Source organism: Globicatella sulfidifaciens DSM 15739, assembly GCF_900167405.1.
GTDB lineage: Bacteria > Bacillota > Bacilli > Lactobacillales > Aerococcaceae > Globicatella > Globicatella sulfidifaciens.
Genome location: NZ_FUWO01000002.1, coordinates 57,672 through 115,342, shown reverse-complemented (window position 1 = coordinate 115,342; position 57,671 = coordinate 57,672). Strand labels below are relative to the sequence as shown.

Sequence of the window (57,671 nt, the reverse complement as noted above, 5' to 3'; positions counted from 1 at the left end):
ACCTATCTTGCCTTTTAATGTGAAGTTTTCTTCAGCTTCAACATCTAGTGAAAATTCATATTCTACCCCTGCATCTAATGGTAACTGTTCTTGAAGTAAAGTACTCGTCTTGCCACCAGCAACAATTAAACGGCGACCGTCTTCCAAAGGTGAAATAGCTTCTTCTATGGCACCACCATCCCATTGCCAGAAACCAATATGATAATCGCCTTCTTGGAATTTGCCATTATAAACATAGTTGCCATCTGATAATACGGTTTTACCTTCTGTCGTTTCAGAACCTTCAGTTTTCTCTAAACGCTTCACACTGACGTCTTTTAAGTAAAATGGAGTGGCTTCATCGTAACCACCTAAATTAAATTCTAATCGTCCATTTTCATCTGAAGCTTCATTCATTGCAAATTCAAACTCAAACGTCTGGGGCTCTGAGGTTAATTCAAATTCTTGATCCTCAAAATATCGAATATAACCATTATCTGGACCAGTTACATTCACTCTACCCAAACGTTCTTGGTCACTCCATGCCGTAAAGCTAACTTGGTATTGATAATTTTGTTCCATTGGCAAATGATCTTGAACTAACTGAACACTATAATCCACCTCACCATTAGCAGTGGTATTAATCGATAACTGATTATCCGCAATACTCGCTTCTGCCTCGCCACCTTGCGTCGTCAGGAAAATCCAATTGTCTTCATCCGATAATTCTTCACTTTCTGAAAAATCACCATTAACAATATAATTACCTGATTCATCGGCTTCACGTGCAGCAAATTCTTGTGTAGGTTTTTGAACATTTTCATCATAAGCTTCTTTTTGATAGACTCTGACATAATCAATATCATAGGATTGACCTTCAAATTCGGTTGAATCGTCTGGATAGCCAACCCAGCTACCACCTACTGCTAAATTTAAAATCACATAAAATTCTGAATCAAATGGCGCAGGGTAGGTAATTTCACCTTGTCCTTCGGTTTTTGAATACCATTCGCTTTCAGAATGAATCAGTTGTCCATCGACAAACCAATTGATTTTTCCAGGTAACCATTCGAGAGCAAATATATGATACTCTTCACTAAAATCCCCTTCAGTCAGTTGGATTTCACCTTGACTTTCACGATGTGGATTACCGTAATGGATTGTGCCATAACTTTTAGTCGTATCACTACCATGTACTTCCATGATATCAATTTCACCACAACGCGGCCATTGTCCATAGACATTTTCATCTGCAGACATCAACCAAAATGCTGGTAGATAGCCTTGCCCTTTAGGGACTCTTACTTTTGCTTCAAAAAAACCATATTTAAAATTTTGTTTGTTTTGTGTATTAACACGACCAGAATAATACAGGTCTTAACCATCAACCGACTCTTTTACTGGTTGAATTACTAATTTTCCATCATTTACTTGTAAAACTTTTTCATCATCAATATATTCTTGCCACTCTTCGTTCACCCAACCTGGCTCATGCAATTCAACATTCCAATCATCACGATTTAGCTGATCTCCCTCAAATTCATCGCCCCATACAAAGTCATACTCTTCAAAGTTAACTCCTTGCTCTTGGTATTTTTCAAGGTACTCACTAGCGTATTCCACTTTAGATGTTCCTTCATTTGAGCTTTCTGTCGTTGTTGAATCGTCTGATTTAACTGCTTGTGTTTCAATCGATGTTTCTTCCACACTTGTTGAATCCTCTGCTAAGATATTAATCGGTGTTAAACTACCTAATGCCATAACCGATAATAAAGACAACCATTTTTTTGAACTTTTTTCACCTATAACAGACCCCTTTATCTATATATTTTTATTCCTTCACACTTCCTAAAGTAACACCAGCAATGATGTACTTAGATAGCAACAGATAAACAATCACAATAGGAATGATAGCAACCACAATCATCATATAAACCTTCGCCATATCGAAGTTCATAAAGTCCGCTCCACGTAAAGTCGCAATTAAAACTGGCACAGTCATTTTGTCTTTTGAGTCAATAATCAATGCTGGAATAAAGTAATTATTCCATGCTCCTACGAAAACGAAAATGGCTTGAACCGCAATCGCCGGCTTCATTATCGGCAACACAATCCGATTAAAGATAGCAAACTCTCCACATCCATCTATACGAGCCGCCTCAACAATTGATAGTGATAAGGAAGCTTGTAAATAACTGTACATAAAATAGAAAACAGCTGGAGAAGCAATTGAAGGTATAATTAATGGCCATAAAGTATCATTTAATTTCATATTAGTAATTAAACGTAAGAATCCCATCGCCGTTACTTGAGTTGGCATGACTAAAATTGCCATAATAAATGTAAAAGCTAATTTTTTTAATTTAAAATCATAACGATAGATACCATAAGCTGTTAAGGCTGAAAAATAGGTACAGATTACCGCTACCGCAGAAGAAACCCAAACACTATTCAAAATCCCTCTAAACATTGGGAAAGTACCGTCATTAGCAACTTTCTTTAAATTTTCCCAAAAGAATTCTCCTGGTAAAGCTGAGAAGCCTTTTTGTAAATCAGCGTGAGAACGTGTAGAACTAATTAACAAAATATAAAAAGAGAACAAACAAAGGATTGATAAAATAATTAACACAATATAACGAAAAACTTTATTTACCAAAAAATTATTTTTATTTTGCATTAGTTAACACTCCTTTTTTACGACTTTGTTTTGCTTTTTCTCGCATCGTTCCCGTCGGATCTTTCTCTTCTAACATTTTATAAACGAAATAGCATAAAATACCACTTACGATAAATAAATAGACAGATAATGCCCCAGCCATACCATAGTTTTTACTCTTCAAGTGACTGTTTAAGAACATAATTAGAGTCATGGAAGTTCTATTTGGCGAACCTTGTCCATTCGTTAAAATTTGCGGCACGTCAAACATTTGTAACCCACCAATTATTGCCGTAATTAAAGTATATGCCAAGATAGGACGAATTAATGGCAATGTAATATGGAAAAATTTTTGTAATGGCGTACAACCATCCATTTCAGCAGATTCAAATATTTCCTCATTAATCCCTAAAATAGCAGCCATTAATATTATTGCGGTGTTTCCAAACCACATTAAAAAGTTCATAAAAGCAATCATAGCGCGGGTTCCAAAAGGTGTTCCTAAAAAGTCAATTTTCTGATTAATCCAACCTAAATTTAAAAGGATGGAATTGACCGGCCCATTAGTTGAAAATAATGCGAAAAACATCATTGCAAAAGCAGAAGCCATAATTAAGTTCGGTAAGTACATTACGACCTTAAAAAATTGCAGACCTTTAATTTTTAATCTTTTGTCTGTAAACCAAACAGCTAATAACATAGCAACTACAATTTGTGGAATAAATCCTAATAACCATAAAATCATTGTATTACTTGCATAACGTAACATATCAGATTCTAATAATGCCTGATAATTTTTTAACCCTACAAAATTAGGTCCAATTTGACGAATTCCTGATCTAAAATATTCAAAAAAACTAAAACGAATGGTATCTAACAACGGTATTAAAGAAAAAATAAAGTAAGTTATGAAAAATGGTAGAATAAAGTAATATCCCCATCTTGAGTAATCGACTCGTTTTTTATTTTGTTTCATATTCATTCCCTCCAAGAAATAAAGCGAAGTAAAGCAAGTTATCGACTGCTTACTTCGCCTTATTAAATATTATTTTACTTGATTATTCTGGCCATTTAATTTCAGTAATTTCTGGATGGCGTTCTTTAATCGCAGTTTCAAAGTTTGCTTTTGCTTCATCAAATGTAACTTGATCTTGGAAGTAATCGCCAAATGCATTTTGAATTTCTTCCACACACGCTTGATCATAAGCTGATAATGGTGCTACTTTAATATTTTCGGCAACAGGTGTAAAGTAAGTAAATGGATTTTGTCCACCTAAGAATTCATGTGAGAAGGTATCATCTTCACTTACTTCTTTCATACCGCTTTTAGTATTGGTAAAGTCTAAGTACTCTTTAGAAATCTTCATTAAGTTATCTTTATTTGCTGTTAATTCCATGATAATTTCTTTTGCATGTTCGACGTTATCTGTTCCAGCAGCTGCATGAATGTAAGAACCACCCCAGTTATATTCTTGAGGAGGAGTAGTCACTGCCCAAGAACCAGCTTCGCCATCCCAGTTTGGTTTTAATACGAAGTCGATACCCCAAGCAGGGAATAAGAAAGCAAATGACTTAGATTCTGAACCCATTGCTTTATTCCAGTCATCATTCCATTGTGCTTTTACTGTCTCATCAAAATAACCTGCGTCTTTCCATTCTTTAGAATCATTTACCCAATCAAGAATTTTTTGATCGACATTAATGACAGTTGAATCTTGTTCAACCCAAGGATGTTCAATCGCATTACCATATAAGCGGAAAGTATCAGCATAAGAAGAGAAAACATGGTAACCTTTAGCTTTTAATTCATCCGCTGTTTGTTTTAAGACATCCCAATTTTCAGTCTTTTTAGCAATTTCTGCTGGGTCATCGGTTCCAAATACTTCTTTCGCAATATCACGACGATAAACTAATAGCCCTGGTGTTCCTTGCCAAGTAGAACCTCTTTGAACACCACTTTGATCAGAAGGTGTTGCTTTAGCGAAATCAAATTGGTCCGCTAAATCTTTTTCTGGGTCAATACCTAAATCAATTAATGGCATTGCCACATCAACTGCTTCGTCTACGTATTTATTAACATAGTCGGTTTCAGATAAGAAAATATCCACTTTTTCATCGGCACCAGCGTCTGCTTGTCTTAATAATGCCTCGTCTAATTTTTGTTGATACACACCATCTTGGTTAGGATTTACAATCCAGTGAATTTCAGTACCATCTGTTAATTTAGTTACGGTTCCATCTTCAGATGTACTCTCTACTTTAGAATAAACTGCCGTTACACGGTCACGGAACTCATTGTTCCAAGAATAAATATTAATGACTTTACCTTCTTCAGCATTTACCTTAACTAAAGATGCTGCAGATGATAATAAAACTGAACTAAGAGTCAATGCTAAACAACTTTTTGCCAACAATTTTCTCATAAAAACCCTCCTAAATTTTTGCCATTAATTACTTAATGCCATTTGATGTCTTTATCATATCAATATCCTTTGATAGCGTTTACCATATTTCTGACAAAAATACCATATTGATGACATTAAATTATCCGCTTACATTAACGAAAAATATATAATTTTAAAATAATTTCAAAATATTCAAATTATAACGTTTATTAGAAACATTATATAAACGCTGTTAACACAGTATTTGATCTGTTTTTCAGCTAACATTAATGTTTTATATTTTATTCTTAATAATGTTGATATTTTATCATTATAGCAATAAAACCGCATAAAAATGACATTCTTATCATCAAACAGGTACAAAAAATGACATTAGAAGAAAAATTGATTTTTCATTTCCAATGCCGTCCAATAAAAATAAATTGAAATTGATTAATATTAGTTAATCCATAAATGAATCTAGTCACTTAAAATTTAAATTCGTAAACTATCTTCCATTTATCTCAATTATTGCTCTAATCTTTTGTATTTTGATAATTAACAGCCGCACCAATTAAGTTCGCATTTTGCAGAAATTCACAACGATCAATCTTAATCTTCAAATCACCTGCACCGTTTGCTTTTAAATAATGGTCAAGCTTTACTTGAATCGGTGCCAGAAAATCATCCCTTTGTGAGATGCCCCCTCCAACTAAAATGAGTTCAGGGTCTAGCATTAAGGCCACATTATACATACTTCTAGCCAAAGTATCATAGACTTCCTCCGCACCTACCTTCGCTTGTTCATTTCCTTTAGCTGCTAAGTCAAATAACTCTTTACCGGATTCAAAATGATAGCGTTTAGCTGTTTCTACCGGACTAGCAATTTGACTCAATGTTTTTTTACCATCCATTAACATATACCCTATTTCGCCACCAAATAGATTCGCCCCTTTAACAAGTTGTTTATTGATACTAACAGCTCCACCAATACCCGAACCAATAATATAAAAAACGACATTGTTTAAGTCTTTTGCTCTGCCATAATAAAGTTCTGCTAAAGCCGCTGAATTCGCATCATTTTCGATGGTTACTTGTTTATTAAATAACTCTGTCAATTCTTTAACAATTTCAAAATTATGGATATAAGGAATGGCACTAATGCCTCTAATCACCCCTAATTTTGAATCGACAGAACCAGGCGAGCTAATACCGACCCCTTCAACATCAGTGAATTTAGTTGCCACTTGTCTCATTTGTTGTTTCATTTCATCCCAAGTTGTTGGAGTTTTAAACGATCCAATATTCGTTATCTTGTCGTCATCCCAAACACCATATTTGACTGCTGTTCCTCCCATATCAAAACAGAGTATTTTCATTTTTCTTCCCACCTTCATCAAAATAAACTAACCTTCTCTCTTTAAAGATTAGTTTATCATTTTTGCGTTCAAGTGACTAGAGCGCTTTCTTATTTCCTATATTTTTTATCAAAACTTACCAATAATTTGCATTTTATTGAATAGAGTCTAAATATTCCATATCCTCTAATTCAATTTCAAAATCTAATTTCGCATTCTCAATAATATATTTTTCATGAACAGATTTTGGTAGAGGTAAAATGTCTTTTTCTAATAAATAGCGAATACAAATTTGTGGAATTGATTTATCATATTTAGAGGCCATCTTTTCAATTTGTTCATTGCCTAATAGTCGCCCAGTAGCAATCGGTGAATAACCTTCAACTAAAATATCATTGGCTTTACAAAACTCTAACACTTCAGGGTTGGTTTTTCCGATATGATAGATAATTTGGTTGACCATTGGTTTTACTTTACAAGCTTCCATAATATTTTCTAAATCTTTAACATCAAAGTTTGATACGCCAATCGCTTTGATACTTCCTGCCTCATAAGCTTCTTCTAATGCACGCCACACTTCACGGTTTTCTTCAAAATATTTCAAATTTTCCGGATTTTCATGCATGATTGCCCATGGACGTGGGGCATGAATTAACATTAAGTCAATATACTCTAAATCTAATTCTCTTAAAGCTTGTTCAATGCTCTCTTTGGCTTCTTGATAAGTTTTACGTTCCGCCGGCACTTTAGTGGTTACAAAAACATTCTCACGTTTTAGACCTGAATCTCTAACTGCTCGGCCAACCTCTGTTTCATTACCATAAACAATCGCAGTATCAACATGGGTATATCCATTTTTTAAAGCAAATAACGTTGCTTTATAAGCATCTTCGGGCGCTGATTGCCATGTCCCTAATCCTAATTTGGGAATTTTAACACCATTGTGCAGTGTAAAAGTTTCCTCTAAAATTGTCATTGTGTATCCTCCTAACATTGATTGCTACTTATAATTATAATGGTAACGCTGTCTTTTGTATAGAAGAAGTATTTTTTTAATTTATTTATTGCAACATTGTATTACTTAGTTGTTAATTTTAAAGTATCCCAACATCCATTTAAATACATGACACCTAAAGCTCTGTCGTATAAGCCATACCCTGGTCTTACATTACTCTCGTTTTCTCCAAAAATATGTCTTCCATGATCCGGTCGGATAAAACCATTAAAATTAGATTCGCATAAAGCTCTCATTACTCCTATAATGTCAACTGTACCATCCTCTGATTTATGCGATACCTCACTAAAACTACCAGTTTCATCAACTCTTACATTTCTTATATGCATAAAATGAATTCTATCTGAGAAATCATTAATCATTGCAATCAAATTATTGTTTGTGTTCGATCCCAAAGAACCAGTACAAAATGTTAATCCATTATACTTACTAGTATTTACATCTAGAAGTTTCTGAATATTTTCTTTGTTACTTACTAAACGAGGTAATCCAAAAATAGGAAAAGGTGGATCATCAGGATGAATAGCCATTTTAATATCCCATTCTTCGCAAATCGGAATGATAGAATCTATAAAATATTTAAAATTAGCGCGTAATTTTTCTTCTGTTATACCCTCATATGCTTTAAAAAGTTCTTTAATACGGGTCATTCTTTCTGGTTCCCATCCAGGTAAAGTCAAATCTCCTTCTCCTTGTTTAAATAAATCTAATAATTCATTTGGTTGAATTGATAAAATAGTATTTTTATCAAAATAAAGTGCAGTTGATCCATCCTCTAAAGGATGAAACATATCTGTTCTAGTCCAGTCAAAAATAGGCATAAAATTATAACAAACTATTTTTACATCATTTTTTGCTAAGTTTATTAAAGTTTGTTTATAGTTCTCAATATATTGATCTCTAGTGGGTAGACCTAACTTAATATCATCATGAATATTTACACTTTCAACTATACTCCCACTTAATCCTGCTTTATGAATAACTTTTAATTCTTTTTGAATTTCTTCTTGAGTCCATACTTCGCCTGCCATTTTCTTATGCAAGGCCCACACAACTTCTTTTACACCTGGAATTTGCTTTATATATTCTAATGGTATGGGATCATTTCCTATTCCATACCATCTAAATGACATTTTCATCATTTCACCTCTTATACTAAAAATTTTTCCAAGGTTCTTCTTACAGATCCTGTACCTTGATTCATTTCCATATAATACTGTTTAATCCTATTAGATAAACCTATTTGAACCAAATCAACGCCAAAGATTTCTTTCCTAGATAATAATCCATCAATTTTATTCAGATGTTCTTCAGAATCGTAATCTTGATCACTAAAAATATTTTCAATTTCTTCTAATAACGGATCAGGACTTTGTTCAATTTTCTCTAGTTCATCGTTTGTTCCCTGTAGGTATCTCAGCCAACCAGCAATAACCAAGGGGATACCAACTAATTTCTCTAAATTTTTCTCTTCATTCAAGTATTTTTTTAAAGTTTCACCAAACCTTACACTCATTTTTTGAGATGTATCGGTGATTATTCTTTGGGGGGTATCCGGAATAAACTTATTTGGGAGCCGAACCATGATAACCTCATCTAGAAATGTTTTGGGATCAATAATGATTGGGTCTTTAACTACAGGTAGACCTTCTTGATAACCAATTCTATTAATTAATTTTAATAACTCTACATCTTTCATTTCATCTGCAATTGAATGATACCCTAATAAACATCCAAAGATAGCTAGACCTGTATGCAATGGGTTTAAACATGTAGTAACTTTCATTGTTTCAATTAAATGAACTGTTGATCTATCAGTAAAAATAATACCCACCTCTTGAAGTGGTGGTCTACCGTTAGGAAATGAATCTTCAATTACTAAATATTCCGTTTCCTCCCCATTAACAAACGGTGCTACATATGTGTTTCGACTTGTTGTAATCGGTTGTATCTCTTCAAACCCATCTTGTTCAAGATTCTCTGCAATTTGGGTTGAAGGTCTCGGTGTAATTTTATCAATCATTGTCCATGGAAAAGAAATGTAATTTTTATTATTTAAATATCTTAAAAATTCTGACTCAACTAAATTGTTTTCTACCCATTTTTTTGCATACATCATAATGGAATTTTCTAAAGTCTCTCCATTTCTAGACATATTATCCATGCTAACTATTGCTAATGGATATGGACCGCTTTTAAATCTTTTATATAATAAACTAACTAATTTTCCTAAATAGCTTTCAGTTCCATTTGGTCCTGATTCAAAATCATTTTTTACATTATGAAAATAATTTCCTGATGAATCAGTCAATTTATAACCTTTTTCTGTGATTGTTAAGCTAATAAATTGCAAACTTGGATTTTCAAAATAATTTACTAATTTTATAAAATCATCTTCATCCCTTTTCATTTTTAAATATTCTGCTACACTAGCTAGAATATCTTTTTCAATTGCTCCGTTGGATTTCAAAGTCACGTTTATAGTTAAATTATCATACTTTTTTAGATAGTCTATAAGTTCATAGTCAAATCCCTCAGCGACTATAATCCCTCTATCCATTAATCCTCGATTTAACATTTTTTGTTGAGCATTTGCCAAAAAAGCTCTGAATATATTTCCCGCACCAAAGTGAATCCATTCTGGTGATTTTTTCGTATTATAAATCATTTTATCTATATCGAAGTTAGGGTGTTTGTATATTGTATTTTGTTTTTTTACAAGTTCTTGAGTTAAAATCATTCTCTTCACCTCCACTAACATTTACAAATAAGTTACTTTTAACGTTGGAAATTTTTGTTTTAAATTATGCATAAACATCTGCATACCATATTTTTCACTTACCTCATGTCCAATAATAATTATAGATTTTTTGTTAGAGTTTAAAGTATTGTAATCCTTAATATAGTAAGGAATTTCCCATTCCGGACCTTCTCCATATATTATCAAATCAACATCTTGATTTTCTATTACAGGAATTAGATTATCTGAACTACCTCGGTAGCCGACAAGAACACAGACTTTTTTTATGATTTGATTATCTTCTCCAAAATGTTTTATCGTTGAAACCTCTAAGGTTTCTTTAACTTTTTCAACATAATCCTTTAAATATGTCGGTGAAATTTCACTAATAGTATAATACGCACTTTGAGTAATTACTCTGTCAGCTAAATCTAATTGTTTTACAAGTCCTTCAGTGATAGTGTCTGGCAATATCCTATGAACCATGTCGTGATGTCGGTAGATAGTTAAATTATGTTTTTTAATATAGTCCTGTTTTTCTTGTGCTAATTTGCTATTTTCTAAAAATTTTTTATTATCATGTGAGTAGTAAATTCCCTCATGCGAAATAATAAAATTTGCACCTATTTGTAAGGATTTTTTTAATATTTCCATAGTTGCTAAAAATGTAACCACTACTTTTTTACACTCTTGATCAGTATTTCCTTCAACTAAACCATCCACATCTGTCTGTTTAAATAAATCTATCTCTAAAATCTCTAGAATTTTCATGTTTTTACCTCATAAAGTGTAATATTATTCCGGCTAACGTACCGCCAACTATTGCTTGTATTAATAAAGACCAGTTGATTAATTTAAGAATATTCAGAGTTTGGTTTTTATTTTTCAATTGAAAAATTGATTTTATCATGACTCCTATCCCAGCTGCTAAAGCCATATCAATCCAAATTGGCCCACTTTGGACTATCATATGTGAATCAATACCATGATTTAGTAACCAAAATAGGCCAATTAAGGAAAAAGATGTGAAATAACCATTATAAATAACATTATCTTTAATAAATTCATTAAAAAATCTATTAATGACGAAGGAGTACATCATGGCACCTAAAAATGTTATAATCATTTCTTTTCCGGACATATTAATTCATCTCTTCTCTTTCTGATATATATGCCATAATTCCGCCTATACATCCACCTAATAAGACAATTATAAAAGTAGGAAATGATTTATATAATCCATCCACACCAGTTTGTAAAAAATCTCGAACAATACCTGCAGTAGCAATGCCTAATGCCATATCAATAAAACTTAATTTTTCATCATTCATAATCAGTTTCATATTATGATTAATATTCCAAAATAGTCCTATAATAGCACCACTAGCTAGCATTCCTCCAATTAATCCTAATTCATCGTACATAGGTCCCCAAATACTCATTACAAATAACCCTGATAATAAAAATCCCAAAACATTAAAAATATTTTGCTTCATATCTGTCACTCTTCAACATATGAAAAATAGTCGAAATCTGCATGCAATTTTTGACCAGTTAAATCTACAGCATGAACACCAACGAATGCTCCGGTAAAGAATCCACCCGATTCAACATAATCATCTGAAAGTTTAATACTTTCAAATTGAATCTCTATTTTATTCCAATTTATTCCATCAAATGAGTATGAATAGTTATAACTCAATCCATCAACATCAACAGCCAAATACACACCAGAAAGTGAAGTAGGAATCTCTATCTCTCTTCCTTCAAGTTCGTTCTTTAATTTAAATTGATCACATGAAAGAATATCTAATATGCGTCCTTTTTCTTCATTCATTGTCACATGAATGGATGTCCAGTTTTTTATTGAATAATAATTAACTAATCCCGCAAATTGTTGGTATGTTTTAGGTGAAAACTCTACATATGTTTCTGCTCTAAACTTTAAACTTTGCCATCTTCTTGCTACCATTGATTGCTGAAATAGGTTATGTGGTGAACCACCACCATATAATCTTAAATAACCAGGTCGTTCTGTTAATGAACCCATTTCCTCATTAAAAGGTATTCTTAACGTATTAAAATGGATATTTAAGGTGGAATCTTCAAAATCGTCTTTTTCTAAATAAGTATCTTTCCATTTAACCTCTTTAATTTTAGGTCCATTAATTTCTAGAGAAGGATAATTTCCTCCTTCAACATATGGCCAATCATTTTCCCAATATAATCTTTGAATTGCAGTTTCTCTACCTAATGGGCAATATCCTCTAAATTCTGAAACTCTCGTTCCCGCCTTATTAATGGGTCTTCCTGTTAAATGAACTAAAAACCATTCATCTGTATGAGTCTTAACAATGGAAGCATGGCCAGCTTTTTGAAGAGGATTAAATGGATGCAAAGCTGAAGATATCAATGGATTATCTGGATGAACTTCATAAGGCCCATCTATTGTTTCACTTCTAGCAATTGTCGCTGCATGTTCGTATTTAGTTCCTCCTTCAGCTGTTAAAAGATAATAATATCCATTAATTTTATATAAATGAGGTGCCTCAGTTAATCCCCACTCTGTCCCTTTAAAAATTATCTTAGAATCCCCAATTAATTTTTGCTTTTTATGATCATATTCTTGTAAAGAAATTCCATAGAATCGATGATTATATGAGCGGTAATCCCAAACCATATTTACTAAATATTTTTTCCCATCCTCATCATGGAATAAAGAAGGATCAAAACCTGAGCTATTTAAATAAATGGGATTACTCCATTCACCATCAATAGTGTCACAAGTAATTAAATAATTATTTACATCTTTGAAGACATCTCCTTCAACAACTTTTACATCAGAATAAATCAACCAAAATTTTCCATCACTGTAACTCAGTGCTGGAGCCCAAACACCACCAGAATCACTGTTTCCACGCATATTTATCTGGCTCTCTCTTTCGACTGGATGTTTGATTAACTGCCAATTTTTTAAGTCTTTGGAATGATGAATTTGAACTCCTGGAAACCACTCAAATGTAGATGTTGCTATATAATAGTCTTCTCCTACTCTACAAATACTAGGATCCGGATTAAAGCCTTTTAAAATTGGATTAATAATTTTCATACTTTTCTCCTTTTATAAATATATCTTTCGTCCATTCTCATCTTTTATCCCTGATTTTCTATAAAAATAAGTATTAATTTGATCTCTCCATTCAATACTTAGCCTATATTGTTCATTTAATCTGTCCAAAATATTTTCAAAATCGACGTGATCAACTACCTCTTTAAAGTTTTTCCATTGTTCGATATATTTCTTTACTCTTTCCACACCTTCGAAATGATTATCATAAATATCTTGAATTAATGTTTTTCCATTTTGTAACACATGGGTATATGGAACGTGGTGGAACCATAGTAATAAATCATCTGGGCATGTTTCTAAAGAATTGTAATAATCACATATTTCATCTGAATATTGCTCAACATATCCTGTTCCAGTTTTTGATCTATCGACACCAACACCATCTCTATCAGCAAAATGGTATGTCCCCCAACGATCATATTCATAACCATCTATATCCGGACCATAATGATGATTAGGTCTGCACATGAAGCCAACACCATTTGGGGCATTATACAATTGGTAAGTTTCTCGAGATGTATTCAAAATCTCTTCTAATATTTCCGAATAGTCATCAGTTAGATTAAACGTTAACTTTACCCATTCTTTAGATATTTCTTCTGTTGTCAGACAATTATTCCAAGCTAAGCGTCCGTACGCATATAGATTTATTTGCATTAACTTATGTCCAGTCCAATTATTATCTGTTCCAACTACACCTACTGCACAAATCCCCGAATGTTCGCTAACAGGTGAATTTTCTTTTATCATGTCTTTTACGAAACTTCCTACTCCATTGTGTTGTGTATCGAAATCTAAAGCTTCTTTCCAAACGGGTACTTGATAATATATTGCTTTTTGTTGCCCTGTATACTCTTGTGTTAATTGAAATTCAATAATATGGTTCGTTTTTTTCAAAGCTCCAAATAAAGGTGAAACAGGCTCTTTTACCTGAAAATCAAGTGGTCCCAATTTAATTTGCAAGATGACATTATTGTTAAATTTTCCATCGTATGGCATAAAATGATCATAAGCAGCTCTCGCTCTGTCGGTACTTCTATCTCTCCAATCTTGTGTACTATTATAGACAAAGCAACGCCAGATACATAATCCTCCGTGTTCTTCTAATAGTCTGCCAAACATATTTGCACCATCTACATGTGATCTATTATAAGTAAATGGACCAGGTTCTCCTTCAGAATCTGCCTTTACTACAAATCCACCAAAATTTGGAATATAGCGATATAATCTATCTATTGTTTCTTTCCAAAAATGTATCACATTTTCATCCAAGGGATCTGAAGTATCTAAATTTCCCACTCGCTTGGGTGAAGCAAAATTAATTGAAAGGAACATTTTTATACCAAATCTATTAAAAATTTGATTTAAGATAACTAATTCAGGTAAAAACTTTTCTGTTATTAACTCAGTCTCTATCTTATGAACATTTACATTATTGATTGAAAGTGCGTTAATACCAACCGATGCTAATAACCTTGCATACTCTTCTACCAATGTAAAATCTCTTCTAAAAGAGTTATCTTTAAAGAATATTGACTCACCCGCATAGCCTCGTTCTATTGTTCCATCCATATTATCCCAATGATTAATCATTCGAATGGATTGGTCTGGATTTGAAATTATTTCCTCATACTTATTTTTTAAAATTTCTCTTCTGTACAGAGTATATAACCCATAAAGTAAACCCATGGTATTCTTTCCGATAATTTCAATTATTTCATTTTTATTTATTATTTTAAAACCATCTTTAATGAGATCAGTGTCATTTTGAATTTTAAACTTTATAATCCTTTTCCCATTTGAATAATTTTCTTTACAATTATCAAATAACAATTTAATTTCTCTACTAATTTGTTTAGTAATATCATCGACTTGATCTATTACAAAGCCATCAAAACCTTTTACTTTTTTTTCTAACCAACACTTATCCATTATTTTTCTCCTTTCGTAGCTTAAACATAATCTCTAAAAAGAACGGAAAAGCAATAACAATCAATACAGGTGCATAGAAATAAAATAATATAAAAAGTATAAAAAACAATACTATGTACGTAATCCCCAACTTTGGTGTACCATAAACAAACATTAAACAATCAATATAATTAAGTAAAATCTTCTCTTTCGTCTTGAGATCAAATATTGTTCTGTATATTAATTCTAAATTTGAACCAACAACAAATACAGTGGTAATAAAAAATAAAATTGAAAATACTTCTAATTCCTTAAAATAACTAATTATACTTATTACAATAATTATAATTGAATTAACTAACATAATAAGGAGCATTTCTAAAAAATATCTTTTTGTCTCATCAAAAATATTATTAACAACATTTTTCAACTTCTTATGTTTTATTGCCAAAATATAAAACCAAAGACTAATTGTGAAGATAATATTACAAATTAAAAATATTACCAGATTATCTCTACTAATTCGAAACACAATAAATATAACTATCACTGGAATATTTATAATATAGAAAACCAATATACGAGGTAATACTTTATAAATCCATAACATTAAATATTTTGATAATAAGTCTATAATATTCATTAAACTAACCTTTTATACCCGAAGAGGTAACACCTTCAACAAAGTATTTTTGAGAAGAAAAATATAATAATATAGCTGGTAGTAAAGATATTATTGACATTGCCATTATTTGATTCCACTCAACTACTCCACTACTTGTATCTATATTCATTTTCAATGCCACAGAAACTGGATGTTTTTCAACAGAAGTAATATAAATTAACGGTCCTAAATAATCATTAAAACTCCATACAAATTGAAATATTACACAGGATACTATTGCTGGTTTTAAAGAAGGTAAAAGTACCTTTGTCAAAAATGGTGTTTGTTGCATATTAGGTACTTCTAAACCATATTCATACCCTTCTTTTACTACTCCGTCAATCTGTTCATCCTCAGTTAGTACTTCAACGGCAATTTTAGAAGCTGGAATACCTCTCGACGTACCCATCAGCTTAATTCCTTCTGGATCATTTAATATAAAATTGAGGAATTTAGCACTTAATTCAGGATTTTTGGTATTTTTAGAAATAGAAAATAACATTGTTGGTTTTGACATTGTTCCATCAAATTTAGCATTCTCTATTACTGGCATTGGTGCGATTACTAGTTCTTGATTAGTTTCTTTTAATGTTGCCTCGTTTGATTTTAAACCACCATTCCACTCTAGTACGCCTGCATATTCACCATTAATATACTTAGCATTTTGAGCAACTGATACAGGTTCAGTTCCTACATTTTCAAGATATGATTGTCGAGAGACAAACACTCTAGAATCCACTAAATCCTTATACCATGTGCTTCCTTATAATCTTCTTCTGAATAATTCATATTTCCGTTCACATCAAATTCAGGCTTTCCAGTCTTTTGCTGTAAATAAAGAGTAGCAGCAAATTTTGGTGTTGGTGATACTAAAAGGAAAGAGCCTTCTGGTAGTTTTTTGCTATTTCCTTGTATTCATCCCAAGTAGTTGGTATTTCAGAACCAAGTTTGTCAAGAATTGTTTTATTCATAGCAATAATGAGAACATTTTCTACTTGCGCTATCCCTTGTAAAATCCCATTAGATTCCCCAAATTTAAGAAATTCTTCATCAAATTGAGATAAATCGATAATATCTTTTAACTCATTTATATCATAAAAACCATCTCCGTTAGGAGAAAACTGATCAATCCAGTTATATAGAACAATCATCACATCAGCTTCTGTACCACCAGCGAATTGTGTAGTAAAATTTTCAACGAGACTACCAAATCCCGAATATTCTGGTTTTATTTTAGTATCTGGATTAAGCTCTTCAAACTTTTTAATTGTCTCTAATGTTAATTGATGTCTATCATCATTGCCCCACCATGAAACTCTTATTTCTTCTGCTAATGCAGCTATAGGATTTAATATCGTAGAAGTTATTCCCACTGTTAATAATGATTTAAAAAAACTTTTTTACTATTTTATTCATAATATTACTCCTTTTTCTATTTTGATTGTCATATTCCAATTAATAACTTACCTAAGTATCAATTATCCCTCCTCATCCCATTATTGACTCAGGTTTGTTTGTGTGTTAAACTAACTTATATATTAATTGTATCCCTTTTCATAATGGGGGTCAATTGTTTTTTGTAAAAACATTTAGTCTTTTTTGTTCTCTTTCTATGATATAATTATTATACGAATAAATAGGAGATATTTTATGATTTCATCAGTATATAGTATTAGAAATAACAACGAATCTTTAGTATTAAAAGCTATCATTGAAAATGGCCCTATCTCACGAGCAAGCCTTTCGGAATTAACTACTTTAAACAAAGCTTCTATCTCATCAATTGTTAAAACGCTGATTGAGGAACGTCTTGTTAATGAGACCGGAATCGGTGATGCTAGTTCTATGGGTGGTCGTAAACCAATTTTATTAGAATACAATAGTTCCTCAGGAGCAGTTGTTGCCATCGATATTGGCTACAACTATATCAATGTTTTGGTTACTTTCTTAGATGGAAAAATCATTTTGGAACAACAACTAAGAAAAATTGAAATTAACACAAACACCATTAATGACTTATTAACTGACATTTTAGACTACGTTATAGAAAATGTTCCCAAAACAAATAAAGGGATTATCGGATGTGCACTTTCAATTCATGGTATCACGCAAAACAACACGATTAATTTCTCGCCAATTTATGATTTAATTGGGGATGATTTATACCAATTCTTATCCAATAAGTATGACTTCCCATTTTACTTTGAAAATGAAGCAAATTTAGCTGCTTTAGGAGAGTATACTTTCGTTTCACGCGCGGAAGATTTACTATGTATTTCGATTCATGGTGGGATTGGTTTAGGCATTATTGAAAATGGGCTGTTGCATCATGGTAATGCCGGTAAAGCAGGAGAAATTGGACACTCCATTATTTTCCCACATGGAAAAGCATGCGGATGTGGAAATAAAGGGTGTTTAGAAAAATATGCCTCTCAACAAGCGATTTATGAGAGTGTATCGGAAGCCTTCAAAATTAATATTGATAAAATAAATTCAGATTATTTGGTTAAAATGTTAAAAACCGAACAAAGAGAAGCTCTTTTAGATTTGCTAAGAGAAAAAGCCATGTATTTAAGTTTATGTATCAATAATATTATTCTTTTCCATGATCCAGAAGTTGTTTATATTGACAGTTCTGTATATGAAAAAATCCCTGAATTGCTAGAGTTCATTCTCGATTCATTAAATAGTCGTTTCACAGAAGGCGTTAAAATAAAAACTTCCGCATTTGAAGGACGCTCTACTTTATTTGGAGGGGTGGCACTGGTATTACGTAACTACTTAAACATTCCAGTCTTTAAATTCCGTAATTATTATCAAGAAAACTAAATATTTTCATTAAATAACACCTATCAAACTGACTTTTCTCGTCGCTTTGATAGGTGTTTATTTTCGTACTCTAATAATCTCCTCGAATATGATTATGAACTTCATTCCAATAAAAATCTTTCAATCGTGTGAGTTCTTCTTCTGTGTAGTCTTTAGCATTAAAGACCTCAAGATTACTTTTAACTTGTTTGATATTTTTAAAACCTGGTATGGCAGCTGTGACGCCCTTTTGTTGAACAACCCATTTTAAAGCTGCGACCGGCATACTAATCCTTTCTTCTTTAATCCATTCTAACTGATTAACCAATTCAATACCTTTTTTGAATGGTAAGCCACCAAATGTTTCTCCAACATTGAAAGCTTCACCGTTCTGATTATAATTACGATGATCATTTTCAGGAAAAACAGAGTTAATGGTATATTTCCCTGTTAATAAGCCACTTGCTAGGGGTACCCGTGCTAAGACCCCAACGTGTTTTTGTTCTGCTAATTTTATCATTTGATCAATGGGCTTTTGTCTTAGCATATTAACAATTACCTGAAGACTACTAGCTTTGGTATTATTTAAGACAAATTCACCTTGTGCATCTGTTTCAACACTGACACCATAATAACGTATTAACCCTTCTTTTTGTAATTGTTCTAACACATCAAAGACGGCTAATTGTTCTAATATTTCAGTACTTGGACAGTGAATTTGATATAAATCTATCGCATCCATACCTAAGTTTTTCAAGCTATTTTCGGCATAATTTTTTTACTTTTTCATATGTGTAATTATCTGGGTTAGTGAAGTCATCTTTACGTCCAAATTTAGTTGCAATATAAATTCTTTCTGTTCGTTCTTTTAAAACTTCTCCTAAAATCTGTTCGCTTTTACCCATTCCATAAACATCAGCTGTATCAAAAAAATTTACGCCTTGATTAATTGCATAATGAATTGCTTGTTTAGCATCTTCTACAGATACATTGCCCCAGTCACTTCCCATTGCCCATGTACCAAAACTTAGTTCACTAATTTTCATATCGGTATTACCTAGCTGTTTATAATTCATTTTCATGCTCCTCTCTTTTTTAAAACTTAAGACCGCAACAAATGTCACGGTCTCATATTCAATATTATTCTGTTGTATCAGTAGATTGTTTTTGTTTTTCTTTACCGTACTCTACTAATTCTTCTGCACGTACAAACTTAACATCGATAGGAATATTATCTTCTAATTCTTCACCATCAATTGCTTTAACTAAGTTTTCAATTACTTGAACTCCAATGTTATAAGCGTCTTGGTCAACAATTGCTGTAATACGTCCGTCTTCAATTCCTTTTTCCCATGTTGGAGTGTAGTCAAAACCAAAGTGTAAGATTTCTCCCGCTTTATTTTGAGCTGCTAAAGCTTCCATAACTCCTACGTCTGGACCTTCTGAACCTAAAGAGAATACTAGTACTAAATCAGCATTACCAGTAATTTGGCCTTCTAATTGTTCTTTTGAAACTGCAGCTTGGTCTTTATCTTGAATGGTTTCCAAGAATTTAAAGTTAGCAGCATCGTCACCCATTACTTCGTTAAATCCTTCTTTTAATCCTTTTTCACGAGCAATCATTGTCGGTTGTGCACGGTCTACACAGACAACAGAGATTGAACCAGAAGTGATTCCTTTTTCTTTCAATTCTTCTGCTGCTTTCATCCCTAAATCACGACCTGCGAGAACATTATCTGTTCCTACATAAGCAGTACGATCTTCGGGGTTTTCTAAATCAGCATCAAATGTTATAACTGGAATATTAGCGTCCATAGCTGCTTTGATAGGCGCCTTAAACATATTAGCTTCAATCGGTGCAATCGCAATACCCGCAGCTTTATTCGAAACGGCTTCATTAATGAATCCAATATGTTTTTCATTTTTTTGCGCTTCTGCTGGGGGTGAAGTTTTGACAACTAAATCATATCCTAATTTCTTAGCCGTATCTTCAGCCCCTTTTCTCATTGGGTTCCAATATGCACCAATATCAACGATTGGAATAAAATATAATGTTTTATTTGCTTCTCCAGAATCTGCTGTTGTATTATCTGAAGAACCTGTATTACCGCAAGCTGCTAAAAAAGTTGAACTTGCTAATAAACTTAATAACATTTTTGTTATTTTTTTCATGCTAAATGCTCCTTTTTCTTTTTTAAATGATTTTTTTAGCTGTTCATTTCAGCTTTTCTTCTTAAATAATCGATGATAATAGAGAACACAATGACAACACCTGTTACCACTTGTTGCATAAATGCGTTAACGCCTAGGATTGCTAACCCATTATTAAATAGTTGTAATGTGAAAATACCAACTACCGCACCACCAATAGTACCAACACCGCCACTAAATTGTGTCCCCCCCATAATCGAAGCAGCCATCGCTAGTAGGTCTAGCCCTTGGCCTTCATTAGGACCACCGACGTTAAGATTACTCATTAATAAAATACCCGCAATTGCTGCTAATGCGCCTTCAATTGCAAACATTTTAATGACATGTTTATCGGTTTCAATACCAGATAAACGTGCTACTTCACTATTAGAACCTACTGCATAGCAGTAACGTCCAAAACGTGTATTTTTCATAATATACGAGAATAGTATAATAATTAATATAAAAATTAATGTGTTCGTATAAATGATATTACCAACTACTTTAGTACCAGCGATTTTTCCAAACCAATCTGGGGTACCCGTAACATAGATTCCATTTGTGATGAACATAATGATACCGCGAATAACATAATTAGTACCTAAAGTTAAAATAAACGCAGGTAGGTCTAACTTTTTAATTAAGATACCATTGATTGTCCCAAAGATAACTCCAATTAAGATAGCAATTGGAATGACTAAAATAGGCGACCAACCTAATGAACCTAAGTAAACTGCTGTGGTCCCTGTAAAGGCTGCAATAGATGCAATTGATAAATCCACATAACCGGTTATCAATACCATACAGTAAGCCACTGTCATAATGCCAACCGGTGGAATTTGTCTAAAAAAGTTAGAGATATTACCTGCTGACAAAAACATAGGACTTAATAGCGAGAACATTATAAATAAAATAACTAAAACGACATATACCGAGTACTGTAAAAATAAATTTTTAATATCAAATTTTTTCATCTTTATCACCTATCCTAGCGTTGCTAATTCCATTATTTTTTCTTGTGTACTTTCTTCGATGGACAGCTCACCTGTTAATCTTCCTTCGTTAAGGACATAAATTCGATCGACTGTTCCTAATAATTCCGGAATTTCACTAGAGACTATAATAACCGCTTTGCCATCCGCTACTAACTGATTAATAATGGCATATATCTCACTTTTAGCTCCGATATCAATACCTTTGGTAGGTTCATCAAAGATGTAAATATCATTTGAAGTATTTAACCATTTTGCAAGTACAACCTTTTGTTGGTTACCTCCTGATAAGGAAGATACTGGCTTGTCAACACTACTAATTTTTATTTGTAGGTTTTCAACCAATTCATCAACTTTTTTCTTAACTTCCTTGTGATTAATAATATTAGATTTTAAGGCTGTCATATTAATATTTTCTTTAATAGAAAGTCCCAAAGCAACACCTTGGTTTTTTCTATCTTCCGTTAATAAACAGATTCCTTTGTTGATTGCTTCTACTGGTGATTTAATATTAACTTTTTGTCCTTTTACAAATATTTCCCCGCTTTCAACAGGATCTGCTCCAAAGACTAGTCTCATTAATTCCGTACGGCCACTCCCCACCAAACCTGCAAAACCTACCACTTCACCTTTTCTAACGTTAAATGATACATTTTTTACTGCACCTTTAGTATCTGATAGATTTTTTACTTCTAGAGCAATTTCACCAACCTCAACATTTCTTTCTGGATATAAATTATCCAAGTTACGTCCCACTAATTTTTTAATAATTTCTTGGTCTGTTAAGTCTTTAACATTATCTGTACTTATATATTGTCCATCACGTAATATCGTGATACGATCACATAATTGGTGGATTTCCTCCATTCTATGCGAAATATAAACACTTGAAATACCTTTTTGTTTTAAAGCATTGATTATTATGAATAGTACTTCAACGTCTTTATCTGATAATGAAGTTGTTGGTTCATCAAAGATGATAACTTTAGCGTTTAAACTGAGTGCTTTTGCGATTTCAATCATTTGCTTACTTGCAGTTGATAATTTATAAACCACATCCGTAGGTTTAATATTGACTCCTAACATATTTAAATAATATTCTGTATTATCATTTAATTTTTTGTAGTCAACGATTCCTAATTTTTCATTTTTATATGGTAATCGTCCCATATAAATATTTTCTGCAACTGTTAATGATTCAGCCAAGTTAAATTCTTGATGGACAAATCCAATTCCCAAATCTTTAGCAATTTGTGGAGAGTGGTTTTCTATCATTTGGTTTCCGAAGAGAATTTCTCCAGAATCTTTTTGAATTACTCCACCAAGAATGTTCATTAAAGTTGATTTCCCTGCACCATTTTCCCCCATTAAAGCATGTATCTCACCTTTTTCTACTTCTAGTTGAACATTCTTTAATACTTTTACTGGTCCAAAAGATTTGTTAATATCTTTCATAGAAAATAGTATTGTCATTATTACACCTCTAATCCAATTCTTGATACTTGAAGTAATCTATGTAAGATTTCAATCCATATCCCGAATAGTCAATATTAGCCATTCCTACAAAAGCCCCTGTAAAGAAACCTCCATAGTGCATATTGACATAATCATCTGATAAAATTTTAGCATCTAAAATGATATTAGTTGCTTTCCATTCTTTTCCATCGAATGAATACTCATAGGTATAATGAGTCGTTCTTACCTTACTTCTTAAATAGACATATTCTACATTTTCGGGGATTGCAATTTTATTTTTTGCAAAATAACTTGTTAATTGTCCATTATCACTTTGTAATATTTCTAATGATTTACCTGTGTTTTCATCCCAAGTTATCGCAATCATTGACCAATGATTAGAATTATAGTAATTAACTAATCCTGAAATTTGTTGGAATGTTGTCGGTTCATACTTAATTTTTATTTCAGCATCAAATTCAAATGCTTGCCATCTTCTTGCAACTAGAGAATTTGTATGTAAATTATTAAATGATCCTCTACCATTCAATACTAAATGGCTATCTTTAATTTCTCCCATTTGAGCATCAAATGGTACTCTTACTGTATTGAAGTTGATATCTAGCTCGTCATTATCAAAGTCATCAAACTGACTATTAACTTGATTTCCTTCGATTTCTGCCGTTACAAAACTAGGCGCTTCAACTTCTAGTGAACCTTGTTTTCCACCGACAATATATGGCCAATCGTTTTCATCCCACTCTACTTTTTGTATAGCTGTTTCACGACCAAGTGTACACCAACCTCTTGGATCTGTGACCGATTCTGTCTCATGGTGCCAAGGTCTACCAGTTAGATGTGCGAAGTACCATTCTCCGGTTTGAGTTTCTACTAAAGATCCATGTCCACATTTTTGTAATGGATTTCTCGGAGAATCAAAAGCAGTTAAGAAAATATCAGGTTGACTTTCGTACTCCCCGTATAGTTCGGTACTTCTTGCCACCACTTGTTGATGTGTATAAACTGTTCCACCTTCAGCACAGAATAAGTAATAGTATTTTCCAATCTTATAAATATGGGGTGCTTCGGTCAGTTTAACTTCTGTCCCATTCCAAATAATTTTGCTTGTTTCTGGTAATAAACGTTTTTCTTCATGTGAATATTCCGTTAATTTGATTCCATGAAACGGATGCATGTATTCGCGATGATCCCATTCCATTTGTACGAGATATTTTTTGCCATCTTCATCGTGGAAAAGAGATGCATCAAATCCAACACCATTTAATACAATTGGATCACTCCAAGGTCCCATAATAGAAGGTGATGTAATTAAGTAGTTTGTAACATCTTTAAATGAGCCTTCCACAACTTTTACATCACTATAAACAATCCAAAACAATCCATCTGCATATGAAATATCCGGTGCCCAAACCCCACCAGAATCTGGATTCGCTTTCATATCTAATAAAGTTGTTGTAGATAATGGATGTGTTAATAATTCCCAATTAATTAAATCTTTTGATTGGTGAATTTGTATACCTGGGAACCATTCGAAAGTTGAAGTAGCAATATAGTACGTATCTTCTACTCGAATCATTGATGGATCCGGATTAAATCCTTTCAAAACTGGATTTATTATTTTCATTTTTAGATACCTCCAAATTATTATTGAGTTCGTTAGTTCTCTAAACTAACTAAAGTATATCGTTTTTTGTCTATTTTGTAAAGGATTTTTTTATATAAATTCTTAATTTTTCGCTATTTCGAACTTAATAGAAATTTAGCTGACCAATTTTTTGCTTTCACTAATTCATAAATGTTTTCAATATTTTCATTATAATTTTTCAACTCTCACTAAATTGATTAACAATAAATGAATAAAAGATGTTGGTGAAAACCACCAACATCTTAACTAAGGGGCTAAATTTGTTTAATTGCAGGATATACTTTTTGATATCTTTCATAAACTTCTTGATATTTCGCTACATTGTCGGCATTAGGTTGATAATGGTTGTCATATTTCACAAATTTAGAAATACAATCTTCTACAGAATCCACCACTCCACTACCAATGGCAGCCAACATCGCTGCACCTACACCTGGCCCTTGCTCTGTTTCTAGTGTAATAATCTCAGCGTTAAATATATCTGCTTGCATTTGCAACCAGTCTTTATTTTTGGCTCCACCACCTACTGACACTAACCGATCAAACTCTTGATTGGAAACATTACTCATAATCATTTGGGCGTCTTTTAAAGAGAAAGTAATCCCTTCTAAAACTGCTCTAGCAAAATGTTTTAATCCATGACGAATATCGATATTGGTAAAACTTCCACGAATTTCACTATCATTATGAGGGGTGCGTTCTCCGGTAATGTAAGGGGTAAATAATAATCCTTCTGAACCTGGTTCAATTTTATCAATACCTTCAAGTAATTCTTCAAATTTTAAATTGCTTGCAAAGGTATTTTTGAACCAGTTTAATGAATTTCCAGCTGCCAAAGTCACTCCCATAGCATAATATAAATCGGGAGCACTATGATTAAACAGATGGACTTTCCCTTTATAATCAACTTCGGCTGTTGGTTCACTTGCCAAGAACACACCACTCGTTCCAATTGAAATCATACCTAATCCTTTATCAACTATCCCTGCACCTAAAGCAGCACAGGCATTATCGGCTCCACCGGCATGAACACTCACATCATGAGTAAAGCCATATCGTTCTTTTATGTCAGTTGTAATTGAGGCTACTTTATCGATTGAACGATGCAAGGTTGGTAAAATGGAACGGTTAATATTAAATTGAGTTAAAATATCTTCCGACCAATCCAATTTTTCTATATCCAATAAAAGAGTACCCGCAGCATCCGAATAGTCCATTGAATACTCTCCGGTTAGACTATAAACCAAATAATCTTTTGGTAGCATTAAATGCTTCGTTTTCTGCCAGTTTTCTAGTTCATTTTCTTGAATCCATAAAATCTTTGGTAATGTGAAACCTTCAAGTGCTATATTTTTAGTAATCGCTAATAACTCAGGTCCAAATTCCTCCATAATGGTTTGACATTGTTTTGTGGTTCTGACATCATTCCATAAAATAGCCGGTCTTATCACTTCGTTATGTTGGTCGAGTAAGACTAAACTATGCATTTGACCAGAAAAACTAATGGCAACAAGACGCTCTGAAAAATCATCAACACGATTGTTCAACTCATCCATTACATTAAACATAGCCTCTTTCCAATCCAATGGATTTTGCTCACTATACCCTGGTTTAGGCTGTAATAAAGCATAATTTTGATCAGCGGTGGTGATTAATTCGCCAGATTCATTAAATAATAAACCCTTTAATGACCCTGTTCCTAAGTCAATACCTAAAACATAACTCATCTGTCCCACCTCAACTTTCTAAATTAGAATAATAAATCATTTAAACGAGATTTAACAACCTCTAAATGACCTGATTCTAATCGAATATCTTGGTTTTCCATTGCATAAGCAGTTAAGCTTTCTAAATCTTCTTCGCCGTCTACAATGCGTTTACCTACACCTTCAGTGTAACTTGCATAACGTTTTTCACGTAAATCATCTAAGTAACGTGTTTCTTTTAATTTCGCTGCTGCTTTTAAGCCACGTGCATAGGTATCCATACCCGCAATATGCGCTAATAATAAGTCTTCCATTTCATGTGATGAACGTCTTACTTTCGCATCAAAGTTAATACCACCCGGTGCAATTCCACCATTTTCTAAGATTTCATACATTGTAAAGGTTGTATCATACACATTTGTTGGGAATTCATCCGTATCCCAGCCTAATAATAGGTCACCTTGGTTGGCATCGATTGAGCCTAATGCCTCATAGTTACGTGCCACATTTAATTCGTGTTCAAAAGTATGACCTGCTAATGTCGCATGGTTTGCTTCTAAGTTTAATTTGAAGTCGCCGTCTAAACCATATTTTTGAATAAATGCCATTGTTGTCGCTGCATCAAAGTCATATTGGTGTTTTGATGGTTCTTTTGGTTTTGGTTCAATTAAGAATTGTGGTTTATGACCAATTTTTTCGCCATAAGCAATCGCCATTTTGAATAAACGCGCAATATTATCTTGTTCTAATGCCATATCAGTATTTAATAATGACTCGTAGCCTTCACGACCACCCCAGAATACATAGTTTTCGCCACCTAATTTTTTACTGATGTCTAAACCTTTTTTCACTTGGGCTGCCGCATAAGCAAATACATCTGCATTATTAGATGATGCTGCACCATTGTTATAGCGTGGATGAGAGAACATATTAGCGGTATTCCATAATAATTTAATACCTGTTTCATCCATTTTTTCTTTAATTAAATTGGTAATTTCATCTAAATTTTGGAAGAATTCTTCTAATGAATCACCTTCTGGTGCGATATCCACATCGTGGAAACAGAAATATTCTACCCCTAATTTTGTTAAGATTTCAAAGAAAGCCTCTACACGATTACGCGCTGTGTCCATTGGTGTTTCACCAAACCAAGTACGTTCATTAACAGGGTTACCAAATGGATCGCTACCGTCTTGGGTCATGGTATGCCAATAAGCAACCGCAAAACGTAAATGTTCTTTCATTGTTTTGCCTAAAACCACTTCTTCTGGGTTATAGTGACGGAAAGCAAATAAATTATTGGTTTCTTTGCCTTCATATTTAATTTGACTAATCTCTGGGAAATAACTCATTTTTCATTCTCCTCTTCTTTTTGGGTTTGTTTGTCTAATAAACTAACTAAATAAATTGTAACGTTTTCAAATGTTATTGTCAATACTTTTTATAAATTATTTTTTTATTCTTAATATAAGCATCATTAAAAATAAAGGTGTTGTTATTCATCTTTTTTTAATATCTGATGCATTTTCAACTTAATACGACTACTATCGATTCTTTTTGAATAGCTTAATTTGACAATCAAAAATGACTATAAAGTTAGGTCAAAATAATTTGCATCAAACGATTATTTATACCACTGATTCTCTTTATAAAGAAACTAAACAAGTTGTTGACTCCCTCGATGTCACAATACCCATCATTGCGATTCATTCGTGGGAGCATTTGACGGATGAATTAAATAAATTATCCGAGAAAGAATATTCTACACTGATTACTGATTCCTATTTATATCCAATTACTCGCTTAACTGCTTATGAAACTTTAACTTATCTGGTCTCTAGCGAAACCATCAATCGTCTAATAAAACATATCATTGAAGTCATGTTACCTATTAAAAAAATAAAATTTTATAATTCACTGTTAAAGTATTTACTTACTAAGAATCAAATTGACTATTTAATTTATGATGATCAACAACAATTATTATTCGAACACGACACATTACATTTTAAATTACCTATTTCTCCGTCCATATTAGATTTATCCAATCAAAATTATGAAACAGAGGAAGATAAATTTGTTTTTGAAAATGAAATTTACCATCTATATTCTAAAAAGAAAAAGCAAAATATTGTTGAACTCGTACATCCTGTAGTAACGCTTCATTCCCTAACAAATTTTAATGACTTATTGCCAAATAACTACCTTCGACCTGTGTTAAATACATATTTAGATAATATAAAGTTTAGTAAAATTACTTCGAACTATTCCTCATTCTTTGTCTATGGTAATGTGAATACCTTAAAAAGCTTGATGGGGATAGTAATCGGTCAACACAATAATTTAACCATTCAGAATTATTATCTAATTGATTGCCGTCAATTTGATTCAAACTGGTGGATTCTCGCTCCAATTTTGCTATCACAATACAATTCTCGTTATATTTTTCAACATACTGAGTGTCTGTCCGAATTTGACCAAGATAAATTAATACAAGTTGTCAATAATAACTTACAAAATGATCTTTCGTATTGTGTTTACCTTTATGAAACTGAGGAGTCAAATACCGTTGTACGAAATTCAATTTATTATCAATCTTTTCCCATACGAATGCTCAATCTAAATGAGTATGTTGATTTTGAGGTAATTATCCGCTTGATGACGCATCATTATTGTCAGATAATGGATAAAACCATCTTTCATTATGATCAGCCGGCACTTGAACTGCTTGAATCTTATCATTGGCACTTAAATTTTGCTCAGCTTGAAGCAGTCATTAAATGGATTGTTGCTTTAAATGAAGAAATTCGTGTGACCGCAAATCGCGTAAAAGAAAGTCTCAAAATTGTCCAAATGAATCAATTTAAAAAATCGTATCTCAAGGATGCAACAGTGACCAACAATCTTAAACTAGATGAATACATTCAAGAAATTATTCAAACAAAATTAAAAGAATTTGGCAATAATAAAGAAAAAACTTTACAAGCATTAAACATCAGTCGTAGTCGGTTAAATCGCTATTTGAAATAAATTAATCCCTCATTGGTAGGGGGGATTGACAAATATTCTTTAAATCCAATTCGACATTGAGCCAAATAAACAAGCCCCTTAGGTAAACAATTATTACCTAAAGGGCGTATGCATGATACAGAATAAATTAAAGCGTTATTTGGTTAATGATTCCCATTTCCAATCTAAAACTTCCGGAATATCACTTCCATGTTTACGGATATAATCTGTATGATAGGCAACGGTATCTAACATTTTTTCTTTAAACGCTCCTGCCGCATCACCATAAACAGCCTCAGCTGCATCTTTTGCTAAATGGAAACGATCGAGTTCTGATAATACACGCATATCAAATGGTGTGGTAATATCCCCATTTTCACGGTAACCGTGGATTGAAATATGATGATTTTGACGTTTAAAGAACATATCGCGAATCATCCCTTCATAACCGTGGAAAGCAAAGATAATCGGCTTATCAGTGGTAAATAGGTTATTAAACTCATCGTCAGTCAATCCTCTAGCATCAACATCTGGATGTCGTAATTTTAATATATCGACTATATTTATAAAGCGAATCTTCATTTCAGGGAACGCTTTGTTCAATATTGATATTGCTGCGAGTGCTTCTAAGTTTGGCTCCGTACCGGCCGCTGCAATGACTACATCTGGAGTTTCCCCATTATCTGTAGATGCCCAATCAATTACTTTATAGCCTTTTTCTACCAATTCTTGCGCTTCATCAGCTGAGTAGAATTGCGGACGTGGATGTTTTGAAGAAACAATTAAATTAATTTTATCTTCGTCTCGCAAAGATTTATCCATTACAGCTAATAAACTATTGGTATCTGCTGGTAAATATTCACGAATAAATTCAGGTGTTTTTTCAGCTAAATGTGTCAATAAACCTGGATCTTGGTGCGTATAACCATTATGATCTTGTTGAAATACTGTCGATGTCGCAATCAGGTTTAATGACGGATAATTTTTACGCCATGGTGCATGTGTTTTAGACTTACGTAACCATTTAAAATGTTGGGTAATCATTGAATCGACTACTCGCAAGAATGATTCATATGAAGCAAAGAATCCATGACGTCCAGTTAAGACATAACCTTCTAGGAATCCTTCTGCTTGATGTTCGGATAATTGTGAGTCAATGACACGACCAACTGGTGAAATCCATTCATCATATTCTTTATTCACACGTCCTAACCATTGGCGGTTTGTCGCATCAAATACATGTTGTAGACGATTAGATTTTGTTTCATCTGGTCCAAAGATACGGAAGTTTTTTGGATTTTCTTTTATTAAATCAGCCGCATATTTACCTAACTCAATCATATCTTGTGCGATTATTTCACCAGGTTGTCCTATGTCTAACGCATGTTGTCTCCAATCGGCTGTGTTCATCTTTTCAACGATCCCTGCATTCGTTACAGGATTCATTGACATTCTACGATGACCTTTTGGTGAAATAGCACGAATTTCTGCTTTAATATATCCTTTTTCATCAAATAATTCTTCAGGCTTATAAGATTCTAACCATTCCACCAAATATGGAGCAGTCGTCATATCTTTACCTGTAACAGGAATTGGAACTTGATGGGCTCTAAAACCTCCTTCAACAGGTTCGCCATTCCATTCTTTTGGCCCCGTCCATCCTTTTGGTATGCGGACAATAAGAACAGGCCATTTAGCTTGCGTTGCTTCTTCAGCTGGATGTTTTCTTGCTTCGGTTTGAATATTTTTAATTAATTCAATTGCTTCATCTAACTTTTTGGCCATTTGCGGATGAACCACTTCAGGATCTGTTCCACCTACAAAAATAGGGGTCCAGCCCAATCCATTGAACATATCCATTAATTCTTCATTAGTTTTACGTTCTAAAATAGTTGGATTATGAATTTTTCCACCATTTAAATATAAAATGGGTAAAACAGCACCGTCATTCACAGGGTTGATAAATGTATTTGAGAACCATCCAGCTGCTAGTGGTCCTGTCTCAGCTTCCCCATCTCCAACCACTGTTGCTGCAATTAAATTTGGATTATCTAAAATCGCACCGGTAGCATGAGAAAGCGAATAACCTAATTCTCCCCCTTCATGAATTGACCCTGGCGTTTCTGGCGCAGCATGTGAAGCAATTCCTCCAGGAAAAGAGAAAATTTTACATAATTGTTTTAAGCCAGCTTCATCTGGTGTGATTTCTGGATATAGTTCTGAATACGATCCATCAATAAATGAATTTGAAACCATCACCTGTCCACCGTGTCCAGGTCCTTCAATATAGAACATATCTAAATCATACTTGTTAATTACACGATTCAAATGAGCATAAATAAAATTTTGACCTGAAATAGTCCCCCAGTGTCCAATTGGCGTTAATTTTACATCTTCACTTGATAACTCTTTACGTAATAAAGGATTATCTTTTAAATACATCTGTGCCACAGAGATATAGTTCGCTGCTCTCCACCATTTATCTACTTTTTCCAAGTAGCTTTTATCATCATAATTAGTCATTGTTGACTCCTCTCAATAAGTACTGCTTAAATCTTTAGTTAGTTTGTATTCCAAACTAACTTATGAGTATATTGTAAAATAACAATGAATTTATGTCAATGGTTATATAATAAATTCACAAAGAAGAGGAAAAATTCCCACCTCTTGTTCTTAGTACTATAGGTTTAACGTTACTAGTCGTGTTGTGTAGTCACGATCGTAATAGCCATTACGATAACTCATTCTATTTGGATCGCGTTGATAGGCTTCGTTATCTAAGTATTCATACCGTTCTTTCTCCATCAGTTGATTAAATACCTTGGTTAAAATACTCTTAGATATGTTGTCTTTGACTTCTACGCCAATTAAGTTTTTAATTTCTTCTAGATTCAGTGTAAAATGCACTTGGGGCATTTTGATTCCTCTCGTTTTGTTTATTACTCTTAAAAGTTTGTACCATTTATGATGGGAAGAGTGACTCTTCCTTTTTACACAATTATATGGACTCTATCAAACATCTTAACTTTTATATGTTCCCCGATTATTTTTGAGACTTTGTGGCCATCCTGTTATTACTTCCAATAATTCATTGGACACTGTTTTATTGATAAAGCCGTTCTAAATTTATAAAAACAGCCACATTTACTACATGTATGTCCATGACGATAAGGACAACTTTCACAGATAAGTTGTCTCTTACGCCATTCTTCCTCTTTGACTAAATTTATTTCCAAAGAAAGTTGTTGATTGATTAAGTTATCGATATCTATTGAAAGTATATTCCCTTTTCTTTCGCAGCCTTTACATGACATTCGTTACACTTCCAACTCAAGACTTACGACTGACATTGCCGGTAATTTAATATTTAGTTTTCTGCCCTCAGTCCGTATATTCTCATAATCTTCAATTTTTACATTATTTGGATTTCCAAAGGTATTATGTGCATCCATAACCTTAGTTGTTAGTATCTTACCTGCATATTTATGAATCTCGGTTTCAAAATTTAATTGAAGTTCTTGTTCGTTTTCCAAGCCATAATGACAGATTGTTACTGTTAGTTTGTGCTCTTTTTTGGAAACTGACAATGAAATATTTTCGGGTAATTCACCATAGTAATCAACCAATTCAGCATCCTGATGATTTTTATACATATTGAATACATGATATGTTGGTGTTTTTACCATTGCTTTTCCTTCAGTTAAAATCACTGATTGCAGTACATTAACAGTTTGAGCTAAGTTGGCCATATAAACTCTGTTCGCATGATTATTGAAAATATTTAAGGTTATAGCAGCTACCATTGCATCGCGAATCGTATTTTGTTGGTATAAGAACCCTGGATTAGTTCCTGGTTCAACTGCAAGCCAAGAACCCCACTCATCCACAATTAATCCTATACGTTGTTCAGGGTCATATTTATCCATAATTATAGAATGCTTCTGAATCAATTCGTCCATTTTTTTGGCACTCTTCATTAATGACCACCATTGAGATTCCGGAAATCCAGTTGCTGGTCCTTTATCTAGCCATTCTCCTGTCAAGGCATAATGGTGTAAGCTAATTCCGTCAAACCAAGGTCCCGCTTGCTTCATTAATGTATCCATCCAATAATAGTCATCAATATTGGGGCCGCAAGCTATTTTATAAATTTTTTCTGTACCATACTGTCTTACATATGTTTGGTATTGACGATATAGGTCAGCGTAATATTCTGGGCGCATATTTCCACCACAACCCCAGCTTTCATTTCCAACTCCGAAAAATTTCATTTTCCAAGGTTCTTCTTGTCCATTTTCTCTTCTTAGATTTGCCATCGGAGATTCACCGGCCATTGTAATATATTCAACCCATTCTTGCATTTCTTGAACAGTACCACTGCCCACATTACCATTCACATATGCTTCGCAATCTAACTGTCTTACTAATTCAAAAAACTCATGTGTTCCGAAATGATTATTTTCAGTTACTCCACCCCAGTGAGTGTTCACAATTTTTTTTCGATTCTCTTTTGGACCGATACCATCTTTCCAATGATATTCATCCGCAAAACATCCACCCGGCCAACGTAATACTGGTATTTGAATTTCTTTCAATGCCTCCACAACATCGGTCCTAATCCCGTTAACATTAGGTATTTCTGAGTCTTCTCCAACATAAATACCTTCATAAATACATCTTCCTAAATGCTCTGAAAAATGACCATAAATATATTTACTAATAGTTGGTCCGTTTTTTATATTTAAAACATTAATTGTCATTTGTTGCTCCTTTACTCCTTAACTAAGCATCTTATAACATTCCAAGACAAACCACTTAAACTAGTTAAAACATCCGATGAATTAAACGACACATTCTCTTTCACCGATGGTTTTACAACCTGATTATTTACATCATTATCTGCTTTAATATCATAGCCAGCCATCTCAATCGTTTCTCTAATCTCCATTACTTCGTATCCTGATAATTCTACTTTAAAATCCAACGATTCTTTCGAACGATTGACTGCAAAAATCGTTACAATCGATTCTTCTTCATTATACACAGCAATACTTTCAACAAATGGTACTTCATTAAAGTCTTTAGTTGCGTAAGTTGGGCTTTCAACTTCAGGGTCTAATGCTATTCCACGACCATAATTTGACATATGCATAAAAGGATAAAATATTGTTTGCTTCCATGCTAATGATTCATCATCTTGTTCTGTAGATATAGGGGCAATAACATTTACTAATTGTGCTAAACAGGCAATTTTTACTCTATCTGAATGTTTTAATAATGTAATCATCAAACAACCAATTAAAAGCGCATCTTCAAAATTATAATGGTCTTCCAAAATTGGAGGAGCAATTTGCCAAGGTTCCACATTTTTATCTTGTTCATTAGAGTGATACCAAACATTCCATTCATCAAATGATAAATTAATTACCTTCTTACTACGTTTCTTTGCCTTAATCGCATCACACATAGCAATAACACCTTTTATAAATTCATCCATTGCTAATGATCTTGCTAAGTAGTGCTCTAAATCATTTTCGTGATTACCATAATATTGATGTAAAGATAAATAATCGACATGCTCATAAGCATGATCTAATACTGTCAATTCCCATTCACCAAAGGTGGGCATTTGATCACTTGAACTCCCACATAATACCAATTCAATTGAGTCATCAACCAATTTCATGACTTTGGCAGTTTCCTCTGCTAATCTACCATATTCATCTGCTGTTTTATGGCCAATTTGCCATGGGCCATCCATCTCATTTCCTAAGCACCAAGTTTTAATATTAAAGGGCTTTTGTTGACCGTTCTCAATTCTCAGATTACTCCAGTAAGTCCCAGACGGATGATTACAATATTCTAATAAATTTCGAGCTTCTTCAATTCCACGAGTGCCTAAATTGACCGCCATATTAATCTCCATACCAACTTCTTTTGACCATTCATAAAATTCATGTAGACCAACCTCATTAGTTTCCACACTTTTCCACGCTTGGTCTAATCGTTTGGGTCTTTGGCTTACTGGTCCTATTCCATCTTCCCATTTATATCCGGATACAAAATTTCCACCTGGATAACGAACTAAAGGGATATTTAGTTCTTTTACTAAGTCTTTCACATCATTTCTAAAACCTTTATCATCTGCCGTTTTGTGACTAGGTTGATAGATTCCTCCATATACAGCCCTACCCATGTGTTCAATGAATGAGCCATAAATACGTTCATCAATTTTTGAAACTACTCTCTTATTCGAAATTTTCAATTTAGCTTTCATATACTATACCTCTCAATAAATGATTTCTTTCCAAAAAAGGCTAAGCCATTTTTATTTAAACCAGATAATATGATTTCTTGGTGACTGCCATTCAAACTAAAAACTTTAAAGATTTTACTACCATACTTGTATTCATTATTTCTTATTTGTATCAACTCATCTTGAGTAATCTCTATATTAGTACTAGTCACAATTTCAGAGCCATAATTCAATTCAATCATATTCCAATTTCCAACAATTTTTTTCGAATCTGTAATTGGTCGTTCTTCGAAACCAGTAATATTTTTTATACTTACTACTGGCCAACCATTTGATAACCAGTAGATTTTACGAATATTCAAAATAAACTGATCCGAAAAAGGTTGTAATCGAGCGTGATGAACTAGATAATACGTATTTTCAAATGAGAGAATTGAATTGTGCCCCGGAGCAAATATAGCGTTCTCATTTTGGAATTGATAACTTCCTAAAAGTTTAACTCCTACTTTTTCAGGGGTTTCATCTTGTACCATCTTATTACCTAACAAGTCCACATACGGTCCTTTAATATTTTTAGAACGCCCCACTCTTATATTGTAAGTATCATTTAACGAATCAAATGAGGCGAACAAATAATAATAATCAAAACATTCATTATATAGGATAAAAGCTCCTTCAATTGCTGTGTCTACACTTTTAGGTCTTCGCGCAATTAATGTTCCAAAACTATTATCCTTTAATTTTCCAGTTTCTTTATTGAGTGGTGCAATGTAAATACCTCCAAAAAAAGATCCATATACTATCCACATCTCTTGATTTTTATCTAATACAACATTAGCATCGATAGCGTTATGCTGTGATAATTGAGGTGATGTTTTAATTACTTCGCCTTTATCACGCCATGGTCCTTCAGGCGAATTAGATTCTGCCAAACCAATCATTGACACAGTACTTCCAAAAGTAGAAGCGGAATAATATAATCTAAAGATATTGTTATATTTGATTACTTCAGGAGCCCATAGACCTTGAGCATTACTCCACTGTTTTGCTTCCGTAGGAACACCATTAAAAACAGTCCCAATAAACTTCCAATTTACCAAATCTTTTGATTTTCTAATAGGTATCCCAGCGGTCAATGGTTGATTTGTATCTGTTGAAAATAAGTAAAAATCACCTTGATGGTCAATAATCGTTGGGTCATGAACTCCTCCTTCGTAGTTACAATACATCGCTACTCTCCTGGTTCACCAAAAACAGGAAATCCTTTTTCATTCCAAGTAAATATTTGGGCATGGGCATGTCGATTAGGATTATTTAAAGGATCGCCAGTATCGTTTTTAGCGGGTCTTGCATGATAAATTAAAACATCTTGTTTGCCATCTTCGGACTTAGTAAAAGAGTTATGCCCTGGGCCAAACAACTGGTTTTTTTCTGATGATTTGAAAACAGGTTCTTTTTCTTTATTCCATGAAAAACCATTGAGTAAATCATCATCAATATTCGCCCACAGTAATCCCATCGCATAGTTTTCGTCAGTTGCGCTAGCAGAATAAGTAATAAATACTTTATCATTTCTAATTAAAGCGGCAGCGCCTTCATTTACTTTAAATCCAATTTTTTCCCATGGATACTCTGGAATCGATAGTAATGTTTGATACCCTTTTAAAGTCCAAGGATTTTCCATTTCTGAAATATAGAGATTTGAATTTCCAGGAATACGTGGATCTTGTTGAGCCCAGACATAATATAAACGTTCTTTTAATTCAAATACTGTCGCATCGATGCTGAAACTTTCAAATTGAGTTGTAATCTGACCTTTTTCTACCCACTCTCCCTCGAAAGGATCATCATTGGTATTTTCCAATACAAACATTCGATGATGTCTATCTTTATTTCTTATTTCCGCGTCATCCGAAGCTGCAAAATAAATATACCAAGCTCCTTTTAAATAATGTAATTCTGGCGCCCAAATTAATTCACTTAACTTTCCACTTTCATGCGCTTTCCAAATTGTTTTTACTTCTTCTGTCTTACCTAATTCATTGATTGATTTTGCTCTTCTAATTTCAATGGACTGAAAGTCTGGTACAGAACCTGTAAAATAATACATCCCATTAAAATGCTTATACACCCACGGGTCCGCTCTCTCTATTACAATTGGATTATTATATTTGTTTGTCATACTGGTTACTCCTCTACTTTAATTAAATAAATAGGTTCTCCTTCTTGAGATAGACCTGAAAAATTTATTACTTCTTTTTGCTGTAAATCATCCCATTCTGCAAATACAAGACCAGAATATTCTTTACCATTTTCTAATGTAATATTTACCTCATTTCCCTCTCGTTTAATAATCTCACCCTCAACATCTCCATTAATTATTTCATTATCAATTTCTATATGTTTTGGTAGAGTAATATTATCCACGATTAACTTATCCATTATTATCGCTTTATATTTTCCATTTAATAATTTAGCATCTATTGATTCTGCTAGTTTACCAGAGTATCTCGTTGGTGAAACTACTGGCCATCCATTACTTAAAAAATGTAACTGGTGAACACGAACCTCATGTAATTCACCAGCTTGTGGAAATCTGGTGTGAAAAATCAAAAAGTAAGCATTTAAATCTTTATGATATAGTGTCGAATTATGACCCGGTGATACATACCCATTATTCTTATTTGGCTTCTCATCAAAAGCAAAATTACCAATTATTTTGACACCAAAATCTTGAATACTCGCATCATCGAATAACGTATTATACTTTCCTTTAACATCAGAGAACAGTGTCCCTTCCATATCCTCATAAGGTCCATCTGGATTTTTAGAACGTGCAACTCTAATATTATAGCCGCCTTTAGTATCAAGTCCTCCAAAAGAAGTAAATAAATAATAATAGCCTGTATCCTTGTTATATTGAATATAAGGCCCTTCAATTCGGCTATGATTTCCACCACCTAAATGAGTTCCATAAGTATTGCGATCAATTGGAAGTCCCGTATCCTCATCCATTTCTAAGATAAAAATCCCACCGGAATATGATCCGTAAACCATCCATAATTTTCCATCATTATCATAAAATACATGTGGATCAATAACATTAGGATGCTTTGTTGCATCATAAGTTTGTCCAAACTGTGTTTCTGTTCCAGAATAAAGGAATGACTCAATTTTCTCGTAAGGTCCTTCTATGTTATCTGACACTGCAACACCTAAAACTGATAAAGGACTACTACCTTCACATAAACAATAGTAAAGGTAATATTTACCATTTTTTAATTGAATAATATCGGATGCCCATAATGTATCAGTTTTGGCAAATTCAAAATCTTCAGCTAATTGTTCCTTTATATTTTCAAACAATTTACTATTATTGACATTAGTGGAAATTTGAGTCCACGAAATTAAATCCGAGCTTTTCGCAAAAGCAGCATGAGAACCAATAATATAATAATGATTATCCACTTCAATAATTGATGGATCATGTACAGAAGCATCTTTATATTTTGGATTTTCTGCAGCGATTTGCATCGGAATAAAAACACAAAAAACGACTAATACAACATAAAAACTAAATAAGCACCGTTTCTTCATTTATAATTCCTTTCAATATTAATTTTCTAGATAAGAGTTTCCCCATAAATACTATAAAGAAACTTATTGTTAACAATACAATTAATGAATTTACGTTTATTAATAAATAATAAAGTATAAAAAACAAAAACATAATTGTCGTTTCCATCAATGTTATCAATGGTGAAAATAAAGTTTTAATTAATAATTTTTTCTTACTAAATTTTTCTGACATATGGAGTATTGAATAGTTCAATATCATACTAATGAAATAAATAATTAAAAAACCTAATGGTAGTTTAAAGATGGCAAATAATATAGGTATTTCATCGACCATTTTATATTCGCTCAATAATATGATTAGCAATAATGATATAACGGTTGAATCAAGCCATGATTGTCTAATCGATAAAATATAATGTTTTATAAAGCATTTAATGATCTTAGAATACTCTATTTCATCTTTCACTATTGGTGCGGTTCTTAAAACAGCTGATATAGACGGCAATAAACCGAAGATGAACAATCCTAAAACTAAGCCGATCCAAAATAAAATACTAAGTAAAATACCATTAGTTATTCTTCTTAAATAAAGCATTATTTTTACACTCATATTACTAACCTTTCACTCCTGAAATTGCAATGGATTCAATAATTTGTTTTTGGAAAACAATAAATACTACTAAAACTGGAATGAGTGAAATTACTGAAGCAGCCATAATTAACGGATAGTCTGTTTGAATAGCATATGCTGCATTCAAATTAGCAATAACCACTTGTAAAGTTTGTTTTCTCGGTGTATTCAAATAAATTAATGGTGCCAAGTAATCATTCCAAACTCCCATAAACCATAAAATAAACTGAGCAGCTACTGCTGGTTTAATTAATGGGAATATTAATTTTGAAAATATTGTTAAATAACTTGCCCCATCAATTTTAGCCGCTTCTACAATTGAATCAGGTATATTTGATAAATACTGTCTTAAAAAGAATATCATTGTAATATTCCCAAAAAGACCTGGCACTATTAATGGTAGTAAAGAATCTATCCATCCAATTTTTGAAAACATCATAAATTGTGGAATCATAACAGCTGGATACGGAACCATAATTGCAGATAACAAAATTAGGAACAAGACATTTTTATACGGTAGTTTTAACTTCGCGAATGAAAAAGCAGCCATACTAGATGTTAATGTTCCAATAATTGTGACACTAAGCGAAACAATTATTGTGTTTTTTACTCCATCAAATAATGTGTCTAACTCAATCAATCTTTTATATGCATCAACAGTTATTGGATCTGGAATCCATTGTGGTGGTAATTGAAATACACCTTCTTTATTTTTTAATGATGTTGAAATCATCCATAATAAAGGTCCCACCATAATAATTGCACCTATAGAAAGAATAAGTACTATAAGAATATTTGTAATATTTTTCTTTTTCATCATTATACGCTCCTAATCAATTTGATAAGATTTTTTATTATTAATATAAAATTGTAGGGCGGTAACTACAAAAACAATAAAAGCAAGGACTAAAGCCATACTACTTGCATAACCCATTTGCCAATTTTTAAAAGCTTTTTGCCAAATATACCAAACAATTGTTGCAGATCCATATCTTGGTCCACCTGTTGGTGTCATAATATTAATTTCAGTAAAAATTTGTGAACCACCAATTATGTTAGTTACTACTAAAAAGAAAGTAACTGGTTTGACCATTGGCCAAGTTATAAATCTAAATTTATGAAATGAAGATGCACCATCTAATTCAGCGGCCTCATAAAAAGTTTTAGGAACACTTTGGATAGCAGCCAAATATAATAACATGGAATATCCTAAACCTTTCCAAATTGTCATAATGATTATTGCTGGTTTAACAGTAGCAGTGTTTTGGAGCCAATTAGGTCCCTCAATTCCAAAAATATTCAACACTTGATTTATAAGTCCAAAATCTCCATTATAAGCCCATTGCCATAAAATTGACACAGCTGCTAAAGAAGATATCACCGGTATATAATAAATAGTTCTAAAAATCGATGTGCCTTTAATGCCTCTACTCAAAGCTGAAGCCAAAGCAAAAGATAAAAGTAACCCAATAGGTATTCCAATCATTAAATAGAAAGTATTATATAGTGTTTGAAAAAAGTATGGATCATTAAACATTTGAACAAAATTATCTATTCCAATAAAATTCATTCTTCCCAATCCATTCCAATCTGTAAATGAAGCATAAACTGAATAAATTAAAGGAATTAATGAGAATAATACGAACCCTATCGTCGGTGCCAGAACAAATAGAAATGCCACTTTATATTCTTTGCTATGAAGATTTCCTTTCCGGTTTTTTATTTCCATAAAAATACACTCCTTTTTATAAAAAAAGAAGTGAGTTTATAAATCTGTTAATAAATACCCACTTCTTTTTTACATTATCAATACAACCTACTATCTATTCGTATTTGCTGCATCTAACTTCTGTTGCATTCTTGGTTGTACTTCAGCAACATATTCTGCAGCAGTCTGATCACCATCTAAAACAGCTTGAATATTAATAAAGAATTCATCATACCACTCAGCATTGTAAGTTCTTGCTGCTGGCATAGCTCTACCGTATTCCTCAACAACATCCAAAAATTCTTGCTTGTTAGATGGTTTAGATTCAGTATCTGAAGCCCATTCATTCGCCATATCAATTAAGTTAGGAATTTGAATTTTTGCATCAACCAATTGTTGTTGTCCTTCTACAGAAGCACTTAAATACTCAACTAGTTTTGCAGCTTTCTCAGGAGCTTGAGTTTTCGAAGATACTCCTATTCCAAGTGATCCAATCCAAGTTGCGCTTTGTCCAGTTTTACCTGCTGGCCAAGGCATTAAATCATACTCGAATGGTAATTTATCATAAGTACTCATATCCCAAGGTCCTACCGGAAAGAACGCAATTTCACCATTCATCCATCGTTGATAAGTATCTAAAGTCTGTGCATCTGAAATAGATGGAGTAACTTCATGAACATTTTGTAAATCTGCTAAATATTGTAATGCCTCAGCAAATTCAGGTGTATCAACAGTAACTTTATCCATTGAGTCATTAATAAAGTCTGCACCGTTACTCCAAACAAATGCTTGTAAGCTCCAATTTATATTAAACCCAGTCCCCCATTGATCCAATTGACCATCGCCATTTGTATCCAATGTTAATGCTTTCGAAACTTCTAAAAACTCATCCCAACTATACGGTTTATCAGGATCAGGTAACTCTACTCCGGCCTTTTCAAACATATCTTTGTTGTATCCTAATGCAAATGGCCCTAAATCTTTAGGTAAACCATATAAAGGGCCGGTTCCAACTTGTTCACCATCATAACGATAACTTTCAGAACCATATTCCCAAATATTATCCAAGTCAAAATCTGATTCCTCAATATATTTAGTGATATCTAGTAATACACCATTATCGACATAAGCCATTAGGTTAGACTGCTCGATATAAAATACATCTGGGACGTTCCCTCCCGAAATTGCAGCTTGCAATTTTGTTGCATATTGATCTGCATCAGTTGCGATAATTTCTACAGAAACATTTTCGTTTTCCTCAAACTTTTTAATCGCTGCTTCATAAGCTTTCTTCTCATCTTCACCACCTCTAAACATAAAAGTTAATGATGACGCTTCTTCTTTTTTTGATGTAGCCGATTCATTATTCGTGGAATTGTTTGATACCCCGCAACCTGAAAGAAAAGCAAAACTAACTAGTCCCAATAAGCCTAATTTTTTTAACCTCATTTTATTAACCTCCTATTTTTTAAACGCTTACATTACTATAATTCCATTATAACTGTGCGCAAATTTTTGTCAACACTTTTATTAATTATTTTCATTATTTTTTTACTTAATTAACTTTTATGTTAATTATAATGTTGTAATTCCACTTTTTTTATGTTATTATTTACTATAGTATTAATTGAGAGTGAGGTTTTTTATAATGCAAACATTTATAGATGAAGATTCTCTTGTAGTTTATGAAGCACTATCCAGTAAAGTTAGACTAGATATTATTCAATTATTATCTCAAAAAAAATTAAACATTAAAGAAATTGCAAAAGCGTTATCTCTTAGTAGTGCAATCATTACTTCACATATAAATAAATTAGAAAGTGCCAAAATAATTAAAACTGAAAAAGTTGGTCAACAAAAAATTTCTTCTTTGGCTGTTGATAAAATAGAAATCAATTTTCCTAAAAAAATTTTTTCTGCATTTGATGTTGATTTTATTTCAATTCCTATCGGACACTATACTGATTTTAGTATTAAACCTACTTGTGGTCTTGCTTCAGATACGCATTTTATTGGAAATGTCGATGACCCTAAATATTTTATGCTTCCAGAAAGAATTGATGCACAAATTCTGTGGTTCACTCAAGGTTATATTGAATATCAAATACCAAATCTCATTCAAGTTTCAAATAATCTTGAAATGATTGATATTACATTAGAAATATCATCTGAATTTCCTTTTGCTAACGATAATTGGCCATCAGATATTACTTTTTCATTAAATGATGTCGAAATCGGCACTTGGACGAGTCCAGGTGATTTTGCAGATACAAGAGGAGTGTATACTCCAGAATGGTACCCAGATAATTTAAACCAATATGGACTATTAAAAACCATTAGAATTACATCCCACGGAACATATATTGATGGCGATCCGTTATCTGACATAACTACTCAAAATTTCTCTGTAGATTCTCAAATTTGGAAATTTCGTATAGAAGTAAAAGAAGATGCGCAAAACGTTGGAGGATGTACTTTATTTGGAAGTAAATTTGGTAATCATCCACAAGACATAATTTTTAAAACTTATACTAGCTAAAATATTCTGTAATATTTTATAATCAGTATTAATTAAAAAAGTATATAGGAGTTAAAATAATAAGGAACAAATAAAGAAGCATTCGATTTTTTATCATCGAATGCTTCTTTATTTCAAATTTTTTGCATATTATCCTAAGTGGTGGAGAATTTAATTTAAACGCACACTATATTAGTCCTTTTATTTTTGATAATTTTCATTCACAAGACCATGTCTTATTTTAATACACATTTTGCCTAGTTATTAAGAATTTATCAAGTTTGTCCAGTCATTTTTCGAAATTTTCTGAAAATAAAAACAACACTCAACAAAGAATTGTATTGTGTCTCAAAATGAGACACAATGAAAATTTATAAATCAAGTTAAATTTTTTACCCTAAGAGAACCAACTCTGTTTCAATTGATGATATAAAATTTTGTTAATCCTTTTGTGTGAATCCCCTCATTAGAAAGGCATATTATCTTGAGAAGACCACACAATTAAATTTTTACAGCTTAATTTTAATATTCCAAGCTATAAATAATTGAACCAAATTCTCATTTCATTTTCATTGCGATTTCCCCATAGAAAATAAGGTATCATTGTAAGCTTGGCATCCTCATATTCTGGTGCTACAGAAAGATATTGATACAACTCTTCACACTGCCAAATCTTTAGTTTTTTAGCATTTAGACATATTTTTTTATACTCACTTTGTTCTTGTTCACTTGCTTCCTCAATTTTAGATAATTCAATCAGATAGCGATGTAAACTTTTTTCATTATCTATTTCCTCAGCACAGTAAATGAACGGTCCTTTCTGAATAGCAACTTTATGCGCATCAGCTACTACGTATGGATTGGCGACATTCGCAATAATTTCTTCTTTACCATCAAAATTAACCTCAATGGTGCCTTCCTTTGTTTCAAAAACCATAAAACCATTGTCTATCCCTAAATAGTTTCCTTGTATAACTTCCACTTTTAATTTATGTAGCCAATTAGGTAAATACACTTTAACTACAGTATTTTTACCATTAAATTTTAGGTAGTATTTTGGATGTTCGGCTTTCTTTTTTAGCTCTAAGTCTCCGTTAAAATACTTAATTTTTGATGGTATTAATAAATTAAGGTAATTAATATCATCCGAGTAGGAAGCTATAAATTTACCTAAAGCACCTATTGTTCTCGTAAAATTAGGTGGACAACAAGCACATCCAAGCCAATCTGGTCTCTTTAACTTTACGTGACCTTTACTAGGATTATAATGGCAAGAAACAGGTTCCACTTCTAAAGGGTTAACATAAAAAAAATGTTTCCCGTCAGTGCTGATACTTGCAATAATTGTATTGTATAAAGTTTTTTCAATAACTTCTAAATATTCAGTTTTTGGATTTAGTTTAAATAATTCTAATGCAAAATTTATCAAGGCAATCGAAGCACACGTTTCACAATACATTGTATCATTGGGTAAATCATACTTTCCTGTGAATGCTTCGCCGTGAACGGTCGATCCAACCCCACCTGTTATATACATCTTATACTTAACAATATTCTTCCAAAGCACCAAGCAAGCATCATACAAAGGTGCGCTCATATCATTTTGTACAATTTTTGCCATTGCAATTGTCATATATAACAATCTTACGGCATGACCAACTGCTTCTGTTTGATTTTCAGGCTTTTTATGTGCTTGATGATAAAACACATTAATTTTTGGTTTATCGTTAGACAGATTTTCCTCATACAGACGATTAACTTCTTCCTGAAAAGCATTTATATTTTCTCCTCTAATGTCAATAAAAAATTTAGCCAATTCTAAATAAGATTCATCAGAAGTATATTCATAAAGTTTTACCAAAGCTATTTCTATTTCCTGATGTCCATCTGCGATTTGTAATTGTTCTGATTCTCTTCCAAAATTCCTTTTTATATTTTCAGCAAACTTAATCGCAATTTTTAACAGTTTATTTTTATTTGTTGCTTGATCATAGGCAATCGCCGCTTCAATCAAATGACCAGCGCAGTATAGCTCGTGACTTCGATATAATTCACGATACCTCAAATGTGGGGATCTACATTGATAATAGGTATTGATATAGCCATCCTTCTCTTGAGCCTTTTCAATAATGTCAACTATTAAGTCCACCTTGTTCTCTAGTTCCTTATCACGTTTCATCATTAAAAAATAAGAAACGGACTCAATCCATTTATAAACATCAGTATCTTGAAAAACCCATCCAAAATGATCACCATCAACAAGTCCAGCAGTAATAAGTAAATTTTTAATTGCATGACTTTTTCCTGACGGTAAGTTTTCATCTTTTCTTTCAGCTTCTACATTCACTTTTACACTATCATTTAACACCTCAAACTGATAAGGTAATGTTATGGATTTGACTTTTTCTTGCATATTTTTCCAAAACGAATCCATTATTTCAATGTTTTTTATATCAACTTCTTTTAACATCTTTTTTCCTCCTGTTTTATAGTTTTACCAATAATACACTGTGTTGATTTAGTCTATAACCACTAAATGAAAGATGTTTTTGCTTCCAAATATCATAACCTTTACTAACTCCTACTAATTCTACGATTTTAGTTGGAATCTTTCTTGATTTTTCGGAAAGATTAAAAATTCCATAATATTTATTCTTTTCAGATAGAGCTTCCCAGACAATTAATTCATCTTGACAGTAAATCTCTTTTCTCTTTAAAACTGTCCGATGCATCTCCAAAACTTCTTCATTGGTGATAAGTGAGTAAGTAAATTCATCTATATCAGGCAAGATGCCTCCGAACATTAACGGGGAACCAAATATACTCCATAAACTCATCATGACGTATTGCTCGTCCTTTGTTAAACGAGTCCAATTATCACCACCTCCTCCATCAACAGCCCTAATTCCAATATGCCCAAGTGGTAACATATCACAATCAGGATAAGAACCAATACTTACATATTTACTCCATATTCTTGCTTTCTCAAACATATGATAAATCGATTCCCATTTATCCCATAAATCATCTGTCATACGCCACATATGAGCATTTTTAACAAAAAACTCTGCATCTGAAAGTTGTGCTGGTCCAGGAGATAAAGATAAAACCATGTTTCGTCCGCTTTTTTCAATCGATTTTCTAATTGCGATAACTTCTTTTTTATGTGCCTCATGGTAAAGTTTAGAATAAGCAATATCATCCACTTTTACAAAATCAACTCCCCACTCAGCGTATAATTCAAATAATGAATCATAATATAATTGTCCTTCAATTAAATCAACATTTACGCCATACATATCGCTATTCCATGGACAAATATTATTTAACGCTATATCTCTTGCGGTTTTTATTGTTCCTTTAATCAAAGTATTTCGATGTACTGCTTGTCTAGGAATTCCTCTCATGATATGAATTCCAAACTTTAAGCCTAAAGAATGAACATAGTCTGCTAATTCTTTAAAACCTTTTCCATTTCGACTACTTGGAAAACGATTTTCAGCTGGTATTAACCTCGAGTATTTATCCATACATAGCGGATAAAAGTTATTATAAAGAGTTGATTGTGCTTCCGGCTCACTCCATTGAATATCAACTACAACGTACTCCCATCCATGAGATTTTAAATTTTCAGACATGAACTTTGCGTTTTCCCTTACCTCCTCTTCTGTAACAGAAGCTCCATAACAATCCCAACTATTCCATCCCATTGGTGGTGTTTTTATAAAATCGGTCTTCATACAATTCTCCTTTATTTTCTATAAGTAGAATAGGGAGTAATAACTATTCTCAATTAGTTATTACTCCCTATTAAATGTCCTATCTTATCACCACATACTCCAAGCCAACTAACTTAGCCCATGCAACTAATTGATCTGTTGTTAAAGCTAATGAAACAACGGTATGGTGGCCTCCACCTGCTTCAATCCAAGCGTGTACACCTTCCTTAAAGCTTGGTAATACTTCCCACATCACACGTGCGACGGGTAATTTAGGTGCCGGTTCTTCCGGTGTAAAGGCTTTAACTTCATTGATTAATAATTTATAGTGTGTCCCAAAATCGGCAATTGAAGCTACAACTCCGTCACCAGCTTTACCGTCAAATACAAGTCTGGCCGGATCATCTTTCCCACCAATGCCAAGCGGTGCGACTAATATTTTTGGCTTGTTGACCGCTAAGCTTGGATCGACTTCTAGCATATGAGATTGTAAAATGGCTTCCTTCCCTTCGGCTAATTCATAGGTATAATCTTCCATGAAGCCTGTAGCTGTATTGTGAGACATTACTTTCATGAAACGATCTAAAGCGGCAGTTTTCCAATCGCCTTCTCCTGCAAAACCATACCCTTGAGCCATTAAGCGTTGAACCGCTAAGCCTGGTAATTGTTCCATTCCCCATAGATCTTCAAAATTACTAGTAAATGCTGTATAACCACCTTCATCTAAGAAATGTTTTAAGGCAATTTCATAACGCGCTTGGGTCTTAACATGTTTTTCCCAGACCTCTTTTTCGTAGTCAGCATAATCAAAATCATAGAGCTTTTCATATTCAGCAAATAATTGATCGACTTCTTCATCAGTCACCTTCTCCACCACGGCAACCAAATCCCCAATTCCATAATAATCGACAGTCCAGCCTAATTGAATTTGGGCTTCCACTTTATCTCCTTCAGTTACCCCAACATTACGCATGTTATCACCAAAACGAGCCACTTTTAAATTAAAACTTTCACCATAAGCTACTGCTAAATCCATCCAACGGGCAATTTTTTGTTGAACATCTGTATTTTTCCAATATCCGACTACGATTTCATTATTTTTTTGCAAACGAGCATTAATAAAACCATACTCGCGATCGCCATGGGCAGACTGATTGAGATTCATAAAATCCATATCAATAGTGGACCATGGAATTGATTCATTAAATTGAGTGGCTAAATGTAACAATGGTTTTTGTAATAATTTAGTTCCACGTATCCACATTTTCGCTGGTGAGAAAGTATGCATCCATGTAATAACACCAGCTACTTCATCACGATAATTAATTTCTTTCATTAATTTTGTAATAACATCAGCAGACACCGCTAATTCTTCTTGAAACACCACAGGATAAGGTAAATTTCCTTCTTTATTTAAGTGGTCAACAATGGTACGAGCATCTTTTCTTACCTCTTCTAATGCTTCTGGTCCATATAAATGTTGTGACCCTACTACTAACCAAAATTGTTTATTTGATACTTCTAACATCTACATCCCTCTTTCATTAATTTTGCCCATAGTAGGCATCTTTTCCATGCTTTCTTTGATAATGTTTTTCCAATATATAATCCGGTAATTCTGGCGTTTCAGGATTCAATTGCATTGAATAAAAGTTCATTTTACAAACTTCCTCTAAAACAACCGCATGCATCACAGCATCTTTGGCATCTTTGCCCCATGTAAAAGGTCCATGCCCTTTTAATAAGATACCGGGGACTGCCAAGGGTTGAATCTTACGTTCAGTAAGTGTCTCAACAATCACTTCACCTGTATTGGCTTCATAACCTGCTTCGACTTCTTCTGAGGTTAAATAACGAGCACAAGGGACTGTTCCATAAAAAGTATCGGCATGAGTGGTACCAAAGCATAAGACATCTTTTCCTGCTTGTGACCAAACGACAGCCCAAGGTGAATGTGTATGCACAACTCCTCCGATATCTGGATAATGACGATACAAGGCGGCATGTGTCAACATATCAGAAGAAGGTCGATTTGTTCCTTCAACGATATTTCCATCAAAATCACAAACAACCATATCCTCTGGTGTCATCACATCATAATCTACACCTGAAGGCTTAATGACAAATAATTTTTGCTCATGGTCGGCTTGACTAACATTCCCCCATGTATATTTAATTAAGCCTCTTTTTGGTAATTCTAAATTCTCTTCATAAACGATTCTTTTTAATTCTTCTAACATTTTATTCTCCTCAAGATTTAAAATAACTAATGGCTGCTTTTTCGATTGGTAATCCTAATTTATAACTTGATAAATAGGCTTTTGCGTTCTTTACTTCTTCTCCTTCAGGTTGAACGGTAACATTTTCTATTTCCTTAAAGACAATTGTTTCTAAATACTCATTTAAAGCTAAATCAGCATGATTTAAATAATCGGCTAATAACGCCATTCCCCAGGCACCACCTTCATTTGAAGTTGTTGTAACCGTGACGGGAATATTCAAAATATTAGCTAAAATAGTTTGCGCCACTTTAGGGGTAGTAAAGATACCACCATGACCTAGTAATTGATCAATCTCGATTTGTTCATTTTGGGTTAATAATTCCATCCCAATGGCCAGTGTACTAAAAGCTGATAATATTTGAGATTTAAATAAATTCGCTAAGTTAAATTGACTGTTAGGCTGACGGACTAGTAATGGTCGACCTTCTTCAATTTGGATAATATTTTCTCCTGAGAACAGTCCATAGTTTAATAATTGACCACAGTTTGGGTCACCTTCTAATGCTTGATTAAATAACAGTGTATACGTTTGATCAAGAGATAATGGACTCCCCGCCTTTTGAGCAAACTCATAGAAGAGATTTACCCAAGCATTAATATCGGAGGTACAGTTATTAGCATGTACCATTGCCACATCATCTCCGCTTGGAGTGGTAACCATATCAATCTCAGGATATATATTACTCAAGGGTTGTGCGAGTACAATCATAGCAAAAATAGAAGTACCTGCTGAAACATTACCTGTTTTCGGACTCACACTATTGGTCGCAACCATGCCGGTTCCTGCATCACCTTCCGGAGGGCATAGACGACTTCCTGGCTCTAAATCACCCTCTGGATCAAGCAACAAAGCGCCCGCTTGTGTTAGTTTCCCTGCATCTTGACCCGCAATGAGTACTTCAGGCAATACCGTTTCAATCTGCCATGGAAATACTTTGCTCTCAATCAATTTATCAAACTGCATCAATTTTTCTTTATCATACTGTTGAGTTGTCGAATCAATTGGAAACATCCCAGAAGCATCTCCTACTCCTAGTACTTTTCTATCTGAAAGCAACCAGTGGATGTATCCGGCTAAAGTCGTCATAAAATCTAATTCATAAAGATGGGGTTCTGAATCCAAAACTGCTTGATACAAATGAGCGATGCTCCAACGTTCCGGTATATTAAAATGAAATTCATCCGTTAATAATTTAGCAGCTTCAGTTGTATTATTATTGCGCCAAGTTCTAAACGGTACTAACAGATTTCCTTCAGCATCGAAAGGTAAATAGCCATGCATCATCGCGCTAATGCCGATTTGTCCAATCTTCGTTAAGGTTACTCCATATTGATCTTTTACTGCTGCTTTTAGATGGGTAAAGCAAGTTTGTAGTCCTTCAATGATGGCATCTTGACTATACGTCCAAAAACCATCTACTAATTGGTTTTCCCATTGATAAGAACTATCGGCTAATAATTTTTGTTGGTCATCGATTAAGATGGCTTTAATTCTAGTAGAACCAAATTCAATTCCTAAACTTGTTTGTCCGAGCAATAATTTTTCTTTTATTTCCATTTAATCACCTCTTAAAAACAATGTATCCCCTTACAATATAAATTATAAATATTTTGTCCGTACATGTCAATGGTTAATTTTATTTGTTTGTACAAAAAAAGAGATAACATCACTGTTATCTCTCAACTAATTCACCTACAAATATTTCCGTCTCAATGGCTTTATTTTTTTCGATTGATTCGATGATTTTATTAGCCGCTATTCTTCCTAATTCATCTTTTATATGTTGGACACTACTAAAACCGCCTACCGCTGAAAGGATAGAATTATCGTGACTGGATAATTGGAGTTTACTTCCTAAAATAGGGCTCTTTGATTCTACTAATTGTTGTAATTTTAATGCCACCTTATCATTATAGCAAACAAAAGTTCGAGTCGTCGTTTCATCATTTATGACTTGGTTAGCAATATTAGCCAAAGCTGCATCGAGTGTTTCAGTTGTATAAGTATGAATAGCTTCTTTACTAAAACTAACACCTTTTTCTTCAAAGGCTTTAATAAACCCTTTCATTCTTAATTTTCCTTGTAAATCATCAATCTTCGTAATTAAGCCAATATTCGTGATTCCTTGGTTAAGCCAAAACTCAGTTGCTTTTTGCGCGGCTTTTCTATCATCCATCGCAATATACGGTAAATCGAGTGTTTCATAATAAGCATTAATAAACAATATGGGGATACCCAGTTCTTTAAATTTTGAATAGTAAGCAATATTAGGATTGAATAAATTACTCTTTGTTGGTTCGACAATTAAGCCAGCTACTTCCTCATCCAACATACGTTTTAGACAAATTTCTTCTTGGACAATATCATTATCGGTACTTGCTAAAACAAGGCTGTAATTATTTTGTCGTAGTACCTCTTCAATTCCTCTAATAATATCGGGGAAAATATAATCAGACAGATAAGTAGTGATGACACCAATTTTTCGCGTTGAATTGTTATTCGTCGACTCAATCAAACGATTTTTTACATAGGTTCCTGATCCTTTTTCAGATCGTAAATAACCTTCATTGATTAAAATCGAGAGTGCTTGTCTAATGGTATGTCGACTAACATCAAATTGTTCCTGTAATTTGGCTTCGGTAGGAATCACATTGCCAACGGCATAAGTTCCCTTTATTATTTCTTCTCTTAAAACTTCAGCTATTTGCTGGTATTTCGGTAAATTCATCGCTTAATCTCTCCACCTATAATTTGTACGTACATTTATTTTAACGGATTATCCATTAAAATACAATATAAAAAAATTGGAGAAAATTAAATTTTATCCTCAACTTACTCTTTTCTTCAATTCAATTGCATTGGGAATAATCACACAAAACCATTTTGAATGAACGAAAAATCAATGATTCGATTATTATGCAATTGATTTGTCAATTTATGAATGTTTATAATAAATCGACACGGATTGGATTGAAAAAATCCATAAAAATTGAGTTTTCTGCTAATGGAATGCATCCATGTTCAACATTAGAGCGAAGTGCTAAGGTGTCACCTTCATTGACAATTCTTTCTTCTTGTTCACCATTTTCGTGAATAATTAAAAACTTGAATGTTCCTTTTTTAATATAAGTAATTTGTTCATGAAAATGCTTATGGGTCGCGATTGCTGAATTTTCATCAACTGGATGTTCAAATGCCATCTCCACTAACATACTTCCGTCCAAAATTTGGGCAATACGTCTTTTAGAATTATCCGTTAATTGTACCCATTCTTGATTAATTGCCATATTCATCCCCTCCATAATATAAGTTTATTTTATCAAATAATTAAGTTTTTGAATATACATAATTTTGTAAGTGCAGCTCTTAACTATCACGTTTAACTATCATCATTGCGCATTAAGAAAACGAGAATCAGTTATATAGTCTAGGCATAGCCAGTCAAACTTGAAATTAATCTTCATCGTTTTATACTTTTAGTATCATTATTCCTATCTACCATTTAAGGAATTTCGAATTTAAAATGCTCACAAAACGCATTATTTATTCAAGAATGTTGATTTAATAGGATTTATAGAACAAAAAAAGGCACATAACTTCATCACTTATAGCTGCTACCTTCCGGTCCTGACTCGATTCGTGAATCCGTTATTGCCTTTATTTATTATAACATATTTATTTTGAGAATTCCAATCTTTTTCAATCTTTAATAATGAACACTTTCGATAGTATCCCAATAATGTTATACACATCCAAAACTCCTGAGGAAAGCTAACCATCGTAATCTTTAAAAATATCTCAAGTAGTCAAAAAGATGTTACAAACGTCAAAAAATTCTGATAACACGGTTACCTTTATTGATCCTGTTGTTTGTTTAAGCATTAATTTACTTTATACGATGCTTTCATCGTTTTTGGTCCATATTGATGGCACCTGTTGATACATAAATTCTAATTCCACCAAAAGAGCTAATAAACATCAACCGTTAACTATTTTTTAGCGAATTGTGCTAGTTTATCAACAAGACATTGATAGTTATCCACAGTTAATGTGTAAAATGTTGACAGCTTTGTGGATAACTATTAACTCTTTGTGGATAACTTTTTCTTTTTCCGTAAGTTTCTGAAAAAATTAGTCAGTTTTGCTCCACATTCATCTGCTAGTATTCCCGAAATAACTTCTGGTTCATGATTAAAACGAGGTTCTTCTAATAAATTGAGCACACTTCCTACACTGCCTGCTTTTGGATCACGGGCTCCATAGACCACTGTTTTAACTCGCGACAATATAATGGCACCTGCACACATGGCACATGGTTCTAACGTTACATATAGTGTCGCATCCTCTAATCGCCATTTTTCTAAAATTTGATTGGCTTGGTCGATGGCTAATAATTCGGCATGTGCAATCGCTCGTTTAGAAATTTCTCTTAAATTATGTGCTTTAGCAACGACTTTGTTATCTACAACTATGATAGCACCAATGGGTACTTCTCCTTGCATTTCAGCTAATGAGGCTTCCATAATTGCTATTCGCATAAATTTTTCATGTTTCAACCGTTGTGTTTCAGTTAATTCCATTTCTTTGCGACTCCTTATGATTATCTATTTAGGCTAATACAGATTATCTCTCATTCTTTCAGCATAAAATTAAAGATGGCATATAGTTAAAATTGACATAATATTTGCTTCGGGTAGTCATCCTGCTTTTTAAATAGCCTTTATACAAACCATACGATAGTCATCTAGCACTATAGTTACAAGTAAAATACAGTGATTCTCATCAAGTGTGAGGATAGGCTCTTTAATTTTTCAAACATGATTCCTCTTATCTTCAATCCTATTACAAAAATTGAGTTTACTAAGCAGGATTTTCATACTCTGTATTATTTTATATGCCTAAGGTCCATTCGACATTTTTTATTACATCCATGTTTTTTGTTGCATTCTGTCTCTAAAAATATACTTTCAAGCTGCACTTATGGTACACTATTAATAACTAATTTTCAAGGAGAGGATATTTTGATAAATTCCATTATACAGCTCTTTCCAGAAGCGATGATTAATCCAACAAATGTAGAGGATTTGAGACAGACGCATCATATTATTACCGTTGAAAGTCAAATAATGGCGATTCCTTTTTCTTCCTTATCTCATAAAGAAATATCGTTGCTTAACATTGTCAGTGATCAAGATAATTTTACTCCAATTACTCGAAACTCTCATTGGCAAAACTTTCTGGAAAAAAAATCTACTAATATGCCGATTATTTCAGGAAATCTACAAATTTTACATATTAATTTTAGAAAATTACCAGAAAACTTTGACGATGAACTTTGGTTTAATACACTAAAGGAATCAAGCCATCAGATTATTGATTGGTTTACTAAAAATGAGCGTCGATATAGTGTTGTTTTAAGAATCAAACCCAACGATGAAATCTCAATTGATCAACTCCTTGGTGTTATTCAATCGTTAGATGCTGATTTTGATACGGTCACTCAAGCAATTATTGGTTTAGTCCATCAACTCTCAGTCAACTTACCCATGCGTTATGATGAAGAACTTGCTATTGTTGAACAAAGTTTTCAAACAGAATTATTAGGTGTATTAACTCAAATTACACCCGTATTATTAAAACAAATTGGTAAAAAAGCGCTTAGCGATTTACCCCTATTGACTCCTTTGAAACAAGTTATTGTGAATAATACGGAATATTCTTCTCTAATTGAAACATTATTTGAAAATCAAGGAAACTTATCACAAACCGCTGATAAGCTCTTTATTCATCGGAATACTTTAACCTATCGTTTGCAAAAATTTTATAAAGAAACAGGAATGCAATTACAATATTTACCTGATTTAATGATTTGCTTCCTCTGCATTGCTTAGTACCTTTTTTAAAGCAACTTTTAGTCACTTCTATGCAAGGTTTAGAATCTCTAATATTTTTATTGCATTTTTATTCTAGTGTACGATAGATTAATAAATAGTGCTTATAATAGGGTTTTGTGCTATAATAATGAATGAATTTAACATTATTCTTTTGATACTCACTGAATATTTTGGAGGTTATTATGAACTTACGAGACTTAGAATATTTCAAATATTTAGCTGAAAGTTTGAGTTTCACTAAAACAGCTGAACATTTTTTTGTGTCTCAACCTTCTATTTCGATTGCTTTAAAAAGATTAGAAGATGAATTTGAGACTACGTTAATTCAAAGAGAACGATCAGCTAAAAATATCCATTTAACACCGACTGGACATACCTTATATCAACGCACTATCGATATGCTAGGTTTATATGCCCAGACGAAGCTAGAAATTAAAGCAGTGGGGATTGATACAATTCAGCTAGGTTTAGTTCCAGCGATTGGAAATTTATTTTTACCTCAACTTTTAGCAAATGCTAACGATTATTTACAAAACTTAAAATTAATTGAAGAGAATACAACTGATGCATTATTCGATTCATTAAGAAAACAAAAATTCTCTATCGCTATTATGGCTCACGACCAACCAACATTTGCTAATCTCTGGATTGATACTTTTCCTATTGCGAAAAGTCCATTAAAATTATTTGTCTCACAAAACCATCCTTTAGCCAGATATCGTGAACTAAGCTTAATGGAACTCGTTGATTTACCTTATGTTTCTTTATCAAATGGTACTATCCACGAAAAATTATTCCAAAATTGGGCCACAACAAATCATTTATCGTTGGATAATGTGTTTTACTGCAATGATATGAATACTCTCTCTTCACTTGTTGCTTCTGGTGAAAGAGTCGCACTTTTAATGGAAAATGTCTCTCTAAATCGTGATGATTTAGTTGCGATTCCGATTAAGAACCCACCTGTTGGTTACTTGAATTTAGTTATTAACAATGAAATGGTGTTATCTGATACGCAAAAAGCTTTTAATGATTTATTAATTAAAAGTATTGAGGGTTAATCAATAGAGTTCGTACCGTTATATCCAAAAATAAATAAAAGCAAACAAAAAGAGTTAGAACCTATTCCTATTGGAGTAGTCCTAACTCTATTTTTTTGAGCCAAAATTTATTATCATTTTGACAATAATTTTTTAAAATGGCATTCTGACAGTCACAAGCGAATTAAAAATTTTTTGATATTGATTGCATGAACGACCATCATATCAGTGACCCTAAAAGTAAGAGTATTTTCTATCATTTTTGGGAGTCACTGTCGCATGATTAGCTTGATTTTTTAAAAGAATGACTCGATTATTTACTCTTCTCTTTACTACGGTTATTAATATTTATCGAACCACTTCTACCGCCAATCGTGATT

At 33.0% G+C, this 57,671-nt stretch carries 50 protein-coding genes, 1 other RNA gene and 1 pseudogene (2 of these 52 cut by a window edge); 5 read left to right on the top strand and 47 right to left on the bottom strand.

Annotated elements, in window-relative coordinates:
* The 17 genes from B5D12_RS01650 to B5D12_RS01570 all read right to left on the bottom strand — a co-directional run.
* Nucleotides 1–1,353 carry the 5' portion of a carbohydrate binding domain-containing protein gene (locus B5D12_RS01650; RefSeq protein WP_234982888.1) on the bottom strand. It extends 630 nt beyond the left edge of the window, so only the first 1,353 of its 1,983 coding nucleotides appear in the window; it begins with the start codon at nucleotides 1,351–1,353; the stop codon falls past the left edge of the window.
* Between the two features lie 3 nt (nucleotides 1,354–1,356).
* Nucleotides 1,357–1,758, bottom strand: coding sequence for a LamG domain-containing protein (locus B5D12_RS01645; RefSeq protein WP_078755191.1), 402 nt, complete (start codon nucleotides 1,756–1,758; stop codon nucleotides 1,357–1,359).
* 52 nt (nucleotides 1,759–1,810) lie between these two features.
* Complete coding sequence (locus tag B5D12_RS01640) at nucleotides 1,811–2,656, bottom strand: carbohydrate ABC transporter permease (RefSeq protein WP_078755190.1); 846 nt, start codon at nucleotides 2,654–2,656, stop codon at nucleotides 1,811–1,813.
* Entirely contained in the window at nucleotides 2,646–3,611 is a 966-nt protein-coding gene (locus B5D12_RS01635; RefSeq protein ID WP_078755189.1) for a carbohydrate ABC transporter permease, read from the bottom strand. Before B5D12_RS01635 ends, B5D12_RS01640 begins: the two co-directional genes overlap by 11 nt.
* Nucleotides 3,612–3,693: 82 nt before the next feature.
* Nucleotides 3,694–5,058 (bottom strand): ABC transporter substrate-binding protein, encoded by a 1,365-nt coding sequence (locus B5D12_RS01630; protein ID WP_078755188.1) that lies wholly within the window; start codon nucleotides 5,056–5,058, stop codon nucleotides 3,694–3,696.
* A 497-nt stretch (nucleotides 5,059–5,555) separates the two neighbouring features.
* The gene (locus B5D12_RS01625; RefSeq protein ID WP_078755187.1) at nucleotides 5,556–6,398 is read right to left on the bottom strand and encodes an ROK family protein; all 843 of its coding nucleotides are present in this window, start codon (nucleotides 6,396–6,398) and stop codon (nucleotides 5,556–5,558) included.
* Nucleotides 6,399–6,531: 133 nt separating this feature from the next.
* Nucleotides 6,532–7,353, bottom strand: coding sequence for an aldo/keto reductase (locus B5D12_RS01620; protein WP_078755186.1), 822 nt, complete (start codon nucleotides 7,351–7,353; stop codon nucleotides 6,532–6,534).
* 101 nt (nucleotides 7,354–7,454) lie between these two features.
* A complete protein-coding gene (gene uxuA / locus B5D12_RS01615) occupies nucleotides 7,455–8,531 on the bottom strand; it encodes a mannonate dehydratase (RefSeq protein ID WP_078755185.1) in 1,077 nt (358 codons plus the stop codon).
* Nucleotides 8,532–8,542: 11 nt separating this feature from the next.
* Nucleotides 8,543–10,132 carry a mannitol dehydrogenase family protein gene (locus B5D12_RS01610; RefSeq protein ID WP_078755184.1) on the bottom strand — a complete coding sequence of 530 codons (1,590 nt, stop codon included), beginning with the start codon at nucleotides 10,130–10,132 and terminating at the stop codon, nucleotides 8,543–8,545.
* A 21-nt stretch (nucleotides 10,133–10,153) separates the two neighbouring features.
* Complete coding sequence (locus B5D12_RS01605; RefSeq protein ID WP_078755183.1) at nucleotides 10,154–10,903, bottom strand: Nif3-like dinuclear metal center hexameric protein; 750 nt, start codon at nucleotides 10,901–10,903, stop codon at nucleotides 10,154–10,156.
* A 4-nt stretch (nucleotides 10,904–10,907) separates the two neighbouring features.
* Nucleotides 10,908–11,273, bottom strand: a complete 366-nt coding sequence (locus B5D12_RS01600; RefSeq protein WP_078755182.1) for a Lin0368 family putative glycerol transporter subunit — start codon at nucleotides 11,271–11,273, stop codon at nucleotides 10,908–10,910.
* A gap of 1 nt (nucleotide 11,274) precedes the next feature.
* Nucleotides 11,275–11,628, bottom strand: a complete 354-nt coding sequence (locus tag B5D12_RS01595; protein WP_078755181.1) for a Lin0368 family putative glycerol transporter subunit — start codon at nucleotides 11,626–11,628, stop codon at nucleotides 11,275–11,277.
* 5 nt (nucleotides 11,629–11,633) lie between these two features.
* Nucleotides 11,634–13,241: a glycoside hydrolase family 43 protein gene (locus B5D12_RS01590; protein ID WP_078755180.1), complete on the bottom strand. Its 1,608-nt coding sequence runs from the start codon at nucleotides 13,239–13,241 to the stop codon at nucleotides 11,634–11,636.
* Nucleotides 13,242–13,253: 12 nt separating this feature from the next.
* On the bottom strand, nucleotides 13,254–15,194 hold the full coding sequence (locus B5D12_RS01585; RefSeq protein WP_078755179.1) for an alpha-glucuronidase: 1,941 nt from the start codon (nucleotides 15,192–15,194) through the stop codon (nucleotides 13,254–13,256).
* The gene (locus B5D12_RS01580) at nucleotides 15,187–15,816 is read right to left on the bottom strand and encodes a hypothetical protein (protein ID WP_078755178.1); all 630 of its coding nucleotides are present in this window, start codon (nucleotides 15,814–15,816) and stop codon (nucleotides 15,187–15,189) included. Before B5D12_RS01580 ends, B5D12_RS01585 begins: the two co-directional genes overlap by 8 nt.
* Before the next feature lie 4 nt (nucleotides 15,817–15,820).
* Complete coding sequence (locus tag B5D12_RS01575; RefSeq protein ID WP_143412017.1) at nucleotides 15,821–16,576, bottom strand: ABC transporter permease subunit; 756 nt, start codon at nucleotides 16,574–16,576, stop codon at nucleotides 15,821–15,823.
* 130 nt (nucleotides 16,577–16,706) lie between these two features.
* A complete protein-coding gene (locus B5D12_RS01570) occupies nucleotides 16,707–17,210 on the bottom strand; it encodes an ABC transporter substrate-binding protein (RefSeq protein ID WP_078755177.1) in 504 nt (167 codons plus the stop codon).
* A gap of 277 nt (nucleotides 17,211–17,487) precedes the next feature.
* Between B5D12_RS01570 and B5D12_RS01565 the strand changes: the two genes are divergently transcribed.
* Nucleotides 17,488–18,666, top strand: a complete 1,179-nt coding sequence (locus B5D12_RS01565; RefSeq protein WP_078755176.1) for an ROK family transcriptional regulator — start codon at nucleotides 17,488–17,490, stop codon at nucleotides 18,664–18,666.
* Nucleotides 18,667–18,736: 70 nt separating this feature from the next.
* Here the strand turns inward: B5D12_RS01565 and B5D12_RS01560 are convergent, their stop codons facing one another.
* From B5D12_RS01560 to xylA, 8 genes are all read right to left on the bottom strand, one after another.
* Nucleotides 18,737–19,402: an aldo/keto reductase gene (locus tag B5D12_RS01560; RefSeq protein ID WP_200802978.1), complete on the bottom strand. Its 666-nt coding sequence runs from the start codon at nucleotides 19,400–19,402 to the stop codon at nucleotides 18,737–18,739.
* 1 nt (nucleotide 19,403) lies between these two features.
* The gene (locus B5D12_RS10535) at nucleotides 19,404–19,721 is read right to left on the bottom strand and encodes an aldo/keto reductase (protein ID WP_200802977.1); all 318 of its coding nucleotides are present in this window, start codon (nucleotides 19,719–19,721) and stop codon (nucleotides 19,404–19,406) included.
* Nucleotides 19,722–19,785: 64 nt separating this feature from the next.
* Nucleotides 19,786–20,817, bottom strand: a complete 1,032-nt coding sequence (locus tag B5D12_RS01555; protein WP_078755175.1) for a sugar ABC transporter substrate-binding protein — start codon at nucleotides 20,815–20,817, stop codon at nucleotides 19,786–19,788.
* Between the two features lie 35 nt (nucleotides 20,818–20,852).
* Nucleotides 20,853–21,809, bottom strand: a complete 957-nt coding sequence (locus B5D12_RS01550) for an ABC transporter permease (RefSeq protein ID WP_078755174.1) — start codon at nucleotides 21,807–21,809, stop codon at nucleotides 20,853–20,855.
* Nucleotides 21,810–21,818: 9 nt separating this feature from the next.
* Nucleotides 21,819–23,300: a sugar ABC transporter ATP-binding protein gene (locus tag B5D12_RS01545; RefSeq protein WP_078755173.1), complete on the bottom strand. Its 1,482-nt coding sequence runs from the start codon at nucleotides 23,298–23,300 to the stop codon at nucleotides 21,819–21,821.
* A gap of 10 nt (nucleotides 23,301–23,310) precedes the next feature.
* Nucleotides 23,311–24,927, bottom strand: coding sequence for a glycoside hydrolase family 43 protein (locus tag B5D12_RS01540; RefSeq protein WP_078755172.1), 1,617 nt, complete (start codon nucleotides 24,925–24,927; stop codon nucleotides 23,311–23,313).
* A 275-nt stretch (nucleotides 24,928–25,202) separates the two neighbouring features.
* Nucleotides 25,203–26,675: a xylulokinase gene (xylB, locus tag B5D12_RS01535; RefSeq protein ID WP_078755171.1), complete on the bottom strand. Its 1,473-nt coding sequence runs from the start codon at nucleotides 26,673–26,675 to the stop codon at nucleotides 25,203–25,205.
* A gap of 23 nt (nucleotides 26,676–26,698) precedes the next feature.
* On the bottom strand, nucleotides 26,699–28,006 hold the full coding sequence (xylA, locus tag B5D12_RS01530) for a xylose isomerase (RefSeq protein WP_078755170.1): 1,308 nt from the start codon (nucleotides 28,004–28,006) through the stop codon (nucleotides 26,699–26,701).
* 232 nt (nucleotides 28,007–28,238) lie between these two features.
* Here xylA and B5D12_RS01525 point away from each other — a divergent pair, with 232 nt between their 5' ends.
* Entirely contained in the window at nucleotides 28,239–29,684 is a 1,446-nt protein-coding gene (locus B5D12_RS01525) for an AAA-type ATPase lid domain-containing protein (protein WP_078755169.1), read from the top strand.
* A 135-nt stretch (nucleotides 29,685–29,819) separates the two neighbouring features.
* Here B5D12_RS01525 and B5D12_RS01520 read toward each other — a convergent pair whose 3' ends face one another.
* The 12 genes and pseudogenes from B5D12_RS01520 to B5D12_RS01465 form a co-directional block, all read right to left on the bottom strand.
* A complete protein-coding gene (locus tag B5D12_RS01520; protein ID WP_078755168.1) occupies nucleotides 29,820–32,186 on the bottom strand; it encodes a phosphoketolase family protein in 2,367 nt (788 codons plus the stop codon).
* Nucleotides 32,187–32,304: 118 nt separating this feature from the next.
* Nucleotides 32,305–32,579: pseudogene (locus B5D12_RS01515) on the bottom strand (transposase); the annotation flags it as partial.
* 158 nt (nucleotides 32,580–32,737) lie between these two features.
* On the bottom strand, nucleotides 32,738–32,977 hold the full coding sequence (locus B5D12_RS10375) for a DUF6171 family protein (RefSeq protein WP_078755166.1): 240 nt from the start codon (nucleotides 32,975–32,977) through the stop codon (nucleotides 32,738–32,740).
* Nucleotides 32,978–32,980: 3 nt separating this feature from the next.
* Nucleotides 32,981–34,423 (bottom strand): alpha-N-arabinofuranosidase, encoded by a 1,443-nt coding sequence (locus tag B5D12_RS01505; RefSeq protein WP_078755165.1) that lies wholly within the window; start codon nucleotides 34,421–34,423, stop codon nucleotides 32,981–32,983.
* 11 nt (nucleotides 34,424–34,434) lie between these two features.
* On the bottom strand, nucleotides 34,435–35,940 hold the full coding sequence (gene arfA, locus B5D12_RS01500; protein ID WP_078755164.1) for an arabinosylfuranosidase ArfA: 1,506 nt from the start codon (nucleotides 35,938–35,940) through the stop codon (nucleotides 34,435–34,437).
* A complete protein-coding gene (locus B5D12_RS01495; protein ID WP_078755163.1) occupies nucleotides 35,937–37,148 on the bottom strand; it encodes an arabinan endo-1,5-alpha-L-arabinosidase in 1,212 nt (403 codons plus the stop codon). Before B5D12_RS01495 ends, arfA begins: the two co-directional genes overlap by 4 nt.
* A gap of 2 nt (nucleotides 37,149–37,150) precedes the next feature.
* A complete protein-coding gene (locus B5D12_RS01490; RefSeq protein WP_078755162.1) occupies nucleotides 37,151–38,101 on the bottom strand; it encodes a glycoside hydrolase family 43 protein in 951 nt (316 codons plus the stop codon).
* 5 nt (nucleotides 38,102–38,106) lie between these two features.
* Entirely contained in the window at nucleotides 38,107–39,516 is a 1,410-nt protein-coding gene (locus B5D12_RS01485; RefSeq protein ID WP_078755161.1) for a glycoside hydrolase family 43 protein, read from the bottom strand.
* A complete protein-coding gene (locus B5D12_RS01480) occupies nucleotides 39,494–40,108 on the bottom strand; it encodes a YesL family protein (RefSeq protein ID WP_078755160.1) in 615 nt (204 codons plus the stop codon). Before B5D12_RS01480 ends, B5D12_RS01485 begins: the two co-directional genes overlap by 23 nt.
* A 4-nt stretch (nucleotides 40,109–40,112) precedes the next feature.
* Nucleotides 40,113–40,946 (bottom strand): carbohydrate ABC transporter permease, encoded by an 834-nt coding sequence (locus B5D12_RS01475; protein WP_078755159.1) that lies wholly within the window; start codon nucleotides 40,944–40,946, stop codon nucleotides 40,113–40,115.
* Nucleotides 40,947–40,958: 12 nt separating this feature from the next.
* Nucleotides 40,959–41,858 carry a carbohydrate ABC transporter permease gene (locus B5D12_RS01470; RefSeq protein ID WP_078755158.1) on the bottom strand — a complete coding sequence of 300 codons (900 nt, stop codon included), beginning with the start codon at nucleotides 41,856–41,858 and terminating at the stop codon, nucleotides 40,959–40,961.
* A 90-nt stretch (nucleotides 41,859–41,948) separates the two neighbouring features.
* Nucleotides 41,949–43,286 carry an ABC transporter substrate-binding protein gene (locus tag B5D12_RS01465; RefSeq protein WP_078755157.1) on the bottom strand — a complete coding sequence of 446 codons (1,338 nt, stop codon included), beginning with the start codon at nucleotides 43,284–43,286 and terminating at the stop codon, nucleotides 41,949–41,951.
* 199 nt (nucleotides 43,287–43,485) lie between these two features.
* On the opposite strand from B5D12_RS01465, the gene B5D12_RS01460 reads away from it, so the two are divergent.
* Nucleotides 43,486–44,376, top strand: coding sequence for an ArsR/SmtB family transcription factor (locus B5D12_RS01460; RefSeq protein ID WP_078755156.1), 891 nt, complete (start codon nucleotides 43,486–43,488; stop codon nucleotides 44,374–44,376).
* Between the two features lie 514 nt (nucleotides 44,377–44,890).
* Here B5D12_RS01460 and B5D12_RS01455 read toward each other — a convergent pair.
* The 9 genes from B5D12_RS01455 to tadA form a co-directional block, all read right to left on the bottom strand.
* Nucleotides 44,891–46,825, bottom strand: coding sequence for a glycoside hydrolase family 127 protein (locus tag B5D12_RS01455; protein ID WP_078755155.1), 1,935 nt, complete (start codon nucleotides 46,823–46,825; stop codon nucleotides 44,891–44,893).
* A gap of 16 nt (nucleotides 46,826–46,841) precedes the next feature.
* Nucleotides 46,842–48,095: a glycoside hydrolase family 27 protein gene (locus B5D12_RS01450; protein ID WP_234982884.1), complete on the bottom strand. Its 1,254-nt coding sequence runs from the start codon at nucleotides 48,093–48,095 to the stop codon at nucleotides 46,842–46,844.
* A 79-nt stretch (nucleotides 48,096–48,174) separates the two neighbouring features.
* Nucleotides 48,175–49,602: an L-arabinose isomerase gene (gene araA, locus B5D12_RS01445; RefSeq protein ID WP_078755154.1), complete on the bottom strand. Its 1,428-nt coding sequence runs from the start codon at nucleotides 49,600–49,602 to the stop codon at nucleotides 48,175–48,177.
* Between the two features lie 16 nt (nucleotides 49,603–49,618).
* The gene (locus tag B5D12_RS01440) at nucleotides 49,619–50,314 is read right to left on the bottom strand and encodes an L-ribulose-5-phosphate 4-epimerase (RefSeq protein ID WP_078755153.1); all 696 of its coding nucleotides are present in this window, start codon (nucleotides 50,312–50,314) and stop codon (nucleotides 49,619–49,621) included.
* Nucleotides 50,315–50,324: 10 nt separating this feature from the next.
* Nucleotides 50,325–51,914: a xylulokinase gene (locus B5D12_RS01435; RefSeq protein ID WP_078755152.1), complete on the bottom strand. Its 1,590-nt coding sequence runs from the start codon at nucleotides 51,912–51,914 to the stop codon at nucleotides 50,325–50,327.
* A 115-nt stretch (nucleotides 51,915–52,029) separates the two neighbouring features.
* Nucleotides 52,030–53,085 carry a GntR family transcriptional regulator gene (locus B5D12_RS01430; protein WP_078755151.1) on the bottom strand — a complete coding sequence of 352 codons (1,056 nt, stop codon included), beginning with the start codon at nucleotides 53,083–53,085 and terminating at the stop codon, nucleotides 52,030–52,032.
* 217 nt (nucleotides 53,086–53,302) lie between these two features.
* Nucleotides 53,303–53,644 (bottom strand): cupin domain-containing protein, encoded by a 342-nt coding sequence (locus B5D12_RS01425; protein WP_078755150.1) that lies wholly within the window; start codon nucleotides 53,642–53,644, stop codon nucleotides 53,303–53,305.
* 290 nt (nucleotides 53,645–53,934) lie between these two features.
* Nucleotides 53,935–54,020: signal recognition particle sRNA small type (ffs, locus tag B5D12_RS01420), an RNA gene on the bottom strand.
* A gap of 419 nt (nucleotides 54,021–54,439) precedes the next feature.
* Nucleotides 54,440–54,937, bottom strand: a complete 498-nt coding sequence (gene tadA, locus B5D12_RS01415; RefSeq protein ID WP_078755149.1) for a tRNA adenosine(34) deaminase TadA — start codon at nucleotides 54,935–54,937, stop codon at nucleotides 54,440–54,442.
* A 441-nt stretch (nucleotides 54,938–55,378) separates the two neighbouring features.
* On the opposite strand from tadA, the gene B5D12_RS01410 reads away from it, so the two are divergent.
* Both B5D12_RS01410 and B5D12_RS01405 read left to right on the top strand, forming a co-directional pair.
* Nucleotides 55,379–56,248, top strand: a complete 870-nt coding sequence (locus B5D12_RS01410; RefSeq protein ID WP_159443822.1) for a helix-turn-helix domain-containing protein — start codon at nucleotides 55,379–55,381, stop codon at nucleotides 56,246–56,248.
* A gap of 185 nt (nucleotides 56,249–56,433) precedes the next feature.
* Nucleotides 56,434–57,312 (top strand): LysR family transcriptional regulator, encoded by an 879-nt coding sequence (locus B5D12_RS01405; protein ID WP_078755147.1) that lies wholly within the window; start codon nucleotides 56,434–56,436, stop codon nucleotides 57,310–57,312.
* A gap of 292 nt (nucleotides 57,313–57,604) precedes the next feature.
* Here B5D12_RS01405 and B5D12_RS01400 read toward each other — a convergent pair whose 3' ends face one another.
* Nucleotides 57,605–57,671, bottom strand: the final stretch of a protein-coding gene (locus B5D12_RS01400; protein ID WP_078755146.1) for an ATP-dependent Clp protease ATP-binding subunit. The gene runs 2,435 nt beyond the window's last position; the window shows 67 of its 2,502 coding nt (coding positions 2,436–2,502); the start codon falls outside the window, past its right edge; the stop codon is at nucleotides 57,605–57,607.

What these genes read in the sequence shown, in the direction of transcription:
- B5D12_RS01475 (WP_078755159.1), bottom strand. Translation starts at nt 40,946, where the DNA reads ATGAAAAAGAAAAATATTACAAATATTCTTATAGTACTTATTCTTTCT.
- B5D12_RS01455 (WP_078755155.1), bottom strand. Translation starts at nt 46,825, where the DNA reads ATGTTAAAAGAAGTTGATATAAAAAACATTGAAATAATGGATTCGTTT.
- B5D12_RS01435 (WP_078755152.1), bottom strand. Translation starts at nt 51,914, where the DNA reads ATGGAAATAAAAGAAAAATTATTGCTCGGACAAACAAGTTTAGGAATT.
- B5D12_RS01605 (WP_078755183.1), bottom strand. Translation starts at nt 10,903, where the DNA reads ATGAAAATTCTAGAGATTTTAGAGATAGATTTATTTAAACAGACAGAT.
- xylA (WP_078755170.1), bottom strand. Translation starts at nt 28,006, where the DNA reads ATGAGTTATTTCCCAGAGATTAGTCAAATTAAATATGAAGGCAAAGAA.
- B5D12_RS01460 (WP_078755156.1), top strand. Translation starts at nt 43,486, where the DNA reads ATGCAAACATTTATAGATGAAGATTCTCTTGTAGTTTATGAAGCACTA.
- B5D12_RS01600 (WP_078755182.1), bottom strand. Translation starts at nt 11,273, where the DNA reads ATGTCCGGAAAAGAAATGATTATAACATTTTTAGGTGCCATGATGTAC.
- tadA (WP_078755149.1), bottom strand. Translation starts at nt 54,937, where the DNA reads ATGGAATTAACTGAAACACAACGGTTGAAACATGAAAAATTTATGCGA.
- B5D12_RS01620 (WP_078755186.1), bottom strand. Translation starts at nt 7,353, where the DNA reads ATGACAATTTTAGAGGAAACTTTTACACTGCACAATGGTGTTAAAATT.
- B5D12_RS01610 (WP_078755184.1), bottom strand. Translation starts at nt 10,132, where the DNA reads ATGATTTTAACTCAAGAACTTGTAAAAAAACAAAATACAATATACAAA.
- B5D12_RS01405 (WP_078755147.1), top strand. Translation starts at nt 56,434, where the DNA reads ATGAACTTACGAGACTTAGAATATTTCAAATATTTAGCTGAAAGTTTG.
- B5D12_RS01485 (WP_078755161.1), bottom strand. Translation starts at nt 39,516, where the DNA reads ATGAAGAAACGGTGCTTATTTAGTTTTTATGTTGTATTAGTCGTTTTT.
- B5D12_RS01585 (WP_078755179.1), bottom strand. Translation starts at nt 15,194, where the DNA reads ATGGATAAGTGTTGGTTAGAAAAAAAAGTAAAAGGTTTTGATGGCTTT.
- B5D12_RS10535 (WP_200802977.1), bottom strand. Translation starts at nt 19,721, where the DNA reads ATGAATTATAAACAGCTAGGTAATACCGATATGAAAATTAGTGAACTA.
- B5D12_RS01505 (WP_078755165.1), bottom strand. Translation starts at nt 34,423, where the DNA reads ATGACAATTAATGTTTTAAATATAAAAAACGGACCAACTATTAGTAAA.
- B5D12_RS01590 (WP_078755180.1), bottom strand. Translation starts at nt 13,241, where the DNA reads ATGAAAATTATTAATCCAATTTTAAAAGGCTTTAATCCGGATCCTAGT.
- B5D12_RS01555 (WP_078755175.1), bottom strand. Translation starts at nt 20,817, where the DNA reads ATGAAAAAAATAACAAAAATGTTATTAAGTTTATTAGCAAGTTCAACT.
- B5D12_RS01580 (WP_078755178.1), bottom strand. Translation starts at nt 15,816, where the DNA reads ATGAATATTATAGACTTATTATCAAAATATTTAATGTTATGGATTTAT.
- B5D12_RS01465 (WP_078755157.1), bottom strand. Translation starts at nt 43,286, where the DNA reads ATGAGGTTAAAAAAATTAGGCTTATTGGGACTAGTTAGTTTTGCTTTT.
- uxuA (WP_078755185.1), bottom strand. Translation starts at nt 8,531, where the DNA reads ATGAAAATGTCATTTAGATGGTATGGAATAGGAAATGATCCCATACCA.
- B5D12_RS10375 (WP_078755166.1), bottom strand. Translation starts at nt 32,977, where the DNA reads ATGTCATGTAAAGGCTGCGAAAGAAAAGGGAATATACTTTCAATAGAT.
- B5D12_RS01630 (WP_078755188.1), bottom strand. Translation starts at nt 5,058, where the DNA reads ATGAGAAAATTGTTGGCAAAAAGTTGTTTAGCATTGACTCTTAGTTCA.
- B5D12_RS01480 (WP_078755160.1), bottom strand. Translation starts at nt 40,108, where the DNA reads ATGAGTGTAAAAATAATGCTTTATTTAAGAAGAATAACTAATGGTATT.
- B5D12_RS01625 (WP_078755187.1), bottom strand. Translation starts at nt 6,398, where the DNA reads ATGAAAATACTCTGTTTTGATATGGGAGGAACAGCAGTCAAATATGGT.
- B5D12_RS01545 (WP_078755173.1), bottom strand. Translation starts at nt 23,300, where the DNA reads ATGACAATACTATTTTCTATGAAAGATATTAACAAATCTTTTGGACCA.
- B5D12_RS01540 (WP_078755172.1), bottom strand. Translation starts at nt 24,927, where the DNA reads ATGAAAATAATAAATCCAGTTTTGAAAGGATTTAATCCGGATCCATCA.
- B5D12_RS01640 (WP_078755190.1), bottom strand. Translation starts at nt 2,656, where the DNA reads ATGCAAAATAAAAATAATTTTTTGGTAAATAAAGTTTTTCGTTATATT.
- arfA (WP_078755164.1), bottom strand. Translation starts at nt 35,940, where the DNA reads ATGAAAGCTAAATTGAAAATTTCGAATAAGAGAGTAGTTTCAAAAATT.
- B5D12_RS01495 (WP_078755163.1), bottom strand. Translation starts at nt 37,148, where the DNA reads ATGTATTGTAACTACGAAGGAGGAGTTCATGACCCAACGATTATTGAC.
- B5D12_RS01550 (WP_078755174.1), bottom strand. Translation starts at nt 21,809, where the DNA reads ATGAAAAAATTTGATATTAAAAATTTATTTTTACAGTACTCGGTATAT.
- B5D12_RS01490 (WP_078755162.1), bottom strand. Translation starts at nt 38,101, where the DNA reads ATGACAAACAAATATAATAATCCAATTGTAATAGAGAGAGCGGACCCG.
- xylB (WP_078755171.1), bottom strand. Translation starts at nt 26,675, where the DNA reads ATGAGTTATGTTTTAGGTATTGACTTAGGAACAGGGTCATTAAAGGGT.
- B5D12_RS01440 (WP_078755153.1), bottom strand. Translation starts at nt 50,314, where the DNA reads ATGTTAGAAGAATTAAAAAGAATCGTTTATGAAGAGAATTTAGAATTA.
- B5D12_RS01450 (WP_234982884.1), bottom strand. Translation starts at nt 48,095, where the DNA reads ATGAAGACCGATTTTATAAAAACACCACCAATGGGATGGAATAGTTGG.
- B5D12_RS01635 (WP_078755189.1), bottom strand. Translation starts at nt 3,611, where the DNA reads ATGAAACAAAATAAAAAACGAGTCGATTACTCAAGATGGGGATATTAC.
- B5D12_RS01595 (WP_078755181.1), bottom strand. Translation starts at nt 11,628, where the DNA reads ATGAAGCAAAATATTTTTAATGTTTTGGGATTTTTATTATCAGGGTTA.
- B5D12_RS01470 (WP_078755158.1), bottom strand. Translation starts at nt 41,858, where the DNA reads ATGGAAATAAAAAACCGGAAAGGAAATCTTCATAGCAAAGAATATAAA.
- araA (WP_078755154.1), bottom strand. Translation starts at nt 49,602, where the DNA reads ATGTTAGAAGTATCAAATAAACAATTTTGGTTAGTAGTAGGGTCACAA.
- B5D12_RS01565 (WP_078755176.1), top strand. Translation starts at nt 17,488, where the DNA reads ATGATTTCATCAGTATATAGTATTAGAAATAACAACGAATCTTTAGTA.
- B5D12_RS01520 (WP_078755168.1), bottom strand. Translation starts at nt 32,186, where the DNA reads ATGACTAATTATGATGATAAAAGCTACTTGGAAAAAGTAGATAAATGG.
- B5D12_RS01425 (WP_078755150.1), bottom strand. Translation starts at nt 53,644, where the DNA reads ATGGCAATTAATCAAGAATGGGTACAATTAACGGATAATTCTAAAAGA.
- B5D12_RS01525 (WP_078755169.1), top strand. Translation starts at nt 28,239, where the DNA reads ATGACTATAAAGTTAGGTCAAAATAATTTGCATCAAACGATTATTTAT.
- B5D12_RS01430 (WP_078755151.1), bottom strand. Translation starts at nt 53,085, where the DNA reads ATGAATTTACCGAAATACCAGCAAATAGCTGAAGTTTTAAGAGAAGAA.